We start from the raw sequence: 55,936 nt of genomic DNA, 5'->3' as shown, positions 1-55,936 counted from the left end.
CGGCGAGCTTCTTGGCCGCGGCCTCGCTGCCCGCGTCGACCTCGGAGCGCGACACGCGCGCGGAGTGCTCCAGGTGTTCGCGGATCTGGACGACGAAGACCTTCTCGAAGGCCGCGCCCTCGGCGGCACGCGCCTGCGTGAGATCGCCGGGTGTCACCATGCCGGGCATCTCGTGGCCCTCGTGCACGTTTGTCGAGGGCAGGCCGAGATCCTTCAACAGCGGGCGCATACGGCCGAGTTCGGCATGGTGCGCGGCGGCCAGATCGCCCGCCCAGCTCCGTAGCCGGGGGTCGGTGGACCGGTCGGCGGCCATCGTCAGCAACGCGACCGCGCCCTCGTTCATGGGGGTCATGAGCTGGATCCACGCGGCGTCGGTCGCACCGGGGAGGGTGCCGGCGGGCGTGGGTTGTACGGCCTTCGGCTGTACAGGTGTCGGCTGTACGGGAGTTGAGCTGGTGGGCGGGTCCGTACTCGGGGTGGTCGAGGAACAGCCCGTCGCCACCAGCAGGGCGAGGAGCGCCGCAGCCGTACCGCGTACCGCCTTCATGGAGTGTCCTTGGGGAGGGGTGAGGTGGGCTCGGTGCCTGTCCCGGGCTGTGCTGCCCCGGACAGGCACCTCGGTCCTGTCGTTCTGTCGTCCGGTCAGGCTGTCGTCCGGTCAGGAAGGCCGGCCGTCGGCACCGCACTTGATGATGGGGCGGATGCAGTCACGTACGCGCCGCTCCATCTCCGCCACGGGCCAGACGTTGAAGAAGTCGCCGTGCATCGTGTAGCCCCGGCCCGACGCGAGCCTGAACCGCGCCGGATCGCCGTTGACCGGATATCTCAGCACCTGCCGCAGCTTCGGCACCGGCACCGGGTGGGTCGCCGGGCAGGCACCCGCCACCGGGTACGACATATGGCTCTTGTGGTCGGCCGAGTCGAGGTCCCGGCCGTTCCAGCACTGCGGGAAGTCCAGATATGACTCCAGCATCGCCCCCGCCGGGCAGTTGACGAAGTCGGTGGACGGGTTGACCTCGCCGTGGTGCAGACACGACCAGCGCGCCCGTGTGTCGTCGGTGGGGCCGGTCGCCTTGGCGTTGCCCGCCACGATCCGCAGTCCGTACGGCAGTGGCTGGGTCTGGGCGATGATGTCGTCCCGTACGCCTTCACCCAGGTAGTAGAAGGTGGTGCCGGTCGGCTCCACCTCCCGGTCGCCGTCGTACAGGGTCGGGACCCAGTACGACGAGAGGTCTTCCTGCGGCGCGCAGGTGGTGCGGCCCTGCGCCAGGCTGTTGACGTCCGAGCGGGCGTTGGTCGTGTCGTTGCCGAAGAAGCTGTGCATGTGCGAGGCGCCGGGCAGCCCGGGGAACACGATCGGGTCGTCGGGGGCGCGGTGGCTGTAGGGGCATTCGGCGAGGAACTCCGACACCCGGACGACGGCGGCGGCCTTGTCGCCGGACCGGGCGTTGTCGGTGGTCCGGGCGGTCTCGGTGACTTCGGTGACTTCGGTGGCTTCGGTGCTCGCGCTGCTCATGTTGGTCTGGAGCAGGGAGGCGGTGAGGGCGGCGAGGGCCAGCGCGACGACGCGGCGACGCCAGGAGGGTCTTCTGTGATGGAGCACGGCACTCCAATCTGCGGAATTGGGGGTTCCTTGATCTGATAGAGAGCGCTCTCTGGCGGTGAACGTAGGAGCGGGCCGCGGGGGTGTCAATAGATACGGCAGGGTGGGTCAAGTGGCGCCATATTGTGGGGAGTTGGAGTGTGAGTGAGTGGGAGAGCGCTCTCTCATGACCGTTGTCCGAGATGGGTCGGTATGGCGGATGTGCCGTACGTACGGGCCGTGCCGGACGTACGGGATCCCCGGCGGGCGGTCGCCTGCCGGGGATCGGTGCGTACGGTGCGTACGGTCCGTACGCGTGGGGTGCGGCTCGTGCCGGGCAGGCTCAGGCGCGCAGTTGGGCGGCGTCCTGCCGTACCGCCGCCATCGCCTGCCGCTGGAGCCCCGGACCGAACGTGATCCGCGTCGCGCCGAGCTTGCCCAGTTGCGACAGTTCCGCCGCACCGGCCGGCGCCGCCCCGACGTTGATCGGGCCCTCGATCCCCGCCCGCAGGGTTGGGATCGCCTCGCGCGGGGCGCCGATCGGATACACGCAGTCCGCGCCGGCGGCCACGTACAGCCGCGCGCGGGCGATCGCCTGCTCCGGATCGCTCACGCCACGGATGAACGTGTCGACGCGGGCGTTGACGAACAGCCGGTCCCCGGCCGCCGCCCGGACCTCGGCCAGCCAGTCGGCGTGCCGGTGCGGGTCCTTGAGGCCGCCGTCGGCGGAGTCCTCCAGGTTGCAGCCCACCGCGCCCGTGTCCAGCAGCCGGGCGACCAGCTCGGCCGGCGCCAGTCCGTAGCCGCCCTCGATGTCGGCGCTGACGGGCACGGCCGAGTCGCCGGCGGAGACGGCCCGGACGATACGGGCCACCGCCGCGAACATCTCGTCCGGCGGGGTGGCACCGTCCTCGTAGCCGAGCGACGCGGCGACCCCCGCGCTCGGCGTGGCGAGCGCGGGGAAACCGGCCTCCGCGAAGACACGGGCGCTGCCCGCGTCCCAGGGCCCCGGCAGGACGAGGGGGTCTTCGGCGGCACGGTCGTGGTGCAGGGCCCGGAAGGTGGTCAGGAGCGTCATGGCTGATCCGTATCCCAGATGCGTCGGCGGAGGCGGCGGAGGCTGCGGAGGCGGCGAGGCTGCGGCGGGTCCGCCGGGCTCACTTCTTGCGCGCCGGCGGGGTGTAGTAGCCGGGGGGCAGCCGGGTCGTCACCCCGAAGCGGTTCCAGGAGTTGATGACCGTGATCGCGGCGATCAGATAGGCGAGTTCGGTCTCGTCGAACTGCGCCGCCGCCCGCTCGTACACGTCGTCCGGCACGAAGCCGTCCGTCAGTACGGTGACCGCCTCGGTGAGTTCGATCGCCGCGATCTCCTTCGGCGAGTAGAAGTGCCGCGACTCCTGCCAGGCGCTGAGCTGGATGATCCGCTCCACCGACTCCCCGGCGGCCAGCGCCGACTTCGAGTGCATGTCCAGGCAGAGCGCGCAGTGGTTGATCTGCGAGGCACGGATCCTGACCAGCTCGTACAGCACCGGGTCGATACCCTGCCCGACCGCCTTCTCGAGCCCGCGCATCGCCGTGAAGACGGCCGGCGCGAGCTTCGCCCACGCCAGGCGCGGCTCGTGCTCGGGGACGCGATCGTGCTGGTGGACGTGGTTCGTGTCGCTGTCGTTCGTCGTCATGGGTACGACGCTACGCGTCCGGTGGCGCAGCGGTATGGTCCATTTCCATGAGGGATTCATGGGCCAATGCGGCGAGCGGCGGAGAGCCGGCGCACCGGGACGGGGAGCGGCCGGCCGGTGGGAAGCGGCAGGTCACCGCTGTCACGGTCGGCGCCGACCTGCATCTGGAGCTGCGCGGTCCGGGACTGCGTACGGGACTGATGGACGCCCTGCGCGAAGCCGTCCGCACCGGGCGGCTGACCCCCGGCACGAGGCTGCCCTCGTCCCGTTCGCTCGCCGCCGATCTGGGCGTCGCGCGCAACACCGTCGCCGACGCGTACGCCGAACTCGTCGCCGAGGGCTGGCTCACCGCGCGGCAGGGCTCGGGGACGCGCGTCGCGCGGCGGGCCGCGCCGCGCACCGCGGCGCCGAGCCGCCCGCCGGCTCCGCCGGTCCGCCGCAGCCCCGCGCACAATCTGCGGGCCGGCACTCCCGACCTGGGCTCCTTTCCGCGCGGCGAATGGCTCGCCGCGGCCCGCCGGGCACTGACGGCGGCGCCGCACGACGCGTTCGACTACGGCGACCGGCTCGGGCGCGTCGAACTGCGCACCGCACTCGCCGACTATCTGGCCCGGACACGGGGCGTGTACGCCGACCCCGAGCGGGTCGTCCTGTGCTCCGGATTCGCCCACGGTCTGTCGCTGATGGCCCAGGCGCTCGCGGCCCGCCGGGGGAGGGCGGGGGTGGCGCGGGGCGGTGCGAAGCCCGGTACGAAGACCGGTGCCAGGGGTGGTACGAAGGCTCGGGCTCGGGCTCGGGCTCGGGCGATGGCCGTCGAGTCGTACGGGCTCGACTTCCACCGGTCCATCCTCACCGGCGCCGGGCTGCGTACCCCCGTGCTCCCGATCGACGAACTCGGCACCCGCACCGAGGAGTTGGCAGCCGGGCGGGGCGAGTTGCGGGGCGTCGACGCGGTGTTGACCACCCCGGCGCACCAGTTCCCGACCGGTGCCGCGCTCCATCCCGACCGGCGTGCGGCGATGGTGGACTGGGCGCGCGGCGCGGGCGGGCTGATCCTGGAGGACGACTACGACGGCGAGTTCCGCTACGATCGCCAACCGGTGGACCCTACACCCTGGCAACTCAGAAAACAGCAGGTCAGCGCCAACGACAGGGCCCCGTCCGGTACTTGGCCGAACGGGGCTGGTCTGCCATGTGAGGGCTACGCGGGGTTGTCCAGCTCACCAGGCATGGGGCCGGGGGTGAGGGCGACGGCGTGACGGGGGCAGGCGTACAGGGTCGTTCCGGTGCCGCTCGGGCGCTGAATCCACCGGACGGCGACGGGCGCGTATGTCCAGTTGTGGCAGCGGCAGCAGCGTGCACCGGACTCGGGGCCGGGCTCGGCGGTGATGGCGTCGCGTGTCATGCCGACACCCGCTCAGGCTTCACGAGGCTGCCGAGCGGCATCGTCGGATAGTCGTAATCCACGCCGAGCCGGGCGAATGCGGCAGCGTACGCCCGTTCGCGCTGTAGCTCGGGCAGCTCCCGCGCGTGCTCGTCCTTGAAGACGGCCCGCACGTCCCGCGACGACGGGGCGGTCCACGGACGGGACCAGGGCGACACGGGCGCGGGCTCGGAAGTGGGCGGGGTGGCCGGTGCACTGTGGCATCCACGGGCAGGCAGTACCAGCCGCAGCACCCACACCAGGGCACGGACGATAGGGTCACGCATAAGTCGATCAGCTCCTCAGAAAGCTGTTCCGGCGGAGCCCCGAGGAACCGATTAGGCCCGGTTCTTCGGGGCGTTCTCATTGCGACGGTAGAACAACTGCTCTACCCACGTCTACCGACGTATGTGTACGCGTGTTGGCGTGTCCGGTTGTCTACGGTTCTCCTCATGAGCCCGACGATTGACTACGACGCCCCGACACCGCCGTATCAGCAGATCGCTGCCGAGATCATTCGGGATATCGAGGCAGGCGTACTCGCGGTGAACCGCCCGATCCCCTCCGAGTCGGCGCTCACACAGCGTTGGGGAGTAGCGCGGGACACCGCACGGCGCGCGGTGCGACACCTGCGGGAACTCGGGTACGTCTACACCGTGCCGCAACGAGGGACGTATGTTGCGGAGCGCGGCGAGGACGAGCGCCAGGAGGGTTAGCGAACCCCGCCCACGGGTCATGGGAGTGACGTGTGGGCGGGGCCCGTGCGGAAGCATCCGGGCAGGGTTGGGCCCTTGCTCCCTCATCCTTTGAGGCGCGCTCTCAATGGGCGCCTCAGAGGGCCGTGCACCCGTTCCGAACGGCTCGACCTGTCCAGGGTTGTTCCGGCCGGAACGGGCGTCTTTGGGTGCCCTATTGGGCTTAGGCTCGTTTCATGGCTGAGCCTTTCGTGAGCGCCGATGACACTGACCATCTGGCATGTGGTATCTGTCCCTCAAAGCGCCTCCCCCGGTCGGATTTTCTGGTCTACGACCGGCCGACAAGAGAAGCGCCTTTCAATCCGTCTGACGGGTACCGCTACACATCGGACGGAACACCCGTCTGTGTGCACCCCCACAAAGTGGGGCTTGAGCCCGACCGGATCGCGCCGCCCCCAGAGCCGCTAAATCTGGGGGCGACGGACCCGGCCCCGGAGTCTAAGAGCCCGAGAAAATGGCTACGCGCTTTCCTCGGTCGGTAACACCGATCCCGGCGTACACCGTGTCAAGCACTGCCCGGCGCCGCTCAGTCTCGGCGGCGCCAATCCAGTAGCGGTCATTCAGGTCACCGAATGCCGCTTTGTAGACCTGGTGCGTGTAGTCGCCGTGGTCCCACGTACCGCCGCCTACGCCTTCCTCCAGGTCCGTCATGTGCACGAACTGGATTCCGGCGCGCTTCTGGATTCGGCACATGAGCGTGAATTGCGCCATGAGCGCATGGGACATGGTGTCCACCGGAACGGACACCGGGAGTTCGGCGGCCGTCTCGTCGCCGTTCGTCAGCTCGTAGACGGCAGATTTCATTGCCATCGCCCGAAGCGTTTCTACGAACAGTGCCGGTGCGTCACCCTCGGCGTTGTAGTCGGGGATGATGGGGTAGCCGTAGAAGTCATCCCAGTCTTTGTTGTACTTGGCGCACGAAGCCCAAAGGCGCCCGAATTCCGGGTCGGCCTCAAGCGCCGCGAAGATCTCTTGTGCCCGCCCCGCCACCTGTTCGGGTGCCGGTCGGGAAATCGTTGCTGTCACTTGCACTCTCCTTTTCGGTTGCGTGCCTTTGCTGACCCGCCCGACTGCCGCTGTCCTTCTTTACAGCCGGGCGGGAGTTTTGGGGTCAGCCCCGATGGGGCCTTTCCGCTATTTGCCTACTGAGGGTTGCACTGGATGCACGGCCACGTCTTGCCATTGAGGTCTGTCCACGAGCACGATCCTCCGCACCACGTACAGCCCTGACACGACAATGCAACAAACTTATCCATGTGCTGATCCTCCGGATATTGTTTCTTTTGGGGTGTGCCCGGCTCCGTTTACCCGTCACGGTGGAGCCGGGCCGGGACCGCCCCTGCCGATCCCTAAGTGAGTATCGAAGGTGGAATCCACATGGATTCAATCGGCAGGGGCGGAGCTTGCGCCCGGAGCAAGTCCTTAAACCACTCGGGGGACCGGTCCGGGAATGTCGGCGGTAGGGGTCCGGGTGTCGTCAGGGTGCGCGACCACCTTGTGCGTGTACATGGCGTGGCTCGCGTAATTCGCAGCTTTGGGCGTCTTGGCCTGCCGCGCCTGCTTGCGAATTGTGGCGCACTGCAAACACGTGCGGGGGTCCACGGGGCCGTCTTGGGTCAGAATGAGGTTGAGCAACTCCTGAACTGACACGCTTTCGCCTTTCTTGGTCTCTGCCCCGCCTGGAAGGGCTCAAAGTCGACCGGTAGCGGCCATGGTGGGAATTATTCCGGCGATCACAGCAACGATGAAGACGAATACGGACCAGCCGAAGCGGCCTACATATTTCATGTGTCACCTCTCAGGGCTACCGCTCCCGTAGCGAAATCCGCGTACGGGTCGATTTCAGCGGCAACGGGAATGCCGTCATGCTGGGGATGCCGCCGCAGCAAGACACGGCAGTCGGTTGCCCACGTTTCGCTTCCCCGTGCCGAAGCTCGCGCCAAGTTGGCGCGGATTTCGTTACACCGGTAGCACGTCGTCACAGCAACCGCCCGAGGGTGCCGAACTGGTGTCGGCGCTCAATGTCTTCCCGAACCCGTTCACGGAGCGCGGAAAAGACCGCGCTCTCTTCTCGCTCGCGCCGGAGGTTGGGCGGAAGCTTGAGTGAGCAATCCGAGTCGGGGCACTGGCATTTCGGCCATGCCAGCGCTGACCGAACCGGGGGTTCACCGTGGTCGGGGAAGTCGGCGTTCACTCGCCCGCCCCCTGGTTGCTGTGCAGCCGGCGGTGGTCCTCGATGATCCGGTTGAACTCCCGGACCCGTCCGGCCGCGTTCTGCAACCGCGCGGCGGTACGTCCACGGTTCGCTGCGTAGCAGATGCGGCACTCGGGATGCGCCACGGGCTCAAAGGCGGGGCTGTGAAGCACCGGTACTGCCGCTTCAAGGGCTACCGTGCCGTCGCGGATTACCCGCTTCGGTAGGTCGTTCGCCATACCAGCTCCGAACCTTGGCCGTCACCCGTGGGGGCGGGTGTCCTATGTCCCCACCATCGCCAAAAGAACGAGGTAGGTACACGGAGGGCGCGTAACCAATTACCCTCAGTGGACAAGGACTTGAGAGGGAGCCAGCGCGATGGAGCTAGAACCAGACGAAGACGCGATGCCCGCCACACCTGCGGGAATGCTGGCGTCACGTGCGACACGGGCACGGGCTAAGAGGGGACTCTCGCTGCGGGCGCTAGCTGAGAAGCTGGGCTACCCGCACACATACCTGAGTCGGGTTGAGCGGGGGGAACAACTCCCGTCCGAAGCGCTGGCAGAAGCCCTTGATGACTTCTACGAGACGGACGGTCTGTTTGCCGACCTGCTCATCGTGGCCGTCGCCGCAGAAGTCCCCATGTATGGGCGCAAGGTGCTTGAGGAGGAGAAGCGGGCCGCCCGTATCCAGACGTTCAACAGCAGCGTTGTGCCCGGACTGTTGCAGACGGAGGCATACACCACTGCACTGTTCACGGAATCCATGCCGGGCAAGGACGCTGAGAAGGTCGCGCTACAGGTCGCCATGCGGTCGCACCGTCGGGCGGTGCTGGACTCCGCCACGCCCCCGCTGTATTGGGCGATCATGGACGAGGCGGCCCTACGTCGGCCTGTGGGTGGTCCGGCGATCATGGCTGAGCAGATCCGGCAGATACTCCACATGATCGAGAACAACAGCGCGGTACGGGTGCAGGTACTTCCCTTCTCCCGTGGAGTGCATCCCCTGTTGGGCGGTAGCTTGAGCTTGCTCACCCTTCGGGATGGCGTGACCTTCGCTTACGTCGAGTCGTTCGCGTCAGGTGCGTCGGTCGACACCCCGGCTGATGTGCTGGAGCTGACGACGCTTCTGGACATCGCCCGGTCGAAGGCCCTTGACAGCGGGGAGAGCGTGGCCCGGTTCCACAAGTACCTGAAAGAATATGAAGATGACACTGACGCCTGATGAGAACATGCCGTCTCCGGTTTGGGTGAAGAGCAGCTACAGCAATGGCCAGGGTGCCGAGTGCATTGAGTGGGCTCCGCAGTACGCGGCGGCCACTGGTGAGTTCCTGGTCCGGGACAGCAAGGACCCGAACGGTCCTCACCTGAACTTGACCGCCGAAGGCTTCGCCGGACTGGTCGCCTTCGCCAAGTCCCACGACTGACCGACCGGCAGCCGTTACCTACCGAGCCCCGTTACCTCCTCGGAGCAGCGGGGCTCGCCCGTGCCCTTCGGTAGACAGCCCCGAACACGACGAAAGCCCCCGCGCCCGCCGCCCTGGCCAGGGAGACGAGCACGGGGGTTCTGTGGTGACTCAGAGTCAGTCCCACACGTCCGATTCGTAATCGTCGGGCTCGGGTGCTGTGATGGCGGTACGGGCACTTGGGGACAGGCCCAATTCCCGAATGTACCGGGAAAGTTGGGTCCGATACTGCGCCGCGATGGTGGCCGCACCGTTCTTCACCGTTCCGCGCTCGGCGGTAACCATGAGCCCGCGCTCTGAAAGGTCCCGCTCCGCCTGGTCGATACGGGCCACGCACACGCACAGGTCTTTCACAGTGGTGTGGTCCACCTCACCTATACCGGCCGCAACTTCCAACACGGGAACCACGCGCCTCCATTCCTGTGAAGCCACGTCACGACAGCGGACATTCGCTGATTCCACAGCGCAGTCACGTGAGAATCGGAAGACTTCGACCCAGTTCGGTTCGGACAAGACGGCGCGAGGAACAACTACGCCTTCTTTGATCACGGTCTTTGACGGGTTTCCCTCACGCGCGCGCTGGATTGCGGATTTGGGTCTATATCTGTCAGCCATACGCCCCTCATGCAAGGAAAGAGAGCCTGCGAAGACTCCCCAAATTCTGTTTCAGTACCGGCGCCAGTTTGTTGCCTCCCTGTCGCTCAAGACTGGCAGGGGAAGGGAGGCATCCCCTGGTCAGAACGGCGGGACCTCACCGGATTCACGGCGGGAACGAGCTTCCGCAGCAAATCCGCCCGGTTGATTCCTTGCCGTCTCGCGGTTATGGCACGCAACACACAACGGCCGAAGATGCTTGTGCGCATCCGGTTTCACCTCACCTCGCGCAATCAACTCGCGCCGAGACAAAGGGAAATGGTCCGCAACATTCGCCGCGCGACCACAAAGCACGCACCAAGGGTTCGTGTACAGGTACGCCTTTCGGATGCGCTGCCAACGGGTCGTGTAGACGGCGCCACCACGTGAGGCGCGGTCGGTGTTCGCTTCCCTCTGATGGGCTGTACAGCGGCCACCTGTGGTCAGTTCGGGGCATCCAGGTATGGGGCAGGGGGTACGGGGCTTACGTGGCATGGGGGCCGTCCGGCGGGATGGCCGGGGGATCAATCGGAGTCCCGTCCGGCAGATATGGCGTGATGTCCACGGCGATGAGCCGGCCAGGGTTTGCGGGGTCCCGCATGAGCTGAATACCTCGCGGCATCATCGTTCCGCGTTCCTGGTTTTCCCCCGTCGCGTCGGACCATACGGGATTACCTTCCGCGTCACGCGGGAAGTACGGGTAATCCCCGTCCGGTCCGGGGTCGAGAGCATCTGTGGCCATCGTCAGTCCTTACCGGAAAGGTGGGCTTCCCGCTTGTCGGTCAGCTCGTGGTCGAAGACGGCGCCAAGTTCGGCGGCTTTCTTGTCCGCGTGGGAGACAATGTCTTCCAATAGAGTTGCCTGGTACCAGCGCTGTTCCGGCACGGTCACTACTTCGCCCAATGCGCTCTGAGCCCGCTGTGCTTCCGTCAGGATGTGGCCGCGCTTGTGCCGGGCGGCACGGAATTCTACAAAGGCAGTGAACCACGGCTCGGCAGACAGGGCGTCAAAGAACCGGTCCCGAGCATCGTCACCAGAATGTGAAGCCTCATCAGCTCTCGCCTGCCATGTGTCGACAACGTCTCGGTTGTATGCCGCTGCGCGCTCTGCACGCCGGGCGCCTTCCGTTTCCTGTGCCTCTTTCAACTGTGCCTCGGCATCGGCCAGCGGGGCGGATGCCTTTTCTGCCTGTGCGCGTAGCTTCGCGACCCGGTCGGCGGCCTTTTCGATTTCAGCAGTCATGCTCACTTACCACCCTTGTTTACGTTGCGCCCGTGATCTGCCGCGTTCTTCTTGTTGTTCTCGTAGTAGCCAAGACTCATCCGGGCGGTGATCCCCATGTGGTCGAACGTCTCAGGCTGCGATTCCTTCAACGTGGCAAGCGCCTCCATTCGCTCGTCCCACTTCCATGCGTCGGCGCGGATTTGGTCCTTGTTGCGCGGGCCGTCCAGAAAACCGGCCTGGCTGAGGTGTTCATTCACGATGTGACTCCATGTGTGCTGTGTTCGGGCATGAAAAATCCCCCGTGCCGTGCAAGGGGGGATCTGGTTCCGCTATACGGCTTGCCGCGTTCGGCGCTTGCGGTAGTTGGCTTGTCTACAGCGGCGCGTACAGAACCGCTTGGGCCGACCCCTCCCGGTCCAACCGGCAGACTCGCCACAGTGGGCGCACGATGCCTGTCTACGAGCCTCCAGCGCGAACTCAGAGGCTTCCACGAGGTCTTCCTGGGCGTTGATGCAGTCGTATCCCGCCTCCTCGTTGTAGTCGCAGTACCGCTTGCGCGGGTGCCAGACCTCGAAGAGTTCCCCACACAGTGGGCACGGCTTCATTGGCGGGCGGGACGTGGTCCGCCGTCCGGCGCGGTGTGCTGCCTGTCTGCACGCGGGAGAGCAGTAGCGTTCCTGTCTGCCGGTCAGGTACTCGCCGCAGCGTCCACAGTTGGACAGTCGGTTGCCGGGTGCGTAGTAGCCCAAGGGGGGCTCCCTTCGAGGGGTGCGTTACGGAATCCGATGACGTGGTGACGGTTCCTGTTTCTTCTCAAGTTTTCTTGGTTCTTTCTATTTTTCGTTACGCGTCAAAAAAATACGTAACACAGCATCCCTTCGTCACTCCTTCCGCTGTCGGTGCCGCTTCGCCCGGCGGGCGGTCCATTCCCGGCAGCCGCGTGAGCAGAACCGGGGCGGGCGCCCACGGCCCCCGTAGGGAACGGTGTTGGTGCAGTCGGGCCGCGCGCACGCGGGGGCCGCAGAAAGGGTCTCAGCGGCTCTCAGGGCCTTAGCCGTGAGTTGGTGTGCTTCCGCCGCACGCTCCCCGTGGGAGCCGACGAGAGCCCACGTGGCGGACTCGGCATGGCGAAGGGTGTTCACCAGGTCGGTGTATTGCGTCGTATCCATGATTCTCCTGTGGCGTAAGACGTCGTATAGCGGCTCGGTGGACGGCGTAATGCGTCGTGAAGCCTTCTCGGTTGTGGATTATTGCGGTGTAACTTTCGGCGCATTGCGCCTGCCTGCGTGAACGCATACGAGAGCTCCGGAAGCCTGTTTTGGACTCTCCGGGGCTCTCGCAGGATCACACTGTCCTGTTACGCCGCTTGTTCGAACTCGCCAGTCCCACTCTCGGGTTTCGCCCACACGATAGTGACGCGCTCGTCGCCCTTGAACCGCTTCCCCTGTCCTGGGGATTTGGTGACGGTCACGCTGTCGATAGCGAGGCCGAGCAGATCGCGCCGCATCTGCGGGTCCGCGTTCTGCCACACTTCAGCCGCGCGACCCTCGATAAGCCACGTGATATCCACGCGGCCCACGGTCAGTTCACTGAGCCTGTCTTCGGCAGCATCGAGACGCTTTTCCGCTGCGACTTTGTGCGGGACTCGGTATTTGGCAGAACGGCCCGTGTACCAGCCTGATGCGTCATCCGCGTGGAACTTGTCGAGTTGGGCCACAGCGGCGAGCAGTTCGGCTTGAGCCTCTTTGATCACGCCGCTCTCGTCGGGACGGGTCAGTGCGTGCCACCTTTCCGCAGCGGCTATCAGCAGCGGGTCATGGTCTTCCGCCGCGTGCAGGCGCGCCGACCACGCTTCCACCACGTACCGCTCAATCGCCGGACGCCACACGGACGCCGGACCGGGGCACGCGCCTCCTGCGGCACGGTGCTGGCAGTTGTACGACTTCCCGTCAAGCACCATCGCGTGTCCGCACGACACGCACCGTAGTTTCCCGCTCAGGGCGTGAACGGCCCGACCCTCGACCCTGGTGTTGTCCACGATCTGATTTCCGCTCAGCACGCGCCGGGCACGGGCCGCAACGTCCGCCGGAATCATGTCGGCGACCATGTCCCGCTCAACACAGCGCATCCGCTCGCCCTTGCCGTCGACGTAGGCCACTGGGGATTTGTGTGACTTCCCGCCGGGCGACACCGTAAGCCACCCCTCGTACACCGGGTGAATCACAATCGCCCGGATACTGTCAGCACGCCAGAACTTGCCCGTACTCGACTTGATGCCTTCCTGATTGAACTTCCGGGCGAGTGCCCGTGAGGATGTTCCCCCGGATATCTCGTTGAAAATTCGGGTGACGACTTCCCACCGTGAGAGTTCTTTACTCCCCTTGACGATACACAGATAGGGAGTGTGGTCCGGCGAGAGCCGACGTGTGTCCGGGTTCGCGGTCAGCCCGAACGGTGCCTTGGCGAGCCAACGGCCCTCGTTGCGCTGCCGGTTCTTTGTACTCCGGACGTTGTACGAAAGGCGTTGCGAGTACTCGCGCGCGTTTTCTGCACGATCAATGATCCAACGGCGGTCCCGCTCGTCCATCGAATCAAGACGCTCATAGTCGAAGATGACGCGGGCTTTACCGAGGATCGGCACGACCGCTTCGGCGCCCTTACGGCTGAACCGGTCGAGCGCGTACACCCACAGGCACGGAACCTCACCGTTCAGCACTGCGGACATGGCAGCGTCATACTTCGGACGCTTCACATCCGACCACGCAGAAAGATTCTCCTTCCAGACCCTACGAACGCAGTACCCGTTTTCCTCGGCCCACGCACGGCCCCGTTCCTCCTGTGCACGAATGGACAGCGCGCGCTCCCCCTCGCGAACCACCTTGGACTTTCTGAGCAACAGATCCACAAACGGCCCTGTGTCCGCCGCGCCGTTGTTACCGTTCACTCTTTCTGTAGAGAGCGTCAGGATCCTGGATACCTCCTGTGCCTTCGCCGGGCGTGACGTCTGGTCGTACGTAGTAGGGCCGGTGGAATTCCGGGATTCAACTCCTTGTAGGCCCATTGGCTCGGTTGTCCCCACAGCGTAAGTAAGGAGCACTGAATTCTGGGATTCACCTCGCGCCCCCGCTGGACTCGATGTCCTTGTGCTCTCTGTAGGGACCAGGAAGTGCCTGGATTCATGCTGCGTCCCCGATGGATTCGATGTTCTGATGCCCTCAGTAGGGACGGAAGGTCTCCCGGACGGTCGGGCCTGTCGCGTCGCAGCCATGCGTAATCCCCAGTGACCTGCGGAAACGGTCCGCACCCGAGTAGGTCCCAGGGTGTTGGACCTACTCCTGTCGGCGCGCTCCAGGGCCTGGACCCGGAGCGGGTGGCGTACATGGGTACGGCGAGCAAGTCCCTGGCTCCGGGGCTGCGGCTGGCGTGGATGGTGCTGCCCAAGGCGCTGGTGGGAGAGGTGACCGAGGCGAAGGGTTATGTCGCGGCGGTGCCGAGCGCCATGGACCAGCTCACGCTCGCCGAGTTCATCTCCTCCGGCGCGTACGACCGCCATGTGCGGTCCATGCGGCTGCGCTACCGCCGGCGGCGCGACCAACTGGTCGAGGCGCTGGCCGAACACGCGCCGGAGTCACGGGTGACCGGCATCGCCGCCGGGCTGCACGCGGTGGTCGAACTCCCGCCGGGCACGGACGAACGCGAGATGACCGAGGCGGCGGCCTGGCAGGGCCTGGCGATCCAGGGGCTCTCCGACTTCCGGCACCCCTCGGTCCCACCGGGGCGCGAGGCGCTGGTCATCGGCTACGGCGCCCCGACCGACAGCGCCTGGGCGGGCGCCCTGGACGCGCTCTGCCGCGTACTGCCGTAACCGCCGCTCGGCCATACCCGAACCGGCATGGTTGGACGGGGGCTCAAGGGGCCGCCGCTTCAAGCGCGTCGACGCTGCCCGACATGATCGTGCGCAGATGCGTGGTGATGTGCTCGATCGGCCAGTCCCACCAGGCGATCGCCAGCAGCCGCTCGACATCGGCGTCGTCGTAACGGCGGCGGATGAGCTTGGCCGGATTGCCTCCGACGATGCCGTAGTCCGGTACGTCGTCCACGACGACCGCGCCCGACGCGACGACCGCTCCATGGCCGATCCGGACACCGGGCATGACCATGCTGCGGTAGCCGAACCAGACGTCGTTGCCGACCACCGTGTCCCCCCGGCCCGGCAGCCCGGTGATCAGGTCGAAGTGCTCGCTCCAGGAACCGCCCATGATCGGGAAGGGGAACGTCGACGGGCCGTCCATCCGGTGATTGGCACCGTTCATGATGAACCGCACCCCCTCACCCAGCGCGCAGTACTTCCCGATGACCAGCTTCTCCGGCCCGTAGTGGTAGAGCACGTTCCGCGTCTCGAACGCCGTCGGCTCGTCCGGATCGTCGTAGTACGAGAAGTCCCCGACCTCGATCAACTCGGAGGTGATCAGCGGCTTCAGCAGCACCACCCGTGTCTGGTCGGGCATCGGATGGATCACGTTCGGATCGGCGGGGCGGGCGGGAACAGCGGACATGGTGAATCGTTCTCCTCGTGTACGGCGAGTCTGCGCATCCTGCCCGAGGGGCTGATCGCGACGACAACGATTATTTCCGGCCGCGGTGCGGCGGCTGTGCCGTAACGGACCAAAAGACGCAAAGGGAATCTGGTGGAGGCGAGTTCATGGACCGCTTGTCGGGCGTGGCGGCCGGGCATCTAATGTGTGCGCGAGCACGGGATTGACGGGTCGAAGGATCGACCGGGCAGACGGGGGAGGACGGGGCCATGGCCGCCGTAAGACAACGCAGGCTGCGGTCGAGCACGGTGGTGCTCGGCGGTATGGGGATACTCGCACTGACGATCACCTCCTGTGGTTCGGAACCGGACAAGCGCTGCGCCGACCGGACCACCTATGAGGAGCTGTCCAACTCCGACTGTGACAGCGACGGCTCGGTCAGGGCCTCGTACTACTACGGTGGCAAAAGCTCCGACGGCCAGGTCAGCGGGGGCAGTTTCGACAAGTCGGCGGTCGACCGCGGCGGCTTCGGCTGCTCGGGCACCGGCGGCGGCTGAGCGGGCGTCAGCGCGCGATGATGCAGCGTCGGACCATCGAGCCACGCCCCGACTGGCAGCGGACGGTGGAGGAGCAGGGGCTCGTCTATCCCCTCACCCGCTACCCGGACGACTCCCTGCGTCCCTACTGGGACGAGAGCGCCTACTACGTCTTCACCCTTCCCGAGGTCGAGGCTCTCGAAGTGGTGGTCGAGGAACTGCACGCCATGTGCCTCGCCGCCGCCGAGTACATCGTGAAGAACGACCGCTTCGCCGACCTCGGCATCACCGACCGCCGACTGACCGCGTTGATCGCCGAGTCCTGGCGGCGCCGCGACGAACTGCCCTCCATCTACGGCCGGTTCGACCTGCGCTACGACGGCACCGGCCCGGCCAAGATGCTGGAGTACAACGCCGACACCCCCACCTCCCTGGTCGAGGCCGCCAGCCCCCAGTGGTTCTGGATGGAGGAGCGCTTCCCCGGCGCCGACCAGTGGAACTCCCTGCATGAACGGCTCGTCGATGCCTGGCGCCGCCAGGCACACCTCCTTCCTCCCGGTCCTGTGCACTTCGCCCACTCCGACGGCGACGAGCTGGGCGAGGATCTGATGACCGTCGCCTATCTGCGCGAGACGGCCCAGCAGGCGGGTCTCGACACCGAGGCCCTGTCCGTCGAACAGATCGGCTGGGACAAGCTGACCGGCCGCTTCGTGGACGACCGGCTGCGCTTCATCCGTAGCTGCTTCAAGCTCTATCCGTGGGAGTGGCTGACCACGGACCGCTTCGCCCCCCAGGTGCTCGACACCCTCGACAACGGCGGCGGCACGGGCAGCACCTGCTGGATAGAGCCCGCCTGGAAGATGCTGCTCTCCAACAAGGCCCTGCTGGCGATCCTCTGGGAACTCAACCCGGACCACCCGAATCTGCTGCCCGCCTATCTCGACGGGCCCCGTGAACTCGCCGCCGAAGGCGGCTATGTCTCCAAACCCCTGCTCGGCCGCGAGGGCGCCGGAGTCGCCATCCATGAGCCCGGCCACCCCCCGGTCGTGCGCCAAGCGGCCTGCTGCTACCAGGAGTTGGCGCCGCTGCCCGACTTCGACGGCAACCGGGTCGTCCTCGGCGCCTGGGTGGTCGAGAACGAGGCGGCCGGCCTTGGCATCCGGGAATCGTCGGACCTGATCACGGACGAGTACGCCCGCTTCCTCCCGCACGTCATCCTGTAGCCGCCGGGCCGCCGGCCGTCCGGGGCAGGTGGCCGACGACGCCGGCCACCGCCCCGGTCCGACGCCCTACCGGGCGGCCAGGACCCCCCGCAACTGCTCCAGGCCCCAGTCCAGGTCCTCCTTGCTGATCACCAGCGGCGGGGCGATCCGGATCGTCGACCCATGGGTGTCCTTCACCAGCACCCCCCGGTCCATCAACTTCTCCGAAATCTCCCGGCCCGTGCCGTACGACGGAGAGATGTCCACCCCCGCCCAGAGCCCCCGGCCGCGCACCGCCTCGATCGCGCCGCCGGTCGCCATCAGCCCCAGCTCATGGTGGAGATGATCACCCAGCTCCGCCGCCCGCTGCTGATACTCGCCCGTGCGCAGCATCGCGATCACCTCAAGGGCCACCGCGCAGGCCAGCGGATTCCCGCCGAACGTCGAACCGTGCTCCCCGGGCCGGAACACCCCAAGGATCTCGCTCGACGCCACCACGGCCGACACCGGAACCACCCCGCCGCCGAGCGCCTTGCCCAGCACATACATGTCGGGCACCACGCCCTCGTGCTCACAGGCGAAGGTCTTGCCGGTCCGGCCCAGACCGGACTGGATCTCGTCCGCGATGAACAGCACGTTCCGCGCGCGGGTCAGTTCCCGTACGCCCGCGAGATAGCCCGGCGGCGGCACCAACACCCCCGCCTCGCCCTGGATCGGCTCCAGGAGGACGGCGACGGTGTTGTCCGTCATCGCCGCGTCGAGCGCGCCGAGATCCCCGTACGGAACGATCTCGAAGCCCGGCGTGTAGGGCCCGTAGTCCGCGCGGGCCTCCTCGTCGGTGGAGAAGCTGATGATCGTGGTCGTACGGCCGTGGAAGTTGTCCGCCGCCACGATGATCTTGGCCGTGCCGTCCGGTACCCCCTTTGTCCGGTAGCCCCACTTGCGGGCCGTCTTGACGGCGGTCTCCACCGCCTCCGCGCCCGTGTTCATCGGCAGCACCATCTCCATGCCGCACAGCTCGGCGAGCTGGGTGCAGAAGTCGGCGAACCGGTCGTGGTGGAACGCCCGGGAGGTGAGCGTCACCCGCTCCAACTGGGCCTTGGCGGCGTCGATGAGGCGCCGATTGCCATGGCCGAAGTTGAGCGCCGAGTAGCCGGCGAGCATGTCGAGGAAGCGTCGCCCCTCGACGTCGGTCATCCACGCACCGTCCGCCGAGGCGACGACGACGGGCAGCGGGTGGTAGTTGTGCGCGCTGTGCGCCTCCGCAGAGGCGATGGCACTCTCCGTTGTCGTCACGGGTTCTCCGTTCGATCGAGACAAGCCATCCGGTCAGGGCGTGGTGGCGCCCCTGTTTCTATCGTCACTCGCCAGTGTGGACGAAGAAACCTTGCCCCCGGCGTGCCCCGGGAGACAACCCCGCAGGCAGGTCCGGTTGGATCACACGTCCAGCAGCTCCTGGCGCGGACCCGACCGCGGCTCACCCCCGCCCCGTCCGAACGGGGGGCGAGGCAGCCGCCCCGCCAGCGGGCGCAGCACCAGGCCCAGCACCACTCCGGCCCCCAGCGCCGGTATCGCCCACCACCAGCCGTCCGTGCCGCCGGGAGAGGCCCCGGCCGTCGCGGGCCGCTGCTCCTGATCCTGCGCGGGCGTATCGGCGGCCCCCGCCGCCTCGTCCGTCTCCCCGGCGGGCGGCACCACCGGGCCGGCTCCCTGGGTGTCCTTCTCGCCCATGACGCCGATCTTCTTCAACAGGGCGCGCAGCTCTGCCGGTTGCTCCGCCGTATGCCACACGCCGGTGTCCGTCCCCGACATGTCCATCGACGTCTGTATCCAGATCTTCGAGGTGTCATCGCTCGGATACACCCGGTCCACCCGCCAGGGCTGCACATCGTGGGCCATCCACGTCACATTGATCTGCCGGGAGCCCATCGCCGAGTCCAGGGACGGCGGGGGCTTCTTCTGCCCCTCCGGCAGCACTCCCATCTGCTCGCTGCCCAGCTCCGTCGACAGTGCCTCGTACTCCGCGTTGCTGTAGTAGAACGAGGCCGTCTCCGCGCTGTCCGGTGAGCTGATCAGCACGCTCGTGGGACCACCGGCCACCGCGCTCGGGGCGAACGCCCAGGTCAGCACCGTGACCGTGATCAGCGCCGCGAGCCGCCCGACCCTGCTCGTACATCGAAGTCGCATGATTCCCCCTGCCGACGCCCGGCCCGGACCGTCCGGACCGCCTTCGCGTCACTTCCTGTACACCGCCCGACCCGAACCGGTTCCCGATCCCCGTCGCCTTTCTTCGGTCAGGGCATCGACTGCGCGATCGTCGTCGCGCGCGCCAACGACGCCACGCCCTCAAGCCGCAGGGTCAGCCGCTCGTCCGTGCTCCCGCTCGTGCCGCCGTCCTCCCACAGCAACGTGGGACCGGCCGTCCGCGCCGACTGCGTCCAGCCCCCGCCCTCGTCGTCGATCAGCCGGAATCGCAGCAGATGGGGATCGGCGAACCACAGGCCCGTCGACTCGTTCGGCTCCCCCGCGTGCAGGACCACCCACTCGGGCATCTGCTGGACCTGCTTCGCGAACCCCATGTCCAGACCGGCCCGGAACTCGTCCAGCCGTATCGTCCGCCCGGCGGAGTCCGTCCAGCACAGACTCACCACCGGACGCCCCGCCGACACCCCGTCCAGCGACACCCGGTCGGGGGCTCCCAGCTCGGCCGGGATCCGGGGCGCGAATCCCGCCCGCCGCTCCGCTTCCTCGATCGGCATCGGATCGGCGCAGCCCGGCACCGGCGCGCCCGGACTGGGCGTCGCCGCCGGGTCGTACCGCACCTGGACCCCGCCGAAGTCGAACCAGTCTGCGACCGCCGCCCGCACCGGCGGCGTCAGCACCAGCACGACCAGCAGCCCGGAGAGCCCGGCGGCCAGCGCCCGCCATCTGCGGCGCAGCAGCAGCCGAAGCCGTGCCACGCGCGCCGCCCGCGCGGGCACCCGAGCCCTTATCGGTGCCGGGGCCGAGGCCGGGCCGGGCGCCGCGTCGGCGAGGAGCTGCGCCAGCACCCGCTCGGCCATCGTCTCGCCGTCGACATCCGGGACCCGCATACCGCGCCCCAGCGCCCGCAGCTCCTCCGGAAGATCCTCCCGCTCGCCGCCGCGCTCACCCTCGCGCTCGGGCTCCCGCTCGCCGTCACCCATCTCCGTCACCTCCTCCCCTTCCTCCCTTCTCCGGCCCCGACTCCCACCCGGGCGCGGTCGCCAGCAGCCCGCCCATCAGCTTCAGCGCGCGACTCAGCCGGGACTTCACCGTGCCCGGCGGCCAGCCCAGCACCTGCGCCGTCTCCGCCTCGCTCATCTCCAGCAGATAGCGGCACGCCACCACCTCGCGGTGGTCGTCACTCAGCTCGTCCAGCGCCGCCCGCAGCTCGGCACTGCGCTCCTCCTCCACCGCCGCCACCGCGGGATCCGCCGATTCCGGTATCAACGGCTCGCCCCGCGACAGCGCCGCCTCGCGCCCCGCCACCGCCCGCAGCCGGACCGCCGACCGCACGGTGTTCCTCGTCTCATTGGCGACGATCCGCAACAGCCAGGGGCGGAACGGCGCACCGTCCTTGAAACCCCCCAGGGACAGATACGCCTTGATGAACGCGGACTGCACCACGTCCTCCGCGTCCGCCCCCGCGCCGCATGCCACCGCCACCCGCAGCGCGATTCCCGTATAGGCGCGCACCAGCTCCGCGTACGCCTCCCGCTCTCCGGAACGCACACGCGTGATCACAGCCGACTCATCCGCAACCGTCAGGATGCGGCCCCCCTCCAGGGTCCCCTCCCGTGTCCTCACGCCCTTGATACACCGGTCGGCGCAGATCGGTTCCCGGTCTGTCCCGACCGGTCTGTGCCACCTGAGAGAATGTTCTACATGGCCACTCGTCCTCGCGCGCTCTCCGGTATCCAGCCCACCGCAGGCTCGTTCCATCTCGGGAACTACCTCGGTGCGATCCGGCAATATGTGGCGCTGCAAGAAACCCACGACGCGTTCTACATGGTCGTGGACCTGCACGCGATCACCATTCCGCAGGAGCCCGCCGACCTGCGCGCCAACACCAGGCTCGCGGCGGCGCAGCTCCTCGCCGCCGGTCTCGATCCGCAGCGCTGCACGCTGTTCATCCAGAGCCATGTCCCCGAACACGCCCAGCTCGGCTGGGTGATGAACTGTCTGACGGGCTTCGGCGAGGCGTCGCGCATGACCCAGTTCAAGGACAAGTCGGCCCGGCAGGGCGCCGATCGCGCCACGGTCGGACTCTTCACGTATCCGATCCTCCAGGTCGCCGACATCCTGCTCTACCAGGCGGACTCGGTCCCGGTCGGCGAGGACCAGCGCCAGCACGTCGAGCTGACACGCGATCTCGCCGAGCGGTTCAACACCCGCTTCGGCACTACGTTCACGGTCCCGAAGCCGCACATCGTCAGGGAAGTCGCGAAGATCTACGACCTCCAGGACCCGACGGTCAAGATGAGCAAGTCGGCGTCGGCGCCGAAGGGCCTGGTCAATCTGCTGGACGACCCCAAGGTCACCGCGAAGAAGATCAAGAGCGCCGTCACCGACACGGGCACCGAGATCCGTTTCGACGCCGAGGCCAAGCCGGGCATCAGCAATCTCCTCACGATCTACTCCACGCTCACGGGCGCGAGCATCCCGGATCTGGAGCAGAGGTATGAGGGCAAGGGCTACGGCGCGCTGAAGGTGGATCTGGCCGAGGCCATGGTCGACTTCGTCACACCTTTCCGCAGCCGTACCCAGGAATATCTGGACGATCCGGAGACGCTGGACTCGATCCTGGCCGAAGGTGCCGAGAAGGCCCGCGCGGTCGCCGCGGAGACCCTGGCCCAGGCGTACGACCGGATCGGCTTCCTGCCCGCGAAGCACTGAGCGCGACCGGTGCGGGGCGGGCCGTCACGGCTCACCCCGCACCGGCCACCGCCGGCGGCGTACCGTATCCGCGCCGTGCGCGTACTGCTGACCAAGGGCCCTGGCCAGGTGGGCGGTGTGCGCGCCACACTGGCGCGGGGACGGAATCGGCCACACCCGCGCCGCACCACCGCACCATTGCTCCACCGCACCACCGGCACCACATGCCACCCGCCACACCCGCACCACCGCCACACCCGCACACACACGGACTGAGGAGAACGACGTGGGGAGGACCGTAACGCTCGGCGTTTCGATCGCGGTCCCGGAGCCGTACGGCAGCCTGCTCCAGGAGCGCCGCGCCGGCTTCGGCGACCCTGCCGCGCACGGCATTCCCACGCACGTCACGCTCCTGCCGCCGACCGAGGTCGACGCCGCGACGCTGCCCACCATCGAGGCGCACCTCGCCTCGGTCGCCACGGCGGGCCGCCCCTTCCCGATGCGGCTCTACGGCACGGGCACCTTCCGCCCGCTGTCGCCGGTGGTCTTCGTCCAGGTCGTCGAGGGCGGCTCGGCGTGCACCTGGCTCCAGAAGCGGGTCAGGGAGGCGTCGGGGCCGCTGGTACGGGAGCTCCAGTTCCCGTACCACCCCCACGTGACCGTGGCGCACGGCATCTCCGAGGAGGCGATGGACCGCGCGTACGAGGAGCTGGCCGACTACACGGCCCGCTGGAGCTGTACGTCCTTCGGACTGTACGAGCAGGGCCAGGACGGCGTGTGGCGGATGCTGCACGAGTACGTCTTCGGCGGCGGTACGGAGATCACGGGAGTGCCCTCGCAGAGCACCCGCACCCCCGTCGACCTGCCCGCGGCCTCGTCCGCGCATCAGTAGGAGGCAGCCCCCGGCAAGCGGCCCGCTCAGACCGGCAGCCGCCGGAACAGCGGCCTCGGCAGATGCCGTACCAGCGACATCGCCACCCGCAGCGCCCCCGGCACCCACACCGTCTCCGAACGGCGCCGCAGCCCCAGCTCCACGGCCGCCGCCACCGCCTCCGGCGTGGTGGCCAGCGGTGTCTCCTCCAGCCCGGCCGTCCGCCTCGTCCGTACGAAGCCGGGCCGCACGACCATCACATGCACACCCGTGCCGTGCATGGCGTCCCCGAGCCCCTGCGCGAACGCGTCCAGGCCCGCCTTGCTCGACCCGTAGATGAAGTTCGCGCGCCGCGCCCGCTCACCGGCCACCGACGACAGCACCACCAGCGAACCGTGCCCCTGCGTCTGCATCGCCGCCGCGCACACCAGCCCGGCCGAGACCGCGCCCGTGTAGTTGGTCTGCGCGACCCTGACGGCGGCCGGCGGGTCGGCCTCGTCGTGCGCCTGGTCGCCGAGGACACCGAAGGCGAGCAGCGTCATGTCGATGTCGCCCTCCGCGAAGACCTTGCCGAGCACTTCCGCGTGCGAGCCCGGGTCGAGCGCGTCGAAGTCGACGGTGCGCACCTCCGCGCCCTGGGTACGCAACTGCTCGGCCGCGGTGTCGAGGGCGGGTGACGCGCGGCCGGCCAGCCAGACCGTGCGTGCACGGCGCGCGATCAGCCGGCGCGCCGTGGCCAGCGCGATCTCGGACGTCCCACCGAGGACGAGCAGGGACTGCGGGATGCCGAAGGCGTCCTTCATGGTGCGGTGCTCCTTGCAGCGAGGGTGTGCGGATGACGACGTTCAGATCGACAGACGGCGGGAGAGATCGGAGACGAAGACCGCGCACGGGTCCAACTCGGCCCGCAGCGCCCGGAATTCGCCCAGTCGCGGATACATCGCGGCCAGCAGTTCGGGCCGCAGCCGCGAGTCCTTCGCGAGAGCGACCCGGCCCCCTGCGGCGGCGACGTCCTGGTCCAGCTCGTCGAGGAAGGGGCCCAGACCGGTCAGTCCGGTGGGGATGTCCAGCGCGAGCGTCCAGCCGGCCACGGGGAAGGACAGCCAGCCGGGATCGCCCGCGCCGAGCCGCTTCAGCACGGCGAGGAAGGACGGACAGCCGCGCCTGACGACGCGTCGTACGATCCGGATCAGCGCCTCCTCCTGACCGTGCGGGACGGCGAACTGATACCGGACGCAGCCACCGCGCCCGTACAGCCTGTTCCAGTGCGGAACGCCGTCCAGCGGGTGGAAGAAGGCCGGGACGCGCCGGAGTTCACCGGTCCGCCGTTTCGGCGCTCCTCGGTACCAAAGCTCGTTGAACAGCCCCACCGTGGTCCGTCGCAGCAGCCCCTCGGGTACGTAGGAGGGCACGCCGGGGAGCGGGGCGGGCCGGAAGGCGAGCGGCTGTCTGCGCGACCGCGCGGGCAGCGCGGCGAGTGGCGCGTGGTCGCCACGGGTGAGGACGGAACGTCCCAAGGAGGAGCCGCGCGCGAGCAGATCGATCCAGGCGACCGAGTAGCGGTAGCGGTGGTCGGACGTCGTGAGACGGGCCATCAGATCGTCGAGGTCCGTGGCGCGTTCGGTGTCGACCGACATCAGCGAGGTCTCGACCGGGTGCAGCCGGAAGGTCGCCGCCAGGATCACCCCGGTCAGCCCCATGCCGCCCGCCGTCGCGTCGAACAGGGGCGTGCCGGGGACGACCGTACGTACGCGGCCGTCGGCGGTCAGCAGATCCAGGGACAGCACATGGCGGGAGAACGAACCCGACACCTGGTGGTTCCCGCCGTGGATGTCGGCGCCGATCGCCCCGCCGACCGTGACCTGCCTCGTCCCGGGTGTCACCGGCACGAACCAGCCCAGCGGCAGCAGCACCTCCATCAGCCGGTGCAGACTGATCCCCGCCTCGCACCGGACGATCCCCGCCCCGGTGTCGACGGACACGACGCGGTCCAGCGCGGTCATCTCGATGACGCAGCCACCCGCGTTCTGCGCCGCGTCGCCGTACGCGCGGCCGAGACCGCGCGGGATGGACCCGCGCGTACCGCAGTCGCGCACGGCGCGCGCCGTCTCCTCGTAAGAACGTGGCCGTACGAGACGGGCGGCGGCCGTGGGGGCGGTGCGGCCCCAGCCGCTGACGGAGACGAAGTCGTCGGTGACGGGCTCGGCGGTCTGGGCGGTCTGGGCGGCCATCGCGGCGATCTCGGCAGACATGGTCGAGACGGTATCGCCCTAAACGTCATTCTTTGCGCTGTAAGCCGTATTTGCTGCGGTACTCGTATGAATGGGTGGTTGGGTGATTGGGTGGATGTCGGAGGGTGACGACGTGAGAAACGGCTTCCGGGGTACCCGACCCTTGGTTCTCCGACCCGAGGGCAGGTCTCTGTCATGGACTGGCTGAAAAAACTCCCCGTCGTCGGGCCGCTCGTGGCCCGGCTGACGCTGACGCACGCCTGGCGTTCCCTCGACACCCTGAATCGGACGCACTGGTCCCGGCTCGCGGCGGCGATCACCTTCATCAGCTTCCTGGCCCTCTTCCCGCTGATCACCGTAAGCGCGGCGATCGGGGCCGTACTGCTCAGCCAGGACCAGCTCGACCGGCTCCAGCGCGACCTCACCGCCCAGGTGCCGGGCATCTCCGACGAGCTGGACCTCAACTCGCTGGTCGCCAACGCCGGCACGGTGGGGCTGGTGGCGGGCGCGCTGCTGCTGTTCACCGGCATCAGCTGGGTCGGCTCGATGCGCGGATGCCTGCGCGCCGTGTGGGAGCTGGACCACGTGGACGAGGGCAACCCCTTCGTACGGAAGGCCAAGGACGCGGTCATCCTCGTCGGCCTCGGCGCCACGGTGCTCGTCTCGATCGGCGCGTCGACCCTCGGCTCCACGGCCATCGGCTGGACCGCCCACCGACTCGGCATCTCCGAGGGCGGCGCCGGCGGGGTGCTGCTCCAGATCGCGGCGATCGTCGTGGCGGCCGTCGCGGGCTTCCTCATCCTGCTGTACGTGCTGACGCTGCTGCCCGGCGTGCATCCGCCACGGCGCCGGCTGATCGTCGCCGCCGTCATCGGCGCGGTCGGCTTCGAACTGCTCAAGCTGCTGCTCGGCGGCTATGTGCGCGACGTCGCGGGCAAGAGCATGTACGGGGCGTTCGGGGTGCCGGTCGCGCTGCTGCTGTGGATCAACTTCACGGCGAAGCTGATGCTGTACTGCGCCGCCTGGACGGCGACGCCGCGCGAGAGCGAACCGTCGGACTGCGAGCCGGACACATCCGGCACGGGGTCCGGCGTAACGCCCCCGCCCGGCGGCCCGGCGTAACGCCCCCGCCCAACAGCCCCGCCCAGCGGTCCGCCCAGCGCCCCGCCTAACGGCCCGGCAGACGCTTGACCAGGTCCGGCAGCGGCCAGCGCCGGTTCACCAGGAACACGGCCGCCGCCAGCAGCAGCAACGCACCGCCCGTGATGGCCACCGCGATCCCCCTGCCGCCCGACCCGGACGACGCGGACGCCTTGTCACCGAGCGCCGCCTGGTCCGTACCCGCACTGCCACCGGCCTCGCCCTTGCCGCCCGCGTCCTGCTCGCCCACGGCCTCCTTGTCCGAGTCGCCGCCGGTGGAGCCGGGCTGCACCAGCTTGCCGATCGGCTCGACCTTTCCGGCGGCGGTGAAGCCCCAGTCCAGCAGCCGGCTCGTCTCCTGATAGACCGCCAGGCTCTCTTCCTCGGACGGGTTCATGACCGTGACCAGCAGGACCCTGCCGTCGCGCTCGGCGACCCCGGTGAAGGTCGAGCCCGCGTTGGTGGTGTTGCCGTTCTTGACCCCGGCGATGCCCTTGTACGGATCCAGACCGGCATCGCCGGTCAGCAGCCGGTTGGTGTTCTGGATCTCGAACGTCTCGCGCTTGGGGGCCTTCTCGCCCTTCTTCGCCTTCTTCTCCTCGCCGGGGAACTGCACCCTGACGGTGGACGAATACTCCCGGAAGTCCTTCTTCTGAAGCCCGGAGCGGGCGATCAGGGTGAGGTCGTACGCGCTGGAGACCTGTCCCTTCTCGTCGTAACCGTCCGGCGAGACGACGTTCGTGTCGAGCGCCTGGAGGTCGGCCGCGTGCTTGTTCATGTCGGCGACCGTCTTGGCGATGCCGCCGTTCATCTCCGACAGCACATGCACGGCGTCGTTGCCCGAGCGCAGGAACACGCCCATCCACAGGTCATGGACGGTGTACGTGCTCTCCTCCTTCACCCCCACCAGGCTGCTGCCCTCACCCACCCCGGCCAGATCCGCGCTCGTCACCTTGTGGGACTGGTCCTTCGGCAGCATGGGCAGGACCGTGTCCGCGAAGAGCATCTTCAGCGTCGACGCGGGCGGCAGCCGCCAGTGCGCGTTGCGCGAGGCCAGGACGTCGCCGCTCTCGGCGTCCGCGACGATCCACGATCGGCCGGTCAGCTTCTTCGGCAGGATCGGTACGCCCGGGGCGAGATTCACCTGCGTACCGGGTTTGCCGAGCAGGGAGCCGCCGACCGTCGACATCGCCGCCGGTGGCTTCGGCTGCTTGTCCTCGGATTTGTCCGTGGTCGCGTCGTCCGCGAGGGCGGGCGTGGCGGTCAGAACGGGCAGCAACGCGGCAGCGAGGACCGTCAACGCGGTCTTTTTCAATGCGGACACGGTCGAAAACGTACATGGCCGGGCGGGCGTTCCGAACCCCGGCGGGCTGACCAGCCGCGTCCACCGCCAGGACAGCTCACTTTCCGGCCACCGGCCCTCACGGCGCTCCCCACCGTCCCGCCCACCGGCCAGCCCCCGGCGAAACGGCGGTACGGGCTCCGGTGATACTGGATCCATGAAGCTCAGCCGCCCCGTGTCCTGGTTCCTGCTCGCCTTCGGGGTGTGGAGCTGGTTCATCTGGATCACTTTCGTCAAGAATCTGTGGCAGGACGGCAGCGGACTCGCCTTCGACGACGCCGGTGACCCCACGGGCTACTTCTGGGTGCATCTGCTGCTCGCCATTACGTCCTTCCTTCTGGGGACGGGAGTTGGGGCGGTGGGGTTCCGTGGAGTCCGCGCCTGGCGGCACGAAACACGGCACGGATCACGGCACGAGACAGGGCACGAGTCCAGGAACGAACCCGGCGACGAGCACGTAGTACTCAGACAGCGACAGGGATAAAGGGGAACCGGCTCGTGATCGTCGTGGTTGTTCTGATGGCGCTCGTCGCCGTCACGCTCGTGGCAGGCGCGCATTACTACATATGGCGGCGCCTGGTCCGCGACACGACCACGGCGGGTGGTACGGCCCGCAAGGCGGGCACCGCCGTGATCATCCTGCTGCCGGTCCTGACCGTGGCCGGCGTGGCGGTGGGCCGCTCCGGAACGCCGTTCGCGCTCAAGCAGATCCTCGGCTGGCCCGCGTACATGTGGCTGGCGACCCTGCTGTATCTGCTGCTGGCGCTGCTGGTGGGCGAAGCCGTACGGCCGCTCCTGCGCCGGGTGCTCGACCGCCGGGCGGCGACGGCAGCAGCGGGGGAGACGGCAGCGGAGACGGCGGCCGTCGAGGCGCCCGCGACCGTCGGAGCGTCGGCGCCGTCGAACGCGGCGGCCACCTCCGGCCCCGAGGCCGACGCGACCCCCGCCCCCGACGCGACCACCGCCGACGACGCGACCCCTGCCCCCGACGCGACCACCGCCCCCGACCCCTCCCGCCGGATCTTCGTCTCCCGCGTCGTCGGCGGCGCCGCTGCCGCCGCCGCGCTCGCCACGGTCGGCTACGGCACGGCGAACGTACTGCGCGGCCCCGCCGTCAAGCGCGTCACCGTCCCCCTCGCGCGGCTGCCGCGCGCCGCGCACGGCTACCGCATCGCCGTCGTCAGCGACATCCACCTCGGCCCCCTGCTGGGCAAGGCCCACGCGCAGCGCGTCGTCGACACCATCAACTCCACCAACCCCGACCTCGTCGCCGTCGTCGGCGACCTGGTCGACGGGACCGTCGCCGACCTGGGGCCGGCCGCCGAGCCGCTGGCCGGGCTGCGGGCCAAGCACGGCTCGTACTTCGTCACCGGAAACCATGAGTACTTCGGCGACGCGGGCGAATGGGTCGACCACGTACGGGAGTTGGGGCTGCACCCGCTGGAGAACGCCCGCGTGGAGATCGCCGGGTTCGATCTGGTGGGCGTCAACGACATAGCCGGCGAGGACGAGGGCGAAGGCCCCGACTTCGAGAAGGCGCTCGGCGACCGTGACCCGGCGCGGGAGTCCGTACTCCTCGCGCACCAGCCCGTCGTCATCCACGACGCGGTCAAGTACGGCATCGGCCTCCAGTTGTCGGGGCACACGCACGGCGGCCAGATGTGGCCGGTGAACTACATCGCGCAGGCGTCCAACCCGACCCTGGCCGGTCTCGAGCAGTACGGCGACACCGCGCTCTACGTCACACGCGGGGCCGGGGCGTGGGGACCGCCGGTACGGGTCGGGGCGCCCTCGGACATCACGGTCGTCCAGTTGGCGTCCCGCCAGGCGTAGGACGGACATCCGGCGTCCCGCCAGGCGTGGGAGCGGGCAGCGTCACCGTCACCGTCAGCCCCGCCCCCGGGGCCGTGCGTACCGCCACCGCCCCGTCGTGCGAGCGCACCACCGCGTGCACGATCGCCATCCCGAGCCCGCTGCCCGCACCGCCGCCCCCGGCCCGGAAGAAGCGGTCGAATATCCGCTCCGCGTCCTCGTCGCTCATTCCCGGCCCCTCGTCATGGACATGGAGCCGCACCTCGCCCTCGTCCGAGCGGCCCAGCTCCACCCGGACGGGCGCGTCGGCGGGGGTGTGGGTGCGGATGTTCGTCAGCAGGTTGCCGATCACCTGCCGCAGCCCGGACTCGTCCGCCTGGACGAGCATCGAGCCCGCCGCGGCCACCTCCAGCGGGCGCTCCGGCTGCTGCGCCCGCAGATCGTCCGCCGCGTCGCGCACCAGCTTGCTCAGATCGACGGGGCGCAGCCGCAGCACCGGCCGCTGGTCGAGCCGGGCCAGGGTGAGCAGTTCGTCGACGAGCCGGGCCATCCGGTCCGCCTCACCGGTCATCCGGCCCAGCGCGCGGGCGCGTTCGGCCTCTGTGCCGAGCATCCCCTTCTCGTACAACTGGAGGTAGCCGCGGATCGCGGACAGCGGCGTACGCAGCTCGTGCGACGCGTCCGCGACGAACCGCCGCAGTTGCGCCGCGCTGCGCTCGCGCGTCACATACGCGGACTCGACCTGCTGGAGCATGGCGTTGAGCGCCAGCCGCAACTGCTCCGTCTCCGTGACCGGATCGTGGCGGCCGGGCACCCGGCGGGTCAGATCGCCCTCGGCGATCGCCGTCGCCGTCTCGACCATGTCCCCGAGCGGGCGCAGCGTACGGTTCGCGCTCACCAGCGTGATCAGCGCCAGCAGCACGAGCAGCAGCCCGCCGACGGCGGCGTCGAACTTCAGCGCCAGCAGCAGGCTTTCGTGCACGACCTTGGTGGATGTCGATATCAGCACCGTGGAGCCGTCGCCGAGCCGGGCTCCCACCACCCGGTACGGATCGCCCGCCACCGTCACCTCGCGCACACCGTCCTGACGGCTCAGGGCCGCCGGGTCGGCGACGGCCCGCGCGAGTGCGCGCTGCCGCTCGGTGGGGACGAAGCCCGCCAGATGGATGGGTTCGCCTTGCGCGTCGACCGCCACGAAGACGGAGTCGGGCGGCGGCAGCGAGCCCCCGCCGCCCGGCCTGCCGGGCGAGATCTTGTCCATGATCGCGGCCAGCGAGCTGAGCGATTCGATCTGCTCGATGGTCAGTTGGCTGTTCCGCAACCCGCCGCGTGACATGGTCAGTTCGGAGTCGATGGAATCCAGCAGATAGTGCCGCAGACCGAAGAGGCTGACGGCGGTCGCGATGGTGATGCCCAGCGCGAGCAGCACCACGTTGACCAGCGTGAGCTTCGAACGCAGCGAGCGCGTACGGTACTTGGGCCCGCGGCACTGGGGCCGACGACAGCCCCACAGCCGACGGTTGCCCGTCACGGCGAGCCCGGACTCGCGAGACCGTAGCCCACCCCGCGCCTCGTCATGATCAACGGCGGTCCGTACGCGTCGAGTTTGCGCCGCAGATAGCTGATGTAGGTCTCCACCACCGTGGACTCGGCCGCGTGCTCGTAGCGCCAGACATGGCGCAGCAACTGCTCCTTGGTCAGCACCGCACCGGCGTTGCGCACCAGGAACCGCAGCAGCGCGTACTCGGTCGGGGTCAGGTCCACCGTGCGCCCCGCCCTGCGCACCGTGTACGTCGCCTCGTCCAGCTCCAGATCGCCGTACCGCAGCGGCGGCCGGACGGCGATCCGGTCGGCCGGCCGGGTCCTGCGCAGCACCGCCCGCAGCCGGGCGACCACCTCGTCCACGTTGAACGGCTTGGTGATGTAGTCGTCGCCGAGCGAGAGCCCGCCGACGATCTCCGCGGGCGCGTCCCGCGCGGTGAGGAACACCACCGCCATCTGAGGGTGGGACAGCCTCAGTTGGTGGGCGATGTCGCGGCCGTCGCCGTCCGGGAGCATCACGTCGAGCAGCGCCACGTCCGGGCGCGCGCGTCGTACGGCCTCCGCCGCCTCCCGTACCGAGCCCGCGGCCACCACCTCGAACCGGTGGTAGCGCAGGGCGATGGTCAGGACGTCGGCGATGCTCGGCTCGTCCTCGACCAGGAGCACGGTCGCCGCCGCCGTATCCGTCGTCCTGGCCTCGGTGGGCACGGCTCCAGAAGTCATGGCTCCAGTATCCGCGCGCGACCCGCGCCGACCGGCCCGTACCGCCTTGGAGTTCCTTGAGAGTCCCGGTCACGACCCCACCCGCCGCCGGGGCCCGGCCCGATTCTGGGGTCCTGCCCCGGGGACACGGAGCCGGGTCGGGGTACGTCGCGAACGGAAAACGGAAGGAACGGACTGTGGAGGCATGGGCACGGTGGTGCTACCGGCACAAGCTGGTGGTCCTGGTGCTGTGGGTGGGGGCGTTGACCGGGCTCGGAGTGGCCGGCAGCACCGCGGGCAGCGATTACGCGAACATGTTCGGCATCTCGGGCACCGACTCGTCGCGGGCGTACGACCGACTGGCCGAGGTCTTCCCCGAGAGCGCGGGGGACACGGTCAACGTGGTGTGGCACGTCGACTCGGGGGCCGTCGGCGACGCGCCCGTACGGGAGCGACTGGAGCCGGCACTGACGCGGATCGGCTCACTGCCGGGCGTCGGTGATGTTGCCGGACCGTACGGTACGGGGCCCGGCGACGGCGCGCGGATCAGCCAGGACGGGCGGACCGCGTACGCGCAGGTGACCTTCGCCCAGCGGTCCGACGCCGTACCGAAGGAACTCGTCCAGGACGTGGTCGACACCGCCCAGGGCGCTGAGCGCGCCGGACTTCAGGTCGAACTCGGCGGGCAGGCGATCGACCGCATCGCCGAACCGCCCACCGGAATGGCCGAGTTGGTCGGCATCCTCGCCGCCGGCGTCGTCCTGTTCCTCGCCTTCGGCTCGCTGTTCTCGATGCTGCTGCCGATCACCGTGGCCATCTTCGGTGTCGGCACCGGGCTCATGTCGACGCTGCTGCTCAGCCATGTGGTCGAGGTGCCCGAAGTGGCTTCGCTGCTCGGCTCGTTGATCGAACTCGGTGTCGGGATCGACTACGCGCTGTTCATCGTCACGCGGCACCGCCGGGGCATCCTCGGCGGCAGGTCGCCGGAGGACTCGGCCGCCCTCGCGCTCAACACGGCGGGCCGAGCCGTGCTGTTCGCGGGCGGCACCGTCTGTGTCGCGCTCGCCGGCATGCTCGTGACGCGGATGAGCTTCCTCCAGGGCGTCGTCATCGCGACGTCGCTGACCGTCGTGCTGAGCGTGCTGGCCGCGATCACCCTGCTGCCCGCGCTGCTCGGACTGCTCGGCGAGCGGGTGCTGAGCCGGCGCCAGCGCCGCAGGCTGGCGGCGGACGGACCGGAGCCGGTCGAGGCGAACGGCGCGGCGGCCCGCTGGTCGGCCACCGTCCAGCGGCGCCCGAAGGCGATCGCGGCCGTCGCGATCGTGGTGATGGCGGCGCTGGCGATCCCGGTGCTGTCGCTGCGCCTCGGCGCGACCGACCAGGGCAACCATCCGCAGGAGCGGACGACCCGGCAGGCGTACGACCTGCTCGCCGAGGGCTTCGGGCCCGGCTTCAACGGACCGCTCCAACTCGTCGCGGAGACGGGAGCGTTCGCCCACGCACCCGACGCACCCGACGCACCCGACCCCAAGGCCGCCGTGGACGCCCTCGTCGAACGCGTCGCCGCCGACGACGGCGTGGCGATGGCCGCCGCGATGCCCGCGCCGACCACCTCACCGGTTCCCGTCACCGTCACCGTCATCCAGGTCGTCCCCACCACCTCACCGCAGGACGTGCGGACGGACCAACTGATCGACCGGCTGCGCGACGACGTCATCCCCGACTCCGGTATGGAGGTCCATGTCGGCGGCGTGACCGCCGTGTTCAAGGACTTCTCCTCGGTCACCGCCGAACGGCTTCCCCTGTTCATCGCCACGATCATCGGCCTGGGCTTCCTGCTGCTGCTCCTCGCCTTCCGTTCGCTCGTCGTCCCGCTGACGGCCGCCGTGATGAATCTGGTCGCCGCCGCCGCGTCCTTCGGCGTGCTGGTCGCGATCTTCCAGTGGGGCTGGGGCGCCGACCTGCTGGGCCTCGGTAAGGAGGGCCCGATCACCGCGTTCCTGCCGGTCATCATGCTGTCCATGCTGTTCGGGCTCTCGATGGACTACCAGGTCTTCCTCGTCAGCCGCATGCACGAGGAATGGGTGCACACGAAGGACAACGCCCGCGCGGTACGGGTCGGGCTCGCCGAGACCAGCCGCGTCATCAACTCCGCCGCGCTCATCATGATCTGCGTCTTCGGGGCGTTCGTGCTCAGCGGCGACACCGAGGGGGCGATGGCGGGGATCGGGCTCGCCGCCGCCGTCGCGCTGGACGCGTTCATCCTGCGTACGGCGCTGGTCCCGGCGGCCATGCATCTGCTGGGACGGGCCAACTGGTGGCTGCCGCCCTGGCTGGACAAGCGGCTCCCGCATCTGGCCGTGGAGGCACCCGACAACGCCGTACCGAAGACGGCGGCGACCGATGAGCCTCCTGAGAAGGAGACGGGCACCACCGCCGTGCACGGCTTCGTCCGTACGGAGGAGGGCGCGCCCGTCGCCGACGCCGTACTGACCCTGCTCTCGCCCGGCGGCGAACAGCTCGACCGGGTGGCGACGCTCGCCGACGGCGCGTACATCCTGACCGCCCCGGTCGGCGGCTCGTATCTGCTGGCCGCGCTGTCGCGGCAGTACGAGCCGTGGAGCCGGCACATCATGGTCGGCGGCGATCCGCTCGTCCACGACCTGGTGCTGACCCCTTCGCCGGCCACCGCCGCACACCCGCGCAAATAGGATGCCGTCCGCCGCCTCATCGGGAAGAGTCGGATCCATGATGAGCGCGGAGGATGTGCTGGCGGTCCTGGATCTGCTCGACCGGGCCGGCGTCGAGGTCTGGCTCGACGGCGGCTGGGGCGTCGACGCCCTCCTGTGCGAGCAGACCCGCCCCCACGAGGACCTGGACATCGTCGTACGCGCGGACAGCCTGGCCCACTACGGGCGCACGATGCGCGACCACGGCTTCCGGCTGCTGCGCGACGACGGGCCGTACAACCACGTGCTGGTGGACGACGCGGGCAGGCTGGTCGACGTCCACGCGGTGGACCTGGATGTCACGCGTACGGACGAGCGGGGCGCCGAGGTGTACGGCTCCGGCGGCCTGCCCTACCCGGTGGGTTCGCTGACCGGCAGCGGGCGGGTCCGGGGCCGCCGGGTCAATTGCGGCACACCACAGTTCCACCTCGCCTCGCACACCGGGTACGCGCTCGACGAGGACGACGAACGCGACGTACTGGCCCTGCACCACCGCTTCGGCGTACCGCTGGCCGGCCGGGTGCGCGTGTGGCACGAGGAGCGGGGGTGGGGCGTGCTGGACGCCGCCAATCTCGTCGACGACGTGTGGGCGCACTTCTCGGCCGTCGCGGGTGAGACCTACGTCGAGCCGGTGGTGGGCCAGGCCGTCACGTTCTCGGTCGAGGACGCCGAGCAGGAGGGCTACCGGCGGCGCGCGGTGACGGTCTGGCCTGAAGGCACGGCGCACCCGGAAGGCACGGCGCACCCGGAAGGCACGGCCCACACAGAACGAACGACGGACAGCGCCGCCCTCCCGCTACATGCTGCTGAGTGAACGGGCGTACGCCACCTGCCCCATGACCATGTTGAACGAGTCCGGACCGGTCGCCTGGACCATGGTCGAGTGGTGCGTGCCGCCGCTGGTCACCATCACCTGGATGAAGCCGGTGGTCTTGCGCTCCTTCATCAGCAGGAAGAGCAGACCCAGCAGACAGAAGATGAAGAAGATGACGGCCAGGATGATGGCGTGCGTCGGGATCTTCTCCTCCGTACGCGACATGTCCGTCGCGTTCCACACCGCGCCGCGCAGCGGCAGCGTGCCGGACGGCGTCACGATCCCGTGGTTCATGACCGTGATGTCACCGATCGACACCAGCGGCGCGCCCCCGGACACCGGCACGGGCTGGCCGGCCTGCGTCGGCTCGTACCCCGGAGTGCCGGCGCCGGGATAGCCGTACCCCGGGGCGGCCGGGCCCTGGTTCGGGTTGGGATAGCCGTAGCCCGGCTGGGTGGGGCCCCATCCGTAGGCGCCGTCCCCCTCCGGGTTCGGGTTCGGATTCGGCTGGCTCATGATTCCCCGCTTCCCCTACTGCTGCTGCTCGGTCTGACCGAATCCTGGCACAGAAAGGGCCCGCCCCGTACGGGCCGTTACGGCTTTGTACGGAAACGGGCCCCTGCCGCGGACAGCGGGCGCGCGACGCGGGCGCCGCGCGGTCAGAAGCGCCGCGTGATCAGCGCGCGCTTCACTTCCTGGATCGCCTTGGTGACCTCGATACCGCGCGGACAGGCGTCCGTGCAGTTGAACGTCGTACGGCAACGCCACACGCCGTCCTTGTCGTTGAGGATTTCCAGGCGCTGCTCGCCCGCCTCGTCACGCGAGTCGAAGATGAACCGGTGCGCGTTGACGATCGCCGCCGGGCCGAAGTACTGCCCGTCGTTCCAGAACACCGGGCACGACGACGTGCACGCCGCGCACAGGATGCACTTGGTGGTGTCGTCGAACCGCTCGCGGTCCTCGGCCGACTGAAGCCGTTCGCGCGTCGGCTCGTTGCCGGTGGTGACCAGGAACGGCATCACGTCGCGGTACGCCTGGAAGAACGGGTCCATGTCCACGACCAGGTCCTTGAGGACCGTGAGCCCCTTGATGGCCTCGACCGTGATGGGCTTCGCGGCGCCCGTCTTCTTGTCGAACGACGTGATGTCCTTGATCAGGGTCTTGCACGCGAGCCGGTTCTTGCCGTTGATCCGCATCGCGTCCGAGCCGCAGATCCCGTGCGCGCACGAACGCCGGAAGGTCAGCGAGCCGTCGACGTCCCACTTGATCTTGTGCAGGGCGTCGAGGACGCGCTCCTTGGGATCGATCTCGATCGCGAAGTCCTCCCAGCGGGACTCGTCGGAGATCTCCGGGTTGAAGCGGCGGATGCGCAGGGTGACCGTGATGTACGGCGATGCCGCGGACTCGGCCTCGACCTTGTCCAGTAGGGGAGTTGCCATCAGTACTTACGCTCCATCGGCTGGTAGCGGGTCTGGACGACCGGCTTGTAGTCGAGACGGATGGACTCGGTGCCGTCGTCGCCGACCTCGCGGTACGCCATGGTGTGGCGCATGAAGTTCACGTCGTCCCGGTTGGGGAAGTCCTCGCGGTAGTGGCCGCCGCGCGACTCCTTGCGGGCGAGCGCGGACACGGCCATCACCTCGGCCAGGTCGAGCAGATTGCCCAGCTCGACGGCTTCCAGCAGATCCGTGTTGAAGCGCCGGCCCTTGTCCTGGATGGACACGCGCAGATAGCGCTCGCGCAGCTCGCCGATCTTCTCGACGGCCGTCTTGATCGTCTGCTCGGTGCGGAAGACCATGACGTTCGCGTCCATGGTCTCCTGGAGCTCGCGGCGGATGTCCGCCACGCGCTCGCTGCCCGTGGACTCGCGCAGCCGCTCGATCTGCGTCTGGACCAGTTCGGCCGGGTTCTCGGGCAGTTCGACGTGGTCGCGGCCCGCCGCGTACTCGGCGGCGGCGATCCCGGAGCGCTTGCCGAAGACGTTGATGTCGAGCAGCGAGTTGGTGCCCAGGCGGTTGGCGCCGTGCACCGACACGCACGCGACCTCGCCGGCGGCGTACAGACCGGGCACGACCGTCGTGTTGTCGCGCAGGACCTCGCCCTGGACGTTGGTCGGGATGCCGCCCATCGCGTAGTGCGCGGTGGGCTGGATCGGGATCGGGTCCGTGTACGGCTCGATGCCCAGATACGTACGGGCGAACTCGGTGATGTCCGGGAGCTTGGCGTCCAACTGCTCCGGCGGCAGATGCGTCAGGTCCAGATAGACGTGGTCGCCCTCGGGACCGCAGCCGCGGCCCTCGCGGATCTCGGTGTAGATCGACCGGGAGACGACGTCGCGCGAGGCGAGGTCCTTCATGACGGGCGCGTACTTCTCCATGAAGCGCTCGCCGTCCTTGTTACGCAGGATGCCGCCCTCACCACGGGCGCCCTCCGTAAGGAGGATGCCCATGCGCCAGATGCCCGTGGGGTGGAACTGGAAGAACTCCATGTCCTCCAGGGGCAGTCCGCGCCGGTAGCAGGCCGCCTGGCCGTCACCGGTGAGGGTGTGCGCGTTGGACGTCACCTTGAAGAACTTGCCGGTGCCGCCGGACGCGTAGATGACCGACTTGGCCTGGAAGACATGGATATCGCCGGTGGCCAGCTCGTACGCCACGACACCCGCCGACGTCTTCACGCCGTCGACGTCCACGATCAACTGGTCCAGGACGTAGAACTCGTTGAAGAACTCCACACCCTCCTTGACGCAGTTCTGGTAGAGCGTCTGGAGGATCATGTGGCCGGTGCGGTCCGCCGCGTAGCAGGACCGGCGGACCGGGGCCTCGCCGTGGTTACGGGAGTGGCCGCCGAAGCGGCGCTGGTCGATGGTGCCGTCCGGCGTCCTGTTGAACGGCAGACCCATCTTCTCCAGGTCCAGGACCGCGTCGATGGCCTCCTTCGCCAGGATCTCGGCGGCGTCCTGGTCGACCAGGTAGTCGCCGCCCTTGATCGTGTCGAAGGTGTGCCACTCCCAGTTGTCCTCCTCCACGTTGGCGAGCGCGGCGGCCATACCGCCCTGCGCGGCGCCCGTGTGGGACCTGGTGGGATACAGCTTCGTCAGCACGGCGGTGCGGCTGCGCTTGGTCGACTCGATGGCCGCGCGCATACCGGCGCCACCGGCGCCGACGATGACGGTGTCGTACTTATGGATCTTATGGATCTTCATTTGCTGTCGTCAGCCCCGGCTTTAGCGGATGTTCGGGTCGAAGGTGAAGATCACCAGCGTGCCCAGAAGGACGGTCAACGCCGTGGCGGTGTACAGCAGGCCCTTGAGCCACAGGCGTGTGTTGGCACGCTCCGCGTAGTCGTTGATGATCGTGCGCATGCCGTTGGCGCCGTGCAGCATCGCCAGCCACAGCATCAGCAGATCCCACGCCTGCCAGAACGGGGACGCCCAGCGGCCGGCCACGAAGGCGAAGCCGATCTTGGAGACGCCGCCGTCCAGCACGAGTTGGATGATCAGATGGCCGATGACCAGGACGACGAGGACGACGCCGGACAGCCGCATGAACAGCCAGGCGGCCATCTCGAAGTTGCCGCGCGTGGCCTTGGGGGTCTTCGCGGTGCGCTTGCGCGGCGGCTCGATGAGCGGCGCCGGGTGGTCGACGTCGAAGACGCTCACGCTCTCGACGGGACTGATCGCGGCGGTGGAACCGGTCGCGGTGGTGTCTGCGGACATCGGGTCAGTTCCCCCAGAGTTCGCGAGCGGCATGGCCGAGCACGGGGTAGATGGCGCCCAGCATGAGGACGAGCCAGACACCCACGACGCTCCAGAGCATCTGCTTCTGGTAGCGCGGGCCCTTGGACCAGAAGTCCACGGCGATGACGCGCAGACCGTTGAGAGCGTGGAAGAGGACGGCGGCCACGAGGCCGTACTCCAGCAGGCCGACGAGAGGAGTCTTGTAGGTCGCCACGACGTCGTCGTACGCCTCGGGGGAGACGCGGACGAGTGCGGTGTCCACCACATGGACGAACAGGAAGAAGAAGATGGTGACGCCGGTGACTCGATGAGCCACCCATGACCACATTCCTTCCCGGCCGCGGTACAGCGTTCCAGCCGGCACGGAAAAAGCCCTCCGGGAGCGGGGATCGGGGCCGGCCGCCATCTTCTACTCGATGAAGCACAGTGGTGTCGGTCGCGCCCGGCCGGGTACGGTCCACCGGCCCTGGCCATCGTAGCGACGCTTTGTCGGCTCGATCGCCCGGGGGCCGGTCGGTGTGATCAAACAGGCAGTCAAACAGCCACGGACGGGCTATCCGGACGGCCGTAGTCGCCGGATTCCTGCGAAACGCGGGGTGTGCGGGGTGCGGGGGGCGCGGGGGGTCCGTCGGCGATCAGGCGCGCGACCCGCGAGCGGGCGAGACGGCGCAGTTCGTCGGCGGCCACGGCGCGCTCCTCGTCGGGGTCGTGGGCGAGCCGTTCGCGGATCTTGCTGAGCACCTGGTTCAGCCGCTCCTCGGGGCGGTAGCGGTCGAGGCTGATGACGAACGCGTGGCCGAAACCGCTCTCGTACGCCGCGTGCGCGGCCCGCAGCGCGGTCCGGGCGGCGTGCGGCGCCTCGTGGTGCGGGTCGGCCGACGTCTCGCCGGCGAGGGCTTCGGCGAGGTCGGCGCGGGACAGGTCGTAGCTCGCCTCATCGGCGGCGGCGAGGAGCGCGTCGACGGTCGGATACGGGCGGTGGCCGGTGAGCCGAAGGGCCCAGCGGCGGCTGCCGCAGCACGCCAGCAGGGCGCGCTCGACGGTGTCGGCCGGGGCGGTGTTGAAGCGCGCCAGGCCGGCGTGGGAATCGCTGGACAGCGTGGGCTCCTGGCGGGAGTGCGGCAGTGGGCGGTGGCCGGTAGCCGGTGGTGGTAACAGAAGTGCGGGGAGATTCGGTGGTAGTGACAGGAGTGCAGGAAGATCAAGAAGGTAAGGGTGAGACGAATGTTTCGCAACGCTAGCGACGCCCGGTAACGAGTGCCCGACAGATGCGCGAATTTCACTCGGACGGGACACCCCCGGCTCGCGCGATGGACGCGGACATGGGACGTTCGCCCTACTTCCTTCCTCTATCTCCACGCATACACGCGAGGGATCATCACGGATGAGGTGGCACGGATGAGGTGGAACTCCCCGGGGACCCTGGTCGGCGGCGCCGCCGTAGTGGCGGCGGCCGTCACCCTTACGGCGGTGGCCTGGCCCGACGCCACCCCGCCCGATCACAGCGCGGCGGCGGGATCGACCACCGCACCGCCGGATGCCGCACGGCCCGAGGCGTCGTCGGCCCGGTCCGACACCCGTCCGGCCGCACCCACCCCCTCCAGCACCGGCGCGCTCTCCAAGGCACCGCGCACCGTGCCCTCGGTACGGCAGCACGAGGCCGCGCGCGGCCCTGGCTGGCGCCCCTCCGGCGGCAGCGCCGTCGTGATCGCGAAGAACAGCGGGCAACTGGCCGACGAGGGGAAGCTCCTGGCCAAGGAGCTGAAGATCGACTACCGGGGAGCGGTGGCGGCCGGGGCCGGGGACGTCGAGCTGGCCCTGGAGTCGGGCAAACAGGCCGGCCCCGAGTCGTACACCCTCACCGCGCGCGACGGACGCGTGCGGATCGCCGGGCCGGACGAGGCCGGGGTCTTCTACGGCACGCGCACGCTCAAGCAGTCGGTGCGCGCGGACGGGGCGATACCCGAGGGTGTCGTCCAGGACCGGCCCGACCGCCCGCAGCGCGGACTCAATCTGGACATCGCGCGCAAGTACTACACCGCGGGCTGGATCGAGAACCGGCTGCGTGAGATGGCCGACCTCAAACTGAACCAACTGGGCCTGCACTTCTCCGACGACCAGGGCTTCCGTATCGCGTCCGACACGCACCCCGAGATCGTCTCCGCGCAGCATCTGACCACGGCCGAGGTCAAGGGGATCATCGCGCTCGCCGGGCAACTGCACATCGACATCGTCCCCGAGATCGACTCACCGGGACATCTGGGCGCCGTGCTCGCGCACTATCCGGACCTGCAACTGCGGGACGTGAACGGGCGGACCGTCCGCGGGGCCATCGACATCGCGAACCCCGCGTCGGCGAAGCTCGTCGACGAACTGCTGCGTGAGTACGACGCGCTGTTCCCCGGGCCGTTCTGGAACATCGGCGCCGATGAATACCAGGCGCTGGTGGTCTCCAACCCCCAGGCGTCCTTCCCCCAACTGGCCGCCGCCGCACGCAAGAAGTACGGCGCCGACGCCAAGGTCCAGGATCTGGCGACCGGTTGGATGAACGACCGCGCGGCCGTGGTCCGGCCCAAGAAGAAGGACATCGAGGCGTGGAACGACGGCTTCTTCGCCGGCGGTGTCGTCAAGCCCGACCAGAGCCTCCAAGTCGCCTACTGGACCGGCAAGGAGATCGGCGCGCGGCCTCCGCTGGACTATCTGCGCGAGGGCCGGCCCGTGGTGAACCTCAACGACGAGTTCCTTTACTACGTACTCGGCCAGCCCAACGACTTCGTGTACCCGACCGGTCAGCGGATCTACGAGCAGTGGACCCCGCTGGTGCTGCGCGGTACGACGCCGGTGCCCGCGCAGTACTCCAAGCAGATCCTCGGCGCGCGGTTCGCGGTATGGGGCGACATCGCGAACGCGCAGACGACGGCGCAGGTGGCCGCCGGGATCCAACTGCCGCTGGCGGCACTGTCGCAGAAGGTATGGAATCCGGTGAAACCGGATCTCACCTGGACGCAGTTCGCCACGCTCGCCAACAAGGTGCGTGGGTAGGGGCGGCTTGATCAACACCGTCTGTCATTACGGGCATAGCGGGTCGTGCGCGATTCTCTTCGCGTAACGACCCGCATGTCTGAGCCATCAGTGACGCAATCCAGCCGCCGGGCGCAGTAAAGAGCAGTATTCTGCCCGCGACGGGAGACGTGAATGAGCCTGGTGGAACTGATCGTTCAGGCGGATGAGCGGGGCCTCGCCGCGAGCGGCGTCGCCTGCCTCGACCGCTGCCTGCCCCTGCTCGCCGACGAGGGCGAGGTACTGCGTCCCCTCTGGTCCGGTATCGCCGACGGGGAGCAGACCTGGGCCCCACGGCTCGCGGCGGCCAGGGAGGCGATGGAGGCGGCCGTCGTCAACGACGAAACGGCCGTCCTCGTACGGAAGATGCTCGCCGCCGCGCCCTCCGAATGGGCGGTGGAGCCGCTGCGCGCCTGGTCCGACAGTTGCTCCGTCGTGGCGCTGGAGATCCACCAGCAGTTCGACGTGGTGGGGGACCGGGTCGGCGGCGCGCCGGGCACCGTCGCCAGTGGCGCCTACGGCAGTTGGGTGGAGCGCTGTCGTACGGGAGTGGGCGCGGGGACGGATGGGGAGGCCGGTGTCGGGCCGTTCGTCGCCGGGCCGCTGGTCTCCGGTGAACTGCGCCGCCAGATCCAGATCCTGGAGATCCTGGCCGAGACGGCGGGCGCGGCGGGTCTGCGCCAGGCGCTGGACCTCTCGACGGAGGGACAGCGGGTGCTGCGGGCCGTGGTCTCGCGCCGTGCCAGGTCCCGGGGCTGAGGTCGCGAAACGGGCTGCTGTCCGGGGCCGGGCGGATGTCCGTAACCGCGTTGACGTCCGGGGCCGTTCCGTACTTTCGGCCGTTACGCGACAGGCCCCGGCTACCCGCCGGACTCGGACCGTCCATGGCCCTGGGCCTGGCGGTGCTCGTCACCTCCACCGTCCGGGTGCTGCCCGCGATGCGGGCCGTGCTCCGTCGCGATCACCTCGACCCTGGTCGGCAGCCGGCCGAACTCGCCGCGTGGCGCGACGAGTCGGGCGTGCGCGGCCAGCGGATCCCCGGTGTCGCGGGCGATCCGCACCCGCGAGTCGCACAGCACGACGAGGTAGTCGCAGACCTGCTCGATGTCGCCGAGCAGGTGTGAGGACAGTACGGCGCCGGCGCCCAGCTCCCGTACGAACTCCATCAGGTTCGCCTGGAACCCCTTGCGGGCCAGTGGGTCCAGCGCCGCCGCCGGCTCGTCGAAGACCAGCAACTCGGGCCGCTCGGCCGCCGCGACGGTCAGCGCGAGCTGCGCTCGCCGGCCGCCCGAGAGCTGCCCCGCCCGCTGTGCGGGGTCCAGTCCCACCTGGCTGGTGCGCCGCTCGGCCAGGGCCGGGTCCCACGCCGGGTTCATCCTGGCGCCGAGCTTCAAGTGCTCGGCGACCGTGAACGAGCCGTACACCGGGGTGTTCTGGGCGACGAACCCCACCCGCGCCGGATGCGCGGCGTTCGCCGCCGGGCGTGCGCCCGGCGCGGTCAGCGAGCCGGATGTCGGCTCGGTCAGCCCGCATGTCAGATGCGGCAGGGGTCGACTTGCCGGCGCCGTTCGGGCCGACCAGGCCGATGACGCGGCCGGAAGGGATGGTGAGGTTGACGCCGCTCAGGGCGGGCCTGCCGCGGCGGCCGTATTTCTTCGTCAAGCCCGTCGCGTGAAAGGCGGGAGGGGCGTCTGCGTATGGCATGCGCCCATCGTGGAATTCCACGTCCTGCCCCGGCACCGGCCCAAAGCACGGTTACCGCTGTCGGCGGCCGTTCTTTCGGCTGGTCGGGTGCCTGTGCCCGTGCCCCGGAGGCTGACGAGCGGCTTGTCGTGGAGCGTCAGCCCGTGCCGGACACCAGCGACTCGACCTGGTCGTGGGTGGGTCCGGACCGGGTGCCCCGGACGGTGGTGGCCAGGGCGCCGGCCGCGCAGGAGCGCAGGAGCGCTTCGTACGGGGGTGTCCCCGCCGCGTGGCTCAGCGTGAACTGTCCGCAGAAGGTGTCGCCCGCGCCGACCGTGTCCACGCTGGCGACGGTGAAGCCCGGTACGTCGACGCGGCCCGTCCCGTCGTCGGCGCTCGCGCCGTGCCGGCCCAGGGTGACGACGCCGACAGCGGGGCCCAGCGCCCGCAGGGCGGCCGGGTCGGTGCTGCCCGTCAGCGCGCCGGCCTCGGTCTCGTTGACGATCAACACATCGGTCAGCCGCAGCAGTTGGGCCAGTTCGGGGGTGATCGCCGAGGGGGAGGGCGCCGCGTTGAGCACGACGGGTACGCCGAGTTCACGGGCGGTCCGGGCCGCCGCCACACAGGTGGCGGTCGGGATCTCCAGTTGGAGCAGCAGCGCCCCCGCCCCTTCGAGGAGCCGCGCCAACCCCTCGTCGCCACCGAGGGTTTCGGGGGTGACGGCGCCGTTGGCCCCGGCCGCGATGGTGATCATGTTCTCGCCGCCGTCCTCGACCATGATGAACGCCGTCCCGGTCGAGATGTCTTCGACCACACCGACCTGCGACACGTCCACGCCCTGCGCGGCGGCGGACTGGCGCAGTTCGGTTCCGAACGTGTCGTCGCCGACCAGGCCCGCGAGCCTGACGTGCCCGCCGAGCCGGGCGGCGGCGACGGCCTGGTTGGCGCCCTTGCCGCCCGGCGAACGTACGGCGGACGGCCCCGCGACGGTCTCCCCGGGGCGGGGCAACCGCGCCAGGGACACCACGAGATCGAGGTTGAGGCTGCCGATCACGACGACGTCGGTCACCGGGTCCCGCCGCCGTTCGCGTCGACGAGGCCGTCGGCGACCGTGGTGAGCGAGGTGCCGGCCAGATGCGGCAGACAGTGGCCGCGTACCTGGTCGACCTTCTCGCACCAGCGGCGCGGCAGAGCGTCGGCGCCGTTCAGAGCCCCGGTGAGGGCGCCCACCATCGCGGGCATGCTGTCGCTCTGCTTGGCGACCATGCCGGCCAGCGGCAGCGCGGTCACCGGATCCCCGCCCGTCGCCAGGACGATCGCGAACGCGGCGGCCAGCGTCTCCGGCGCGACGGTGCCGAAGCTGTACGAGGCGTTGGCCACCTGGTCGTTGAGGTCGGCGACGAGGTCCAGCGGGGTGGGGGCCGTCGCGGCGAGGTCGAGCGCGCGCGTCATCTGCCGGGCGAGCCAGGTGTCCTGCGGGATCCGGTCGACTCCGGCGGTCACCGCCTCGACGGCGTCCGCTCCGGCCAGTGCGGCCGCGATGCTCGCCGCCATCGCCGCCGCGGCCCACACGCCGTCGTCGGCGTGGGTGATCTCCGCGAGGCGGGTGGCCACGCGGGCGGCCCGCTCCGGGTCGCCCGCGTGCCGGATCCCCACCGGGACGGCGCGGGCCACGGCGCCGTCGTCGAAGGACGCCGGGTTGTCGTTCCCGGTCGCCGGAGGCGTGAGCCCGGCCCGGGTGTTGACGATCGAGGAGCGTTCGGCGATGCCCGACCACACCTCGTCGGCCCGGTCTACCACCTGCTCGCGCCAGCCCGCGAAGAGTTCCGCGCTCGTGGCCTCGGCACCGGAGGCGAGGAGGACGAGCGCGGCGACGACGGCGAACTCGGTGTCGTCGGTGCCGGCCAGTGCCAGCGCGTCGGGGCGGCCCTGGGTGAACGGCAGGGGGAAGCGCAGCACCTGGTTGGTGTCCGCCGCGCCGCCGAAGTGCCACAGCCATTGGCGGGGCTCGCCGAGGCGCGCGCCGCGGTGGTAGAGCGCGGGCAGTCCGGCCGCGTCGCCGATCGCCAGCCCGAGCAGGGCCCCGCGAGCGCGATCACGCGGGTCCAAGGGGGCAACAGCCGGTGCGGTCATACGGCCCGGTCCTTCCTGAATGTTTTTGTGTGAAATGTCCTGAACTGCGTTCTGGGTGGCACTCGGAGCGCCGTTCCGATCCATACGAGACGACGTCATACGGCGGTCTCCTTGGCGAGCAGCGCCGTGTGCAGATCGCGGGAGAGTTCGGCGAGGTCCGTGCCAGCCGTCGTGGCGATGCAGTGGCCGCGTACGAGATTGATCCGCCGGCGCCATTCGCCGGGGACGGCCTGCGAGCCGTGCAGCGCACCGGCCAGGGATCCGGCCATCGCGGCGATGGTGTCGGCGTCGCGGCCCACGTTGGTGCCGCCGAGCACCGCCGGAACGTACTCGCCCCGTGCGGCGACGAAGACGCCCATGGCCAGCGCCGTCGCCTCGGGGCCCACATCGGCGAAGGGGTAGTGGAAGATCGAGATCCGCTCGTACAACTCGTCCAGGGCCGCCGGCAGGTCCCGGTTCGCGGAGCCGATGTCGACGGCCCGCCGGACGGTCCGCCCCGTCCAGGAGTCGGCGGGCGCGGCGCCGAGCGCGGCGTCCACCACCTCCTGCCAGGAGTGCGCGGTCAGCGCCGCCGCGACACCGGCGGCGACGACCTGGGCGCAGTAGATCCCGTCCTTGGCGTGCGAGACCTGCGCCTCGATCGCCGCCAGCCGGGCGGCCTCGACCGGATCGCCGGCGCACAGGATGCCGACCGGGGCGATCCGCATCGCGGCGCCGTCGCTCCACAGTTCGTGGTTGTCGCTGCCGGTGACCGGCGGGGCGAGACCGGCGCGCAGGTTGTTGATCGCGGTCATCTCGCTGAACCCGCCGCCGTAGAAGCCGCCCACCTGGTTGACCAGGTTCTCGGTCCAGGCGGCGCCCACCTGGTCCGGGGTCAGCCCGGTGCCGTGGGCCAGCAGCACCCGGGCGGTCAGCACCGCGTACTCGGTGTCGTCCGTGCCGGCCGGGTCGTCGTCCACGAAGTCGGTTATCCACCCGTACTTCTCGACGATCTGTTGCCGGGTAAGGCCCTCGGTCGGGGCGCCGAGCGCGTCGCCCACCGCCTGTCCGATGAGCGCGCCGTAGACGCGCTCGAACGATGGAGTCACTGGCATCTTCCTTGCGTTCCTTGTCTTCAAGGCTTGCTTACCTTGGCTGAAAATCTATGCAAGACGATTTGCACGGCAACTCAAGCTCATGCCTCAAAGGTCGTCAAGAGTCTGCCCGTAATTCACAGCCAGGCCCGGAAACCGCCAATTAATACGTGGTTTACCTCTTGACAACACGGCGGGGCCGGGGTCAAGGTGACGGCCAGATCACGCCAAACGTTTTGCACGGAGGTCGAGTTGTCTCAGGTCGGCATGACAGAGGTCGCCGCACGGGCGGGGGTCTCCGTCACCACGGTTTCCCATGTGTTGTCCGGGCGCCGGCCGGTGTCGGACAAGACCAAGGCCCGCGTACTCGGGGTCATCGCGGAGCTGGGATACCAGCCCAACGCACTCGCGCAGGGATTGCGTACCCGGCGGACGATGACCGTCGGCCTGCTCGTCCCCGACCTGACCAACCCCTTCTACCCGATGATGCTGCGCGGCCTGGACGACGTGTTGGTGCCGGCCGGCTACCGCACGATGGTCGGCAACACCGACGGAGTCCGTGAGCAGGAGCTGGCGTTCCTGCGGGAGATGGCGACACGGCGCCTCGACGGTGTCGTCATCGCCCCCTTCCAGCTCACCAGGAAGGACTTCCTCAAGCACCGCAAGCTGATGCCGGTGGTCCGCCTCGGCGGCGGCCCCTTCGACGCGGACCTCGGTGACCTGGTCCGCAGCGACGACGAGGGCGGCATGGCCCAGGCGGTCCGCTACCTGCTCGACCAGGGGCGGCGCCGGGTGGCCTACATCGGCGGCGCCCTGCACAACGGCCCCAGCGATCTGCGCGAAGCGGGCTTCCGCCGGGCCCTGGCCGAGGGCGACCGCGAGGTCGACGAGGAACTTGTCGTCCGGGGCGACTTCACCCGTGACGCCGGTCGGGAAGCGGCCGAGGCGCTTCTCGGCCGGGAGGACAGCCCCGACGCCATCGCCTGCGCCAACGACCTCATCGCCATCGGGGTCCTGGACACCGCACGCAAACGTGGCCTGCGGGTGCCCGCCGATCTCGCCGTCACCGGCTACGACGACATCGACGCCGCCTCCCTGATCACGCCGGCGCTCACCACCGTGGTGAACCCGGCCCGCGAGGTGGGCCGCTCCTGCGCCGAAGCCCTCCTGATCCAGTTGACCGGCGACGAGGCCGATCCCTCCCGGGAAGTCGTCATCGCCAACTCCCTCGTCTGCCGCGAGTCGGCCTGACGCCCCTCCACGCCTGCCCTCCACGCCTGCCCCTCCACCCCCGCCCTCCACACCTTCAAGTTCTTCGCACATGTACGACAGGAGCAACGAACAGTGAACGAGCACGATGCCCACGACCCCCGTCAACTGCTGCGCTGGGAAATCGCACAGCGCCAGGAGAGCGGATACGAGCTGGGCGAACTCGCCACGGTAGGACACGAGGCGGCCTCCGGCGACGACCCGGCCGCGGCCCGCCGCGTCCTGGACGAACTCGGCACCACGTCCCGCGAGGCCGGTTGGGCCTACGAGGAGCCGGAGGGCCTTGACGCGATACTCGCGAGCCTGCCCGAGGCCCCTGCCGTAACGACGATCGGCGAGTCCGAACTCCGGGACCGAATACTGGGCGCCTGGCTCGGCCGCTGCGCGGGATGCAATCTCGGCAAGCCGGTCGAATGGGGCGACCACTGGACCGCCAGTCACCTGCGCAAGTATCTGGAGCTGGCCGACGCCTACCCCCTACTCGACTACATCCCGGTGCTCGACCCGATGCCCGAGGAGTTCGAGCTGCGCGAGTTCTGGCCGTACACCACCCGTGGCCGGATCACCGAGAGCGCGCGCGACGACGACATCGACTACACGATCCTGGGCCTGCACATCCTCGAGGAGTACGGGTTCGGCTACACCCGCGAGAACGTGGCCGCCGAATGGCTCGACCGCCTCCCGTACACCCAGACCTTCACCGCCGAGCGCTCCACCTACCGCAACCTGGTCATCGGGCACGAACCCGCCCGCGCCGGGCAGATCGACAACCCGTACCGCGAGTGGATCGGCGCCCAGATACGCGCGGACATCTACGGCTACGTCAACCCGGGCGACCCGCGCGCCGCCGCCGAACTCGCCTACCGCGACGCGGAGTTGTCCCACACGGCCAACGGTGTCTACGGGGAGATGTGGTCCGCCGCACTCGTGGCCGCCGCGTTCACCGGCACCGCCCGCGAGGCCGTCGAGACCTCCCTGACCTGCGTACCTCCCCGCAGCAGGCTGGCCGAAGCCATCCGCTTCGTCCTCGACCGGCACACGGCCGGCGACACCTGGGAGCAGGCCCGCGCGGGCATCGAGGACCGCTTCGGCCACTACTCCTGGGTCCACACCGTCAACAACGCCGCCCTCGTCGTGGCCGGACTCCTGTGGGGCGACGGCGACTTCTCCGCCAGCGTCGGGCTCACCGTGCAGGGCGGCTGGGACACCGACTCCAACGGCGCCACCGTCGGCAGCGTCGCCGGGATCATCAACGGCGCGAAGCGCCTGCCGGCCCACTTCACCCAGCCCCTCAACGACACCGCCCGCAGCGCGATCCGGGGCTTCGACGGCTCCCGAATCTCGGAGCTGGCCGAGCGCACCGTACGGCTGGTGACGAGCAAGTGATGTCCCACCGATCCCTGCCACGACACCGAGACCGACACCGGCGCCGGGCACCTCAGAACTCGGAGACCACGCCATGACCCCACCAGTCTCACGCCGCCGCTTCCTGCAACTGACCGGCTCCGCCGCGCTGGGCGCCACCGCGCTGTCCGCCCTGTCCGCCTGCGGTTCGGGCAGTGGCGCCAGTGGCAACCAGATCTCGTACTGGGGCGCCTTCGCCAGCAAGGACATCGAGAAGTACTTCCAGGACAACTTCGTCGACGCGTACAACAAGACCGCCACCGGTCCCGACGCGCGCAAGGTGCAGATGTCGGTGAAGCAGATAGACACGGTCGCCCGGCTCACCCAGACCGCCGTCGCCTCGGGCCGGGGCCCCGACATCATCGGCACCGCGGGCCCGGCGCAGACCCTGCCCTACGTCGCCAACGGCAATCTGCTGGCGCTGGACGCTTACGTCGACAAGTTCGGCTGGTCGGACAATCTGCTGTCGTGGTCGCTGGACGCCGGCCGTGCCGACGGCAAGCTCTACTCGCTGCCCTCCGGCTACGAGACCATGGCCGTGTTCTACAACCCCGCCACGCTGGACAAGCACGGCTGGAAGCCGCCGACGAGCCGCACCGAGTTCGAGGACCTGTGCGAGGACGCGATGTCGAAGGGCATCATGCCGGTCGGCGCGGGCAACGCGGAGTTCAAGGCCGCCACCGAGTGGCATGTGACCTGGATGTGGAACACCTTCGCCGGCCCTCAGGCCCTGTACGAGGCGCTGACCGGCAAGCGCAGGTGGACCGACCCGGTCTTCGTGGAAGCCATCTCCGTGCTCAAGGGCTGGTTCGACAAGGGCTGGTTCGGCGGCGGTCCGGGCAAGTACTTCACCAACAAGTTCACCGCCATCTACGAGGACATGGCGAGCGGAGACGCGGCCCTGTTCTTCAACGGGTCCTGGACGTTCAGCGAGATCGACCCGTACTTCGGCAAGGCGGCCGGCAACGACGCGACCTGGGACTGGGCACCGCTGCCGTCCATGAGCACCGGTGTGCCCGCGGGCGTGCAGCCGCTGTCGATCGGCACCGCCTACTCCGTCAACAAGGACTGCGAGCACCCCGACCAGGCGGTGGACGTACTGGACTACCTGGTCTCCGACGGGCCGCGCCAGCTCGAGTGGCTGGCCGCCACGGGGGTGGCTCCCGCCCCCGTCAAGGTGACCGAGGCGGACTTCCCCAAGGACATCGACCCACGGGTCGAGCGCCACTACATCGCGCTCAACGCGGCCACCGACGTCGGCTACACCACCTGGACCTTCTGGCCGCCCAAGTCGGACACCTACATCTACGAATCGATGGAGAAGGTGATCACCGGCGACCTCAGCCCGAAGGACTACTGCGCGGGCCTGGACAAGCTGTTCCAGCAGGAGTTCAAGGCCGGCGCGATCCCGCCGGTGCCCGCTCCGAAGGGAGCGTGAACCCGTGGCCGTCATGCACCTCGACCGCCCCAAGGCGGCCCCACCCTCAAGGCCCCCGCGCACAGCCCGGCGCAGCAAGCTGCGCCGCACCGGCATCGGACTCGCCTTCATGGCACCGCTGCTGGTGGTCAACGTCCTCGTCATCGCCGTGCCCGGCGCCCTGTCGATCGGCTACTCCTTCACCGACTGGACCGGCCTCGGCTCGGCCAACTTCACCGGCCTGGACAACTACACACGCCTCTTCGGTGACGCGGAGTTCCGCAGCGCCCTGTGGCACAACATCCTGTGGACGGGGTTCTTCCTCACGGTGCCCATGGCGATGGGCCTGTTCGGAGCGTTCCTGCTCTCCCGGGTCAAGCGCTTCCAGATGCTGTTCCGTGTCGCGTACTTCATTCCGTACGTCGTCGCCACCGTCGTCTCCGGCTCGATCTGGGAGAGCCTGCTCAACCCCGACCAGGGCATCGGCCAGGGCCTGGACAAGCTGGGCCTGCCGTTCCTGAACGGCGTCAACTTCCTCGGTGACCCGGACCTGGCGCTCGGCACGGTCGCGTTCGTCAACACCTGGCAGTGGTGGGGCTTCCTCGTCGTGATCTTCCTCGCCTCGATGCAGGCGGTGAACCCCTCGCTGTACGAGGCGGCCCGGATCGACGGCGCGAACACCTGGCAGGAGTTCTGGCACATCACCCTGCCCGGGATCCGGCCGACCCTGATGTTCCTGGGTCTGATGACCGTGATCTGGTCGTTCCTGATCTTCGACTACATCTACATCCTGACCCAGGGCGGACCGGCGGGCTCCACCGACGTACTCGGCACCCTGCTCTACCGCTCCGCCTTCGCCAACCAAGAAGCCGGCTACGCCGCCTCCATGGGCGTCATCATGGCCATGATCAGCGTGATCGCGGTCTCCGGCTTCCTCTACCTGCGCCGCCGGGGGTGGGACATATGACCACAGTGAAGATCGCGCCGACCCTCCGGACACCCCGCGAGAAGCTCTCGGCCGGACGGTACGCGACCTACGCCGTCCTGCTGCTGCTCGCGCTGTTCGCCGTCGGCCCGATGCTGCTGTTCGCGTTCAACTCGCTGAAGACCCGCTCCGGCATCGCCTCCAACCCGCTCGGGCTGCCGACGAACCCGCAGTGGCACAACTTCGTCGACGCCTGGCAGCAGGCCAACATGGGCGTGGGCCTGCGCAACAGCGCGGTCATCGTCATCGCCACCGCGCTGGGCGTGTGCGTGATCGCCAGTTGCGCGGCGTACGCCCTGAGCCGGCTGCGCGTCCCCGGCAGCAACGGCTTCATCTACTACCTGCTGGTCACCACGGCCCTGCCGATCCAGCTCTTCCTGGTCCCGCTGTTCTACATGTGGACCAACCTCGGTCTGTACGACAGCCTCTTCGGCCTGATCGTCATCTACTGGGCCATCTTCAGCCCCTTCGCCACCCTGCTCATCCGGTCCTTCATGGTCGGGCTGCCCAAGGAGTACGAGGAAGCCGCCCGTCTCGACGGGGCGGGCGAATGGCGGGTGTTCACCCGCGTGGTGCTGCCCATGGCCTGGCCCGGCATCCTGACGGCCGCGCTCGTCGCCGGCCTCGGGGCCTACAACGAGTTCCTGCTCGCGGTGACCTTCATCCAGAGCAGCGACAAGATGCCCGTCTCCACCGCGCTGTTCTCCTTCCAGTCCGGCTACACCCAGGACTACACGCTCATCAGCGCCGGCGGCATGATCATGGTCATCCCGGTCCTGATCGCCTTCCTGCTGCTCCAGCGCCGGTTCATCGACGGCTACACCTCGTCGGGAATGACGGGCTGAGCGGAAGCCGCCCCACCCCGTACGGCGCCACCTGAATGCACAGTCACAGCTCTCTCTCAGGGACGAGGAGAATTGGCATGGCACATTCCAGGATAAGAACCACCCTGGCCGCGACGCTCGGTCTCGCACTCGCGGTGCCTCTGACGCTCGCGTCGGGCGAAAGACCGGCCGAGGCCACCAGCTCGAAGGCACCGGCGGCGAAAGCCGGAAAGGCCCCGCAGAGCAACGACTTCCAGAACCTGAACGGGTTCATGTGGTACTACAGCACGTACTTCGACTACAAGTACACGGACATCGAGAAGGACCTGGACAACCTCAAGAGCCGTGGAATTCGGGTCCTGGCCTTCTTCAACCCGTACAACGGCGACAAGAACACCTGCGACGGCTGTTCCCCGCTCGACTTCTACTCGGTCCCGCCGCAGAACGGCACGATCAAGGACTGGAAGAACCTGGTCGCCACGGCGCACCGCAAGGGGATGAAGGTCGTCTCCTACTTCGTCAACATCTACATGGACGAGAGATCGCCGTACTTCAAGACCGCCGAGAAGCAGTACGCGGCCGGTGACCGCACCTCACGCGAAGTCAGCTCCTTCCACTGGACCACGGATCCGACCGACCCGCTGCCCACCCTGCGCCAGGGACCGCCCGGCCAGAGCAAGTGGGAGTACAGCGAGAGCGCCGGCGCCTACTACTGGAAGCTGTGGTTCGGCCCCGGCTTCGACTACGACCTGCCCACCAACACCGCCGAGGTGGAGCGGATCGAGAAGTTCTGGCTCGACACCGGCATCGACGGCTTCATGTGGGACGTCGGCACCACCGACCCCCGCTGGAAGAACGTCGCGGTCGATCTGCCCACGTCGTACACCAGCAACGACAAGTGGCTGACCTTCGAGAAGAACGACCCGGCCAAGGCGGCCGACTACCAGAAGTTCGGGATCAACTCCTGGTTCAACTACAAGGACACCGACACGTCGAACGACTACACGCGGATCGTCGACGGCAGCACCGACGCGGACGGACTCGAAGCGGCGCTGCACAACACCGACGTCGCTCGCGAGATGGGCGCCACCACGTACGCCTGGAGCATCTGGGGCGACGACCCGGCCACCAACCTCGATCCGCACACCTACCCCACGTATCCCCAGGACGATGTGATGCGCGTCCAGGAAGCCGCGCTGCTCGCCGGGTCCGGAATCCTCTACGGCTCAGGGATGTACGACCAGTACATCCGCTGGTCGCCCAAGCTCAAGACCAACTGGGAGAAGGTGCTGAAGACCGTCAACACCAACAAGGCCCTTCTCCCGGCGGCCAGTCGGACACGCGTGTCGACCGGGGACGACCCCAAGGCGTACGCGATGCGGCGCACGAGCGAGAACGGCAAGCAGACGGCACTGCTCCTCTACAACTTCAGCGACTCCGCGAAGAAGGTGACCGTGGACCTGAAGGGCACGGGCATCGACACGACGCAGACGCCGAAAGATCTTTACAACGGAGGCAAGGCCCCCGCCGTCAAGGGAACGAAGTACACGGTCAGCCTGCCGGCCTACGGCTTCAAGATTCTCGACGTGAAGGCTCGCTAGCGGCTCACGACGCGGAACTCACGGCACTCAGCGTCATGGTCGCGTGGGACATGACCCGGTGCTTTTCGAGCGCTGACCCGGCTGGAGAGGACGACCGGGGCCGCCACCCCCCACAGGAGAGGCCCCGGTCGTCGTCCGGCGGGGACGCTGTGCGGCCCCGTACTCATCTCAGCGCCGGGAGAGCGTTTTCTGTCACACCCGGGTCGGGTGGCAGGTTGTTGCTGGTTGTACAAAATATGGACTTGGGTGTCCGGGAGGCCGTAGCGTGCAGGAGCGCGTGGGGGCGCGCGGCAGTGACCAGCCGCGATTCAGGACAGGTTGTGTGTGGAGTGCTGGGGGACGAGGCGGAGCTGACCGCCGCGGTGCTCGCGGCACAGGACGGGAACGAGAACGCGTTCCGGACTGTGTACCGCGCCGTGCACCCGCGGCTGTTGGCCTACATACGAACACTCGTCGGCGAGCCTGATGCCGAGGACGTGGCTTCTGAGGCATGGCTCCAGATAGCCCGGGACCTCGAACGCTTCAGTGGCGACGCCGACCGCTTCCGTGGCTGGACGGCGCGGATAGCCCGTAACCGCGCCCTCGACCACATACGGATGCGCGGCCGGCGGCCGGCGTCCGGCAGTGACGAGACGGAGCTGGCCGCGAAGGCCGCCGATTCCGACACCGCCGACGAGGCGATGGAGGCCCTGTCCACCGGTACGACGATGGCGCTGATCGCCCAACTCCCGCAGGACCAGGCCGAGGCCGTCGTCCTGCGCGTCGTGGTCGGGCTCGACGCGAAAAGCGCGGCGCGGACACTGGGCAAGCGGCCCGGTGCCGTACGGACGGCGGCGCACCGCGGACTCAAGCGGCTGGCCGAGCTGCTGGGCGCGGACGATCCGGACAATCCGGCGAGTACGGACGCCGCCGACCGTATCGTGCACGGTGGCGCGGCGAACGCCCTGGGACTGGGATCCGTGCCACCGCAGCGCGCTCGCCACCATGGCGCTCCGCAGCCGGCCGGTGTGACGCATTCGCCGCCGGGGACGCAGAAGGACATGTGATGGCCCACCAGCGTGATACGTGGCTCGACCATGTCGTCGCGGAGTCTCTGCTGCGCGGGCGGCCGGTCGAGACCACCGACATACGCGCCCAGGAGCGGGCCGACCGGCTCGCCAGGGTTCTCGAGGAAGCCGCACATGTGCCGGACGAGGGTTCGGCCGAACTGCCCGGCGAGGCCGCCGCGCTCGCCGCGTACCGGCAGGCGGTCGGGACGGCGGGGCGGACCGCCTCGGTCGACGGCACGGCGGTCGACGGCATGGCGACCGTACGGCTCGGGCCCGAGCGCCGCGGGGGACGGTTCCCGTCCTTCGGGCGGCCGTTGCGGCTGGGTGTGGTGGCCGCCGTGGCCGGATGCGCGGTCAGCGGTGTGGCCGCCGGAGCCGGTTATCTGTACGCGCCT

54 protein-coding genes and 2 pseudogenes (2 of these 56 running past the window's edge) are annotated in these 55,936 nt (G+C 69.0%); 24 read left to right on the top strand and 32 right to left on the bottom strand.

The features are described 5' to 3' along the window. From OG329_RS14670 to OG329_RS14655, 4 genes are all read right to left on the bottom strand, one after another. On the bottom strand, positions 1 to 547 hold the 5' portion of the coding sequence (locus OG329_RS14670; protein ID WP_405795505.1) for a DUF305 domain-containing protein. Its footprint begins 59 nt before the window's first position; 547 of the gene's 606 nt are visible here — the first part of the coding sequence; it begins with the start codon at positions 545 to 547; the stop codon falls past the left edge of the window. Positions 548 to 658: 111 nt separating this feature from the next. Then, on the bottom strand, positions 659 to 1,603 hold the full coding sequence (locus OG329_RS14665; RefSeq protein WP_405795504.1) for a DUF1996 domain-containing protein: 945 nt from the start codon (positions 1,601 to 1,603) through the stop codon (positions 659 to 661). A 322-nt stretch (positions 1,604 to 1,925) separates the two neighbouring features. After that, complete coding sequence (locus tag OG329_RS14660) at positions 1,926 to 2,660, bottom strand: isocitrate lyase/phosphoenolpyruvate mutase family protein (protein ID WP_405795503.1); 735 nt, start codon at positions 2,658 to 2,660, stop codon at positions 1,926 to 1,928. Positions 2,661 to 2,739: 79 nt separating this feature from the next. Further along, positions 2,740 to 3,261, bottom strand: a complete 522-nt coding sequence (locus OG329_RS14655) for a carboxymuconolactone decarboxylase family protein (RefSeq protein ID WP_405795501.1) — start codon at positions 3,259 to 3,261, stop codon at positions 2,740 to 2,742. A 47-nt stretch (positions 3,262 to 3,308) separates the two neighbouring features. Between OG329_RS14655 and OG329_RS14650 the strand changes: the two genes are divergently transcribed. Then, positions 3,309 to 4,520 carry a PLP-dependent aminotransferase family protein gene (locus OG329_RS14650; RefSeq protein ID WP_405795500.1) on the top strand — a complete coding sequence of 404 codons (1,212 nt, stop codon included), beginning with the start codon at positions 3,309 to 3,311 and terminating at the stop codon, positions 4,518 to 4,520. 142 nt (positions 4,521 to 4,662) lie between these two features. On the opposite strand, the gene OG329_RS14645 is transcribed toward OG329_RS14650, so the two are convergent. Further along, a complete protein-coding gene (locus OG329_RS14645) occupies positions 4,663 to 4,971 on the bottom strand; it encodes a hypothetical protein (protein WP_405795499.1) in 309 nt (102 codons plus the stop codon). A 165-nt stretch (positions 4,972 to 5,136) separates the two neighbouring features. On the opposite strand from OG329_RS14645, the gene OG329_RS14640 reads away from it, so the two are divergent. Then, positions 5,137 to 5,400, top strand: coding sequence for a GntR family transcriptional regulator (locus OG329_RS14640; RefSeq protein ID WP_405795497.1), 264 nt, complete (start codon positions 5,137 to 5,139; stop codon positions 5,398 to 5,400). Between the two features lie 477 nt (positions 5,401 to 5,877). Here OG329_RS14640 and OG329_RS14635 read toward each other — a convergent pair whose 3' ends face one another. Together OG329_RS14635 and OG329_RS14630 are read right to left on the bottom strand one after the other, a co-directional pair. Then, positions 5,878 to 6,465 (bottom strand): hypothetical protein, encoded by a 588-nt coding sequence (locus OG329_RS14635; protein ID WP_405795495.1) that lies wholly within the window; start codon positions 6,463 to 6,465, stop codon positions 5,878 to 5,880. A 1,164-nt stretch (positions 6,466 to 7,629) separates the two neighbouring features. Continuing rightward, positions 7,630 to 7,872, bottom strand: a complete 243-nt coding sequence (locus tag OG329_RS14630) for a hypothetical protein (RefSeq protein WP_405795494.1) — start codon at positions 7,870 to 7,872, stop codon at positions 7,630 to 7,632. Between the two features lie 139 nt (positions 7,873 to 8,011). Between OG329_RS14630 and OG329_RS14625 the strand changes: the two genes are divergently transcribed. After that, a complete protein-coding gene (locus tag OG329_RS14625) occupies positions 8,012 to 8,857 on the top strand; it encodes a Scr1 family TA system antitoxin-like transcriptional regulator (RefSeq protein WP_405795492.1) in 846 nt (281 codons plus the stop codon). After that, complete coding sequence (locus OG329_RS14620) at positions 8,841 to 9,059, top strand: DUF397 domain-containing protein (protein ID WP_405795490.1); 219 nt, start codon at positions 8,841 to 8,843, stop codon at positions 9,057 to 9,059. The genes OG329_RS14625 and OG329_RS14620 overlap by 17 nt, the downstream gene beginning before the upstream one ends. Positions 9,060 to 9,215: 156 nt before the next feature. Here the strand turns inward: OG329_RS14620 and OG329_RS14615 are convergent, their stop codons facing one another. The 4 genes from OG329_RS14615 to OG329_RS14600 form a co-directional block, all read right to left on the bottom strand. Then, positions 9,216 to 9,713 (bottom strand): phage terminase small subunit P27 family, encoded by a 498-nt coding sequence (locus tag OG329_RS14615; RefSeq protein WP_405795488.1) that lies wholly within the window; start codon positions 9,711 to 9,713, stop codon positions 9,216 to 9,218. A gap of 762 nt (positions 9,714 to 10,475) precedes the next feature. Further along, positions 10,476 to 10,973, bottom strand: a complete 498-nt coding sequence (locus tag OG329_RS14610) for a hypothetical protein (RefSeq protein ID WP_405795486.1) — start codon at positions 10,971 to 10,973, stop codon at positions 10,476 to 10,478. A gap of 2 nt (positions 10,974 to 10,975) precedes the next feature. Next, positions 10,976 to 11,212: a hypothetical protein gene (locus OG329_RS14605; protein WP_405795485.1), complete on the bottom strand. Its 237-nt coding sequence runs from the start codon at positions 11,210 to 11,212 to the stop codon at positions 10,976 to 10,978. A gap of 1,100 nt (positions 11,213 to 12,312) precedes the next feature. Further along, positions 12,313 to 13,899 carry a recombinase family protein gene (locus OG329_RS14600; protein WP_405795484.1) on the bottom strand — a complete coding sequence of 529 codons (1,587 nt, stop codon included), beginning with the start codon at positions 13,897 to 13,899 and terminating at the stop codon, positions 12,313 to 12,315. A gap of 390 nt (positions 13,900 to 14,289) precedes the next feature. Here OG329_RS14600 and OG329_RS14595 point away from each other — a divergent pair. Further along, a pseudogene (locus OG329_RS14595) lies at positions 14,290 to 14,820 on the top strand (aminotransferase class I/II-fold pyridoxal phosphate-dependent enzyme); the annotation flags it as partial. A 43-nt stretch (positions 14,821 to 14,863) separates the two neighbouring features. Here OG329_RS14595 and OG329_RS14590 read toward each other — a convergent pair. Continuing rightward, positions 14,864 to 15,511, bottom strand: a complete 648-nt coding sequence (locus OG329_RS14590; RefSeq protein ID WP_405795483.1) for a CatB-related O-acetyltransferase — start codon at positions 15,509 to 15,511, stop codon at positions 14,864 to 14,866. Between the two features lie 248 nt (positions 15,512 to 15,759). On the opposite strand from OG329_RS14590, the gene OG329_RS14585 reads away from it, so the two are divergent. Both OG329_RS14585 and OG329_RS14580 read left to right on the top strand, forming a co-directional pair. Beyond that, positions 15,760 to 16,047: a hypothetical protein gene (locus OG329_RS14585; protein WP_405795481.1), complete on the top strand. Its 288-nt coding sequence runs from the start codon at positions 15,760 to 15,762 to the stop codon at positions 16,045 to 16,047. Between the two features lie 20 nt (positions 16,048 to 16,067). Next, positions 16,068 to 17,249, top strand: coding sequence for a glutathionylspermidine synthase family protein (locus OG329_RS14580; RefSeq protein WP_405795480.1), 1,182 nt, complete (start codon positions 16,068 to 16,070; stop codon positions 17,247 to 17,249). 66 nt (positions 17,250 to 17,315) lie between these two features. On the opposite strand, the gene rocD is transcribed toward OG329_RS14580, so the two are convergent. The 4 genes from rocD to OG329_RS14560 form a co-directional block, all read right to left on the bottom strand. Further along, positions 17,316 to 18,524: an ornithine--oxo-acid transaminase gene (gene rocD, locus OG329_RS14575; protein ID WP_405795479.1), complete on the bottom strand. Its 1,209-nt coding sequence runs from the start codon at positions 18,522 to 18,524 to the stop codon at positions 17,316 to 17,318. Between the two features lie 141 nt (positions 18,525 to 18,665). Beyond that, entirely contained in the window at positions 18,666 to 19,415 is a 750-nt protein-coding gene (locus OG329_RS14570) for a hypothetical protein (RefSeq protein WP_405795477.1), read from the bottom strand. A gap of 107 nt (positions 19,416 to 19,522) precedes the next feature. Next, the gene (locus OG329_RS14565; RefSeq protein WP_405801840.1) at positions 19,523 to 20,413 is read right to left on the bottom strand and encodes a hypothetical protein; all 891 of its coding nucleotides are present in this window, start codon (positions 20,411 to 20,413) and stop codon (positions 19,523 to 19,525) included. After that, entirely contained in the window at positions 20,406 to 21,056 is a 651-nt protein-coding gene (locus OG329_RS14560) for an RNA polymerase sigma factor (RefSeq protein ID WP_405795475.1), read from the bottom strand. The genes OG329_RS14565 and OG329_RS14560 overlap by 8 nt, the downstream gene beginning before the upstream one ends. A gap of 78 nt (positions 21,057 to 21,134) precedes the next feature. On the opposite strand from OG329_RS14560, the gene trpS reads away from it, so the two are divergent. Continuing rightward, positions 21,135 to 22,145 carry a tryptophan--tRNA ligase gene (gene trpS / locus OG329_RS14555; protein ID WP_405795474.1) on the top strand — a complete coding sequence of 337 codons (1,011 nt, stop codon included), beginning with the start codon at positions 21,135 to 21,137 and terminating at the stop codon, positions 22,143 to 22,145. A gap of 265 nt (positions 22,146 to 22,410) precedes the next feature. Further along, positions 22,411 to 23,016: a 2'-5' RNA ligase family protein gene (locus OG329_RS14550; RefSeq protein WP_405795472.1), complete on the top strand. Its 606-nt coding sequence runs from the start codon at positions 22,411 to 22,413 to the stop codon at positions 23,014 to 23,016. A gap of 26 nt (positions 23,017 to 23,042) precedes the next feature. Here OG329_RS14550 and OG329_RS14545 read toward each other — a convergent pair whose 3' ends face one another. Together OG329_RS14545 and OG329_RS14540 are read right to left on the bottom strand one after the other, a co-directional pair. Further along, entirely contained in the window at positions 23,043 to 23,798 is a 756-nt protein-coding gene (locus tag OG329_RS14545) for a decaprenylphospho-beta-D-erythro-pentofuranosid-2-ulose 2-reductase (RefSeq protein ID WP_405795470.1), read from the bottom strand. A gap of 42 nt (positions 23,799 to 23,840) precedes the next feature. After that, positions 23,841 to 25,226 (bottom strand): FAD-binding protein, encoded by a 1,386-nt coding sequence (locus OG329_RS14540; protein ID WP_405801838.1) that lies wholly within the window; start codon positions 25,224 to 25,226, stop codon positions 23,841 to 23,843. Positions 25,227 to 25,421: 195 nt separating this feature from the next. On the opposite strand from OG329_RS14540, the gene OG329_RS14535 reads away from it, so the two are divergent. Further along, positions 25,422 to 26,348, top strand: coding sequence for a YihY/virulence factor BrkB family protein (locus OG329_RS14535; RefSeq protein ID WP_405795469.1), 927 nt, complete (start codon positions 25,422 to 25,424; stop codon positions 26,346 to 26,348). A 46-nt stretch (positions 26,349 to 26,394) separates the two neighbouring features. Here OG329_RS14535 and OG329_RS14530 read toward each other — a convergent pair whose 3' ends face one another. Continuing rightward, the gene (locus OG329_RS14530) at positions 26,395 to 27,690 is read right to left on the bottom strand and encodes a D-alanyl-D-alanine carboxypeptidase family protein (RefSeq protein WP_405795468.1); all 1,296 of its coding nucleotides are present in this window, start codon (positions 27,688 to 27,690) and stop codon (positions 26,395 to 26,397) included. A gap of 175 nt (positions 27,691 to 27,865) precedes the next feature. On the opposite strand from OG329_RS14530, the gene OG329_RS14525 reads away from it, so the two are divergent. Together OG329_RS14525 and OG329_RS14520 are read left to right on the top strand one after the other, a co-directional pair. Further along, the gene (locus OG329_RS14525) at positions 27,866 to 28,192 is read left to right on the top strand and encodes an SCO4848 family membrane protein (protein ID WP_405795466.1); all 327 of its coding nucleotides are present in this window, start codon (positions 27,866 to 27,868) and stop codon (positions 28,190 to 28,192) included. Between the two features lie 35 nt (positions 28,193 to 28,227). Next, positions 28,228 to 29,541, top strand: a complete 1,314-nt coding sequence (locus tag OG329_RS14520) for a metallophosphoesterase (RefSeq protein ID WP_405801837.1) — start codon at positions 28,228 to 28,230, stop codon at positions 29,539 to 29,541. Here the strand turns inward: OG329_RS14520 and OG329_RS14515 are convergent. After that, positions 29,507 to 31,051: an ATP-binding protein gene (locus tag OG329_RS14515; protein ID WP_405795465.1), complete on the bottom strand. Its 1,545-nt coding sequence runs from the start codon at positions 31,049 to 31,051 to the stop codon at positions 29,507 to 29,509. The two genes, OG329_RS14520 and OG329_RS14515, sit on opposite strands and share 35 nt — an antisense overlap. Further along, entirely contained in the window at positions 31,048 to 31,785 is a 738-nt protein-coding gene (locus OG329_RS14510) for a response regulator transcription factor (protein ID WP_405795464.1), read from the bottom strand. Before OG329_RS14510 ends, OG329_RS14515 begins: the two co-directional genes overlap by 4 nt. 176 nt (positions 31,786 to 31,961) lie before the next feature. Between OG329_RS14510 and OG329_RS14505 the strand changes: the two genes are divergently transcribed. Together OG329_RS14505 and OG329_RS14500 are read left to right on the top strand one after the other, a co-directional pair. Continuing rightward, on the top strand, positions 31,962 to 34,475 hold the full coding sequence (locus OG329_RS14505) for an MMPL family transporter (RefSeq protein WP_405795462.1): 2,514 nt from the start codon (positions 31,962 to 31,964) through the stop codon (positions 34,473 to 34,475). Between the two features lie 37 nt (positions 34,476 to 34,512). After that, the gene (locus OG329_RS14500) at positions 34,513 to 35,307 is read left to right on the top strand and encodes a nucleotidyltransferase domain-containing protein (protein ID WP_405795461.1); all 795 of its coding nucleotides are present in this window, start codon (positions 34,513 to 34,515) and stop codon (positions 35,305 to 35,307) included. Here the strand turns inward: OG329_RS14500 and OG329_RS14495 are convergent. The 6 genes from OG329_RS14495 to OG329_RS14470 form a co-directional block, all read right to left on the bottom strand. Beyond that, a complete protein-coding gene (locus tag OG329_RS14495) occupies positions 35,290 to 35,823 on the bottom strand; it encodes a hypothetical protein (RefSeq protein ID WP_405795459.1) in 534 nt (177 codons plus the stop codon). The genes OG329_RS14500 and OG329_RS14495 overlap by 18 nt on opposite strands. 143 nt (positions 35,824 to 35,966) lie before the next feature. After that, positions 35,967 to 36,746: a succinate dehydrogenase iron-sulfur subunit gene (locus OG329_RS14490; protein ID WP_405795458.1), complete on the bottom strand. Its 780-nt coding sequence runs from the start codon at positions 36,744 to 36,746 to the stop codon at positions 35,967 to 35,969. After that, entirely contained in the window at positions 36,746 to 38,509 is a 1,764-nt protein-coding gene (gene sdhA, locus OG329_RS14485; RefSeq protein ID WP_405795456.1) for a succinate dehydrogenase flavoprotein subunit, read from the bottom strand. The genes OG329_RS14490 and sdhA overlap by 1 nt, the downstream gene beginning before the upstream one ends. A 21-nt stretch (positions 38,510 to 38,530) precedes the next feature. Continuing rightward, the gene (locus OG329_RS14480; RefSeq protein ID WP_405795455.1) at positions 38,531 to 39,022 is read right to left on the bottom strand and encodes a succinate dehydrogenase hydrophobic membrane anchor subunit; all 492 of its coding nucleotides are present in this window, start codon (positions 39,020 to 39,022) and stop codon (positions 38,531 to 38,533) included. A 4-nt stretch (positions 39,023 to 39,026) separates the two neighbouring features. Continuing rightward, complete coding sequence (sdhC, locus tag OG329_RS14475; RefSeq protein ID WP_405795454.1) at positions 39,027 to 39,407, bottom strand: succinate dehydrogenase, cytochrome b556 subunit; 381 nt, start codon at positions 39,405 to 39,407, stop codon at positions 39,027 to 39,029. A 170-nt stretch (positions 39,408 to 39,577) separates the two neighbouring features. Beyond that, complete coding sequence (locus OG329_RS14470) at positions 39,578 to 40,339, bottom strand: 2-oxo-4-hydroxy-4-carboxy-5-ureidoimidazoline decarboxylase (RefSeq protein WP_405795453.1); 762 nt, start codon at positions 40,337 to 40,339, stop codon at positions 39,578 to 39,580. A 102-nt stretch (positions 40,340 to 40,441) separates the two neighbouring features. Here OG329_RS14470 and OG329_RS14465 point away from each other — a divergent pair, with 102 nt between their 5' ends. Together OG329_RS14465 and OG329_RS14460 are read left to right on the top strand one after the other, a co-directional pair. Beyond that, the gene (locus tag OG329_RS14465) at positions 40,442 to 42,085 is read left to right on the top strand and encodes a family 20 glycosylhydrolase (RefSeq protein WP_405795452.1); all 1,644 of its coding nucleotides are present in this window, start codon (positions 40,442 to 40,444) and stop codon (positions 42,083 to 42,085) included. Positions 42,086 to 42,238: 153 nt separating this feature from the next. Beyond that, complete coding sequence (locus OG329_RS14460) at positions 42,239 to 42,862, top strand: hypothetical protein (RefSeq protein ID WP_405795450.1); 624 nt, start codon at positions 42,239 to 42,241, stop codon at positions 42,860 to 42,862. A 101-nt stretch (positions 42,863 to 42,963) separates the two neighbouring features. On the opposite strand, the gene OG329_RS14455 is transcribed toward OG329_RS14460, so the two are convergent. From OG329_RS14455 to OG329_RS14435, 5 genes and pseudogenes are all read right to left on the bottom strand, one after another. Continuing rightward, positions 42,964 to 43,605, bottom strand: a complete 642-nt coding sequence (locus OG329_RS14455; protein ID WP_405801836.1) for an ATP-binding cassette domain-containing protein — start codon at positions 43,603 to 43,605, stop codon at positions 42,964 to 42,966. 82 nt (positions 43,606 to 43,687) lie between these two features. After that, a pseudogene (locus OG329_RS14450) lies at positions 43,688 to 43,807 on the bottom strand (daunorubicin/doxorubicin resistance ABC transporter ATP-binding protein DrrA); the annotation flags it as partial. A 136-nt stretch (positions 43,808 to 43,943) separates the two neighbouring features. Further along, a complete protein-coding gene (locus OG329_RS14445) occupies positions 43,944 to 44,855 on the bottom strand; it encodes a ribokinase (protein WP_405795449.1) in 912 nt (303 codons plus the stop codon). Beyond that, complete coding sequence (locus tag OG329_RS14440) at positions 44,852 to 45,919, bottom strand: ADP-ribosylglycohydrolase family protein (protein WP_405795448.1); 1,068 nt, start codon at positions 45,917 to 45,919, stop codon at positions 44,852 to 44,854. Before OG329_RS14440 ends, OG329_RS14445 begins: the two co-directional genes overlap by 4 nt. A gap of 95 nt (positions 45,920 to 46,014) precedes the next feature. After that, positions 46,015 to 47,013, bottom strand: a complete 999-nt coding sequence (locus OG329_RS14435; protein ID WP_405795447.1) for an ADP-ribosylglycohydrolase family protein — start codon at positions 47,011 to 47,013, stop codon at positions 46,015 to 46,017. A 246-nt stretch (positions 47,014 to 47,259) separates the two neighbouring features. Between OG329_RS14435 and OG329_RS14430 the strand changes: the two genes are divergently transcribed. The 8 genes from OG329_RS14430 to OG329_RS14395 form a co-directional block, all read left to right on the top strand. After that, complete coding sequence (locus OG329_RS14430) at positions 47,260 to 48,243, top strand: LacI family DNA-binding transcriptional regulator (protein ID WP_405795445.1); 984 nt, start codon at positions 47,260 to 47,262, stop codon at positions 48,241 to 48,243. Between the two features lie 93 nt (positions 48,244 to 48,336). Continuing rightward, the gene (locus tag OG329_RS14425) at positions 48,337 to 49,647 is read left to right on the top strand and encodes an ADP-ribosylglycohydrolase family protein (protein ID WP_405795444.1); all 1,311 of its coding nucleotides are present in this window, start codon (positions 48,337 to 48,339) and stop codon (positions 49,645 to 49,647) included. A 73-nt stretch (positions 49,648 to 49,720) separates the two neighbouring features. Next, positions 49,721 to 51,103, top strand: coding sequence for an ABC transporter substrate-binding protein (locus OG329_RS14420; RefSeq protein WP_405795443.1), 1,383 nt, complete (start codon positions 49,721 to 49,723; stop codon positions 51,101 to 51,103). A 13-nt stretch (positions 51,104 to 51,116) separates the two neighbouring features. Beyond that, entirely contained in the window at positions 51,117 to 52,049 is a 933-nt protein-coding gene (locus OG329_RS14415) for a carbohydrate ABC transporter permease (protein ID WP_405801834.1), read from the top strand. Then, positions 52,046 to 52,912, top strand: a complete 867-nt coding sequence (locus OG329_RS14410) for a carbohydrate ABC transporter permease (protein WP_405795442.1) — start codon at positions 52,046 to 52,048, stop codon at positions 52,910 to 52,912. Before OG329_RS14415 ends, OG329_RS14410 begins: the two co-directional genes overlap by 4 nt. Before the next feature lie 77 nt (positions 52,913 to 52,989). Then, positions 52,990 to 54,492, top strand: a complete 1,503-nt coding sequence (locus OG329_RS14405) for an alpha-amylase family glycosyl hydrolase (protein WP_405795440.1) — start codon at positions 52,990 to 52,992, stop codon at positions 54,490 to 54,492. Positions 54,493 to 54,821: 329 nt separating this feature from the next. Further along, on the top strand, positions 54,822 to 55,538 hold the full coding sequence (locus OG329_RS14400; RefSeq protein WP_405795439.1) for an RNA polymerase sigma factor: 717 nt from the start codon (positions 54,822 to 54,824) through the stop codon (positions 55,536 to 55,538). After that, on the top strand, positions 55,538 to 55,936 hold the 5' portion of the coding sequence (locus OG329_RS14395) for a hypothetical protein (RefSeq protein ID WP_405795438.1). Its footprint extends 744 nt past the window's final position; 399 of the gene's 1,143 nt are visible here — the first part of the coding sequence; it begins with the start codon at positions 55,538 to 55,540; the stop codon falls past the right edge of the window. The genes OG329_RS14400 and OG329_RS14395 overlap by 1 nt, the downstream gene beginning before the upstream one ends.

It is taken from the genome of Streptomyces sp. NBC_01506, assembly GCF_045040295.1.
Lineage (GTDB): Bacteria > Actinomycetota > Actinomycetes > Streptomycetales > Streptomycetaceae > Streptomyces.
Note: the sequence above shows the minus strand (reverse complement) of the source record. Positions and strands in the feature narration are given on the sequence as shown.

What these genes read in the sequence shown, in the direction of transcription:
- OG329_RS14660 (WP_405795503.1), bottom strand. Translation starts at nt 2,660, where the DNA reads ATGACGCTCCTGACCACCTTCCGGGCCCTGCACCACGACCGTGCCGCC.
- OG329_RS14655 (WP_405795501.1), bottom strand. Translation starts at nt 3,261, where the DNA reads ATGACGACGAACGACAGCGACACGAACCACGTCCACCAGCACGATCGC.
- OG329_RS14650 (WP_405795500.1), top strand. Translation starts at nt 3,309, where the DNA reads ATGAGGGATTCATGGGCCAATGCGGCGAGCGGCGGAGAGCCGGCGCAC.
- OG329_RS14645 (WP_405795499.1), bottom strand. Translation starts at nt 4,971, where the DNA reads ATGCGTGACCCTATCGTCCGTGCCCTGGTGTGGGTGCTGCGGCTGGTA.
- OG329_RS14640 (WP_405795497.1), top strand. Translation starts at nt 5,137, where the DNA reads ATGAGCCCGACGATTGACTACGACGCCCCGACACCGCCGTATCAGCAG.
- OG329_RS14630 (WP_405795494.1), bottom strand. Translation starts at nt 7,872, where the DNA reads ATGGCGAACGACCTACCGAAGCGGGTAATCCGCGACGGCACGGTAGCC.
- OG329_RS14625 (WP_405795492.1), top strand. Translation starts at nt 8,012, where the DNA reads ATGGAGCTAGAACCAGACGAAGACGCGATGCCCGCCACACCTGCGGGA.
- OG329_RS14620 (WP_405795490.1), top strand. Translation starts at nt 8,841, where the DNA reads ATGACACTGACGCCTGATGAGAACATGCCGTCTCCGGTTTGGGTGAAG.
- OG329_RS14615 (WP_405795488.1), bottom strand. Translation starts at nt 9,713, where the DNA reads ATGGCTGACAGATATAGACCCAAATCCGCAATCCAGCGCGCGCGTGAG.
- OG329_RS14610 (WP_405795486.1), bottom strand. Translation starts at nt 10,973, where the DNA reads ATGACTGCTGAAATCGAAAAGGCCGCCGACCGGGTCGCGAAGCTACGC.
- OG329_RS14590 (WP_405795483.1), bottom strand. Translation starts at nt 15,511, where the DNA reads ATGTCCGCTGTTCCCGCCCGCCCCGCCGATCCGAACGTGATCCATCCG.
- OG329_RS14585 (WP_405795481.1), top strand. Translation starts at nt 15,760, where the DNA reads ATGGCCGCCGTAAGACAACGCAGGCTGCGGTCGAGCACGGTGGTGCTC.
- OG329_RS14580 (WP_405795480.1), top strand. Translation starts at nt 16,068, where the DNA reads ATGCAGCGTCGGACCATCGAGCCACGCCCCGACTGGCAGCGGACGGTG.
- OG329_RS14570 (WP_405795477.1), bottom strand. Translation starts at nt 19,415, where the DNA reads ATGCGACTTCGATGTACGAGCAGGGTCGGGCGGCTCGCGGCGCTGATC.
- OG329_RS14565 (WP_405801840.1), bottom strand. Translation starts at nt 20,413, where the DNA reads ATGGGTGACGGCGAGCGGGAGCCCGAGCGCGAGGGTGAGCGCGGCGGC.
- trpS (WP_405795474.1), top strand. Translation starts at nt 21,135, where the DNA reads ATGGCCACTCGTCCTCGCGCGCTCTCCGGTATCCAGCCCACCGCAGGC.
- OG329_RS14545 (WP_405795470.1), bottom strand. Translation starts at nt 23,798, where the DNA reads ATGAAGGACGCCTTCGGCATCCCGCAGTCCCTGCTCGTCCTCGGTGGG.
- OG329_RS14540 (WP_405801838.1), bottom strand. Translation starts at nt 25,226, where the DNA reads ATGGCCGCCCAGACCGCCCAGACCGCCGAGCCCGTCACCGACGACTTC.
- OG329_RS14535 (WP_405795469.1), top strand. Translation starts at nt 25,422, where the DNA reads ATGGACTGGCTGAAAAAACTCCCCGTCGTCGGGCCGCTCGTGGCCCGG.
- OG329_RS14525 (WP_405795466.1), top strand. Translation starts at nt 27,866, where the DNA reads ATGAAGCTCAGCCGCCCCGTGTCCTGGTTCCTGCTCGCCTTCGGGGTG.
- OG329_RS14520 (WP_405801837.1), top strand. Translation starts at nt 28,228, where the DNA reads ATGGCGCTCGTCGCCGTCACGCTCGTGGCAGGCGCGCATTACTACATA.
- OG329_RS14510 (WP_405795464.1), bottom strand. Translation starts at nt 31,785, where the DNA reads ATGACTTCTGGAGCCGTGCCCACCGAGGCCAGGACGACGGATACGGCG.
- OG329_RS14500 (WP_405795461.1), top strand. Translation starts at nt 34,513, where the DNA reads ATGATGAGCGCGGAGGATGTGCTGGCGGTCCTGGATCTGCTCGACCGG.
- OG329_RS14495 (WP_405795459.1), bottom strand. Translation starts at nt 35,823, where the DNA reads ATGAGCCAGCCGAATCCGAACCCGAACCCGGAGGGGGACGGCGCCTAC.
- OG329_RS14490 (WP_405795458.1), bottom strand. Translation starts at nt 36,746, where the DNA reads ATGGCAACTCCCCTACTGGACAAGGTCGAGGCCGAGTCCGCGGCATCG.
- sdhA (WP_405795456.1), bottom strand. Translation starts at nt 38,509, where the DNA reads ATGAAGATCCATAAGATCCATAAGTACGACACCGTCATCGTCGGCGCC.
- OG329_RS14480 (WP_405795455.1), bottom strand. Translation starts at nt 39,022, where the DNA reads ATGTCCGCAGACACCACCGCGACCGGTTCCACCGCCGCGATCAGTCCC.
- OG329_RS14465 (WP_405795452.1), top strand. Translation starts at nt 40,442, where the DNA reads ATGAGGTGGAACTCCCCGGGGACCCTGGTCGGCGGCGCCGCCGTAGTG.
- OG329_RS14460 (WP_405795450.1), top strand. Translation starts at nt 42,239, where the DNA reads ATGAGCCTGGTGGAACTGATCGTTCAGGCGGATGAGCGGGGCCTCGCC.
- OG329_RS14440 (WP_405795448.1), bottom strand. Translation starts at nt 45,919, where the DNA reads ATGACCGCACCGGCTGTTGCCCCCTTGGACCCGCGTGATCGCGCTCGC.
- OG329_RS14435 (WP_405795447.1), bottom strand. Translation starts at nt 47,013, where the DNA reads ATGCCAGTGACTCCATCGTTCGAGCGCGTCTACGGCGCGCTCATCGGA.
- OG329_RS14430 (WP_405795445.1), top strand. Translation starts at nt 47,260, where the DNA reads ATGACAGAGGTCGCCGCACGGGCGGGGGTCTCCGTCACCACGGTTTCC.
- OG329_RS14420 (WP_405795443.1), top strand. Translation starts at nt 49,721, where the DNA reads ATGACCCCACCAGTCTCACGCCGCCGCTTCCTGCAACTGACCGGCTCC.
- OG329_RS14415 (WP_405801834.1), top strand. Translation starts at nt 51,117, where the DNA reads ATGCACCTCGACCGCCCCAAGGCGGCCCCACCCTCAAGGCCCCCGCGC.
- OG329_RS14410 (WP_405795442.1), top strand. Translation starts at nt 52,046, where the DNA reads ATGACCACAGTGAAGATCGCGCCGACCCTCCGGACACCCCGCGAGAAG.
- OG329_RS14405 (WP_405795440.1), top strand. Translation starts at nt 52,990, where the DNA reads ATGGCACATTCCAGGATAAGAACCACCCTGGCCGCGACGCTCGGTCTC.